The 55917-nt window shown below is 67.0% G+C and carries 52 protein-coding genes (1 of these 52 only partly in view); 35 read left to right on the top strand and 17 right to left on the bottom strand.

Annotated elements, in window-relative coordinates; translation table 11 throughout:
• Both LC039_RS17120 and rhaI read left to right on the top strand, forming a co-directional pair.
• Positions 1 to 1201, top strand: the 3' portion of a protein-coding gene (locus LC039_RS17120) for a bifunctional rhamnulose-1-phosphate aldolase/short-chain dehydrogenase (RefSeq protein WP_226626724.1). Its footprint begins 899 nt before the window's first position; only the last 1201 of its 2100 coding nucleotides appear in the window; the start codon falls outside the window, past its left edge; the stop codon is at positions 1199 to 1201.
• 76 nt (positions 1202 to 1277) lie between these two features.
• A complete protein-coding gene (gene rhaI, locus LC039_RS17115) occupies positions 1278 to 2552 on the top strand; it encodes an L-rhamnose catabolism isomerase (RefSeq protein WP_226626723.1) in 1275 nt (424 codons plus the stop codon).
• A gap of 706 nt (positions 2553 to 3258) precedes the next feature.
• Here rhaI and LC039_RS17110 read toward each other — a convergent pair.
• Together LC039_RS17110 and LC039_RS17105 are read right to left on the bottom strand one after the other, a co-directional pair.
• Positions 3259 to 4311 carry a ParB/RepB/Spo0J family partition protein gene (locus LC039_RS17110; protein WP_226626721.1) on the bottom strand — a complete coding sequence of 351 codons (1053 nt, stop codon included), beginning with the start codon at positions 4309 to 4311 and terminating at the stop codon, positions 3259 to 3261.
• Positions 4308 to 5618: an AAA family ATPase gene (locus tag LC039_RS17105; RefSeq protein ID WP_226626719.1), complete on the bottom strand. Its 1311-nt coding sequence runs from the start codon at positions 5616 to 5618 to the stop codon at positions 4308 to 4310. The genes LC039_RS17110 and LC039_RS17105 overlap by 4 nt, the downstream gene beginning before the upstream one ends.
• Before the next feature lie 428 nt (positions 5619 to 6046).
• Between LC039_RS17105 and LC039_RS17100 the strand changes: the two genes are divergently transcribed.
• The 6 genes from LC039_RS17100 to LC039_RS17075 all read left to right on the top strand — a co-directional run bounded on the left by LC039_RS17100 (position 6047) and on the right by LC039_RS17075 (position 12294).
• Positions 6047 to 6703 (top strand): hypothetical protein, encoded by a 657-nt coding sequence (locus tag LC039_RS17100; RefSeq protein ID WP_226626718.1) that lies wholly within the window; start codon positions 6047 to 6049, stop codon positions 6701 to 6703.
• Between the two features lie 285 nt (positions 6704 to 6988).
• The gene (gene ytfQ / locus LC039_RS17095; protein WP_264179591.1) at positions 6989 to 7942 is read left to right on the top strand and encodes a galactofuranose ABC transporter, galactofuranose-binding protein YtfQ; all 954 of its coding nucleotides are present in this window, start codon (positions 6989 to 6991) and stop codon (positions 7940 to 7942) included.
• Positions 7943 to 8034: 92 nt separating this feature from the next.
• Entirely contained in the window at positions 8035 to 9537 is a 1503-nt protein-coding gene (locus tag LC039_RS17090) for a sugar ABC transporter ATP-binding protein (protein WP_226626716.1), read from the top strand.
• A complete protein-coding gene (locus LC039_RS17085) occupies positions 9537 to 10580 on the top strand; it encodes an ABC transporter permease (RefSeq protein ID WP_226626715.1) in 1044 nt (347 codons plus the stop codon). The genes LC039_RS17090 and LC039_RS17085 overlap by 1 nt, the downstream gene beginning before the upstream one ends.
• Positions 10577 to 11569, top strand: coding sequence for a galactofuranose ABC transporter, permease protein YjfF (gene yjfF, locus LC039_RS17080; protein ID WP_226626712.1), 993 nt, complete (start codon positions 10577 to 10579; stop codon positions 11567 to 11569). The genes LC039_RS17085 and yjfF overlap by 4 nt, the downstream gene beginning before the upstream one ends.
• The gene (locus tag LC039_RS17075; protein ID WP_226626710.1) at positions 11566 to 12294 is read left to right on the top strand and encodes a FadR/GntR family transcriptional regulator; all 729 of its coding nucleotides are present in this window, start codon (positions 11566 to 11568) and stop codon (positions 12292 to 12294) included. Before yjfF ends, LC039_RS17075 begins: the two co-directional genes overlap by 4 nt.
• 37 nt (positions 12295 to 12331) lie before the next feature.
• On the opposite strand, the gene LC039_RS17070 is transcribed toward LC039_RS17075, so the two are convergent.
• Positions 12332 to 13261, bottom strand: a complete 930-nt coding sequence (locus LC039_RS17070) for a LysR family transcriptional regulator (protein ID WP_226626708.1) — start codon at positions 13259 to 13261, stop codon at positions 12332 to 12334.
• A gap of 135 nt (positions 13262 to 13396) precedes the next feature.
• Here LC039_RS17070 and chvE point away from each other — a divergent pair, with 135 nt between their 5' ends.
• The 10 genes from chvE (at position 13397) to LC039_RS17020 (ending at position 25799) form a co-directional block, all read left to right on the top strand.
• On the top strand, positions 13397 to 14461 hold the full coding sequence (gene chvE, locus LC039_RS17065) for a multiple monosaccharide ABC transporter substrate-binding protein (protein WP_226626705.1): 1065 nt from the start codon (positions 13397 to 13399) through the stop codon (positions 14459 to 14461).
• A gap of 99 nt (positions 14462 to 14560) precedes the next feature.
• Positions 14561 to 16078, top strand: a complete 1518-nt coding sequence (gene mmsA / locus LC039_RS17060) for a multiple monosaccharide ABC transporter ATP-binding protein (RefSeq protein WP_226626702.1) — start codon at positions 14561 to 14563, stop codon at positions 16076 to 16078.
• Between the two features lie 13 nt (positions 16079 to 16091).
• On the top strand, positions 16092 to 17330 hold the full coding sequence (gene mmsB, locus LC039_RS17055; protein ID WP_226626701.1) for a multiple monosaccharide ABC transporter permease: 1239 nt from the start codon (positions 16092 to 16094) through the stop codon (positions 17328 to 17330).
• A gap of 44 nt (positions 17331 to 17374) precedes the next feature.
• Positions 17375 to 19126, top strand: coding sequence for an L-arabinonate dehydratase (araD, locus tag LC039_RS17050; protein ID WP_226626699.1), 1752 nt, complete (start codon positions 17375 to 17377; stop codon positions 19124 to 19126).
• Positions 19126 to 20001 (top strand): SMP-30/gluconolactonase/LRE family protein, encoded by an 876-nt coding sequence (locus tag LC039_RS17045; protein ID WP_226626697.1) that lies wholly within the window; start codon positions 19126 to 19128, stop codon positions 19999 to 20001. Before araD ends, LC039_RS17045 begins: the two co-directional genes overlap by 1 nt.
• On the top strand, positions 20001 to 20936 hold the full coding sequence (locus LC039_RS17040) for a Gfo/Idh/MocA family protein (RefSeq protein WP_226626696.1): 936 nt from the start codon (positions 20001 to 20003) through the stop codon (positions 20934 to 20936). Before LC039_RS17045 ends, LC039_RS17040 begins: the two co-directional genes overlap by 1 nt.
• On the top strand, positions 20923 to 21969 hold the full coding sequence (locus LC039_RS17035) for an aldose epimerase family protein (RefSeq protein WP_226626694.1): 1047 nt from the start codon (positions 20923 to 20925) through the stop codon (positions 21967 to 21969). Before LC039_RS17040 ends, LC039_RS17035 begins: the two co-directional genes overlap by 14 nt.
• 155 nt (positions 21970 to 22124) lie before the next feature.
• A complete protein-coding gene (locus tag LC039_RS17030; RefSeq protein ID WP_226626693.1) occupies positions 22125 to 23081 on the top strand; it encodes a TAXI family TRAP transporter solute-binding subunit in 957 nt (318 codons plus the stop codon).
• Between the two features lie 78 nt (positions 23082 to 23159).
• Positions 23160 to 24965: a TRAP transporter permease gene (locus LC039_RS17025; protein WP_226626691.1), complete on the top strand. Its 1806-nt coding sequence runs from the start codon at positions 23160 to 23162 to the stop codon at positions 24963 to 24965.
• A gap of 84 nt (positions 24966 to 25049) precedes the next feature.
• Positions 25050 to 25799 (top strand): autoinducer binding domain-containing protein, encoded by a 750-nt coding sequence (locus LC039_RS17020; RefSeq protein WP_226626688.1) that lies wholly within the window; start codon positions 25050 to 25052, stop codon positions 25797 to 25799.
• 41 nt (positions 25800 to 25840) lie between these two features.
• Here the strand turns inward: LC039_RS17020 and LC039_RS17015 are convergent, their stop codons facing one another.
• The 6 genes from LC039_RS17015 to LC039_RS16990 form a co-directional block, all read right to left on the bottom strand.
• Entirely contained in the window at positions 25841 to 26920 is a 1080-nt protein-coding gene (locus tag LC039_RS17015) for an energy transducer TonB (RefSeq protein WP_226626686.1), read from the bottom strand.
• Positions 26917 to 27303, bottom strand: a complete 387-nt coding sequence (locus tag LC039_RS17010) for an ExbD/TolR family protein (RefSeq protein WP_226626683.1) — start codon at positions 27301 to 27303, stop codon at positions 26917 to 26919. The genes LC039_RS17015 and LC039_RS17010 overlap by 4 nt, the downstream gene beginning before the upstream one ends.
• Positions 27303 to 27662 carry a biopolymer transporter ExbD gene (locus tag LC039_RS17005; RefSeq protein WP_226626680.1) on the bottom strand — a complete coding sequence of 120 codons (360 nt, stop codon included), beginning with the start codon at positions 27660 to 27662 and terminating at the stop codon, positions 27303 to 27305. The genes LC039_RS17010 and LC039_RS17005 overlap by 1 nt, the downstream gene beginning before the upstream one ends.
• A 25-nt stretch (positions 27663 to 27687) precedes the next feature.
• Positions 27688 to 28341 carry a MotA/TolQ/ExbB proton channel family protein gene (locus LC039_RS17000; RefSeq protein WP_226626678.1) on the bottom strand — a complete coding sequence of 218 codons (654 nt, stop codon included), beginning with the start codon at positions 28339 to 28341 and terminating at the stop codon, positions 27688 to 27690.
• Positions 28338 to 28748 (bottom strand): hypothetical protein, encoded by a 411-nt coding sequence (locus LC039_RS16995; protein WP_226626675.1) that lies wholly within the window; start codon positions 28746 to 28748, stop codon positions 28338 to 28340. The genes LC039_RS17000 and LC039_RS16995 overlap by 4 nt, the downstream gene beginning before the upstream one ends.
• 477 nt (positions 28749 to 29225) lie before the next feature.
• On the bottom strand, positions 29226 to 31781 hold the full coding sequence (locus LC039_RS16990) for a membrane-bound PQQ-dependent dehydrogenase, glucose/quinate/shikimate family (RefSeq protein WP_226626673.1): 2556 nt from the start codon (positions 31779 to 31781) through the stop codon (positions 29226 to 29228).
• A 268-nt stretch (positions 31782 to 32049) separates the two neighbouring features.
• On the opposite strand from LC039_RS16990, the gene LC039_RS16985 reads away from it, so the two are divergent.
• Together LC039_RS16985 and LC039_RS16980 are read left to right on the top strand one after the other, a co-directional pair.
• Complete coding sequence (locus LC039_RS16985; RefSeq protein WP_226626670.1) at positions 32050 to 32712, top strand: GntR family transcriptional regulator; 663 nt, start codon at positions 32050 to 32052, stop codon at positions 32710 to 32712.
• Between the two features lie 270 nt (positions 32713 to 32982).
• On the top strand, positions 32983 to 33306 hold the full coding sequence (locus LC039_RS16980) for a hypothetical protein (protein WP_226626669.1): 324 nt from the start codon (positions 32983 to 32985) through the stop codon (positions 33304 to 33306).
• Between the two features lie 49 nt (positions 33307 to 33355).
• Here the strand turns inward: LC039_RS16980 and LC039_RS16975 are convergent, their stop codons facing one another.
• Complete coding sequence (locus tag LC039_RS16975; protein ID WP_226626667.1) at positions 33356 to 34102, bottom strand: dienelactone hydrolase family protein; 747 nt, start codon at positions 34100 to 34102, stop codon at positions 33356 to 33358.
• Positions 34103 to 34364: 262 nt separating this feature from the next.
• Between LC039_RS16975 and LC039_RS16970 the strand changes: the two genes are divergently transcribed.
• From LC039_RS16970 to LC039_RS16950, 5 genes are all read left to right on the top strand, one after another.
• Positions 34365 to 34868 carry a DMT family transporter gene (locus LC039_RS16970; protein WP_226626665.1) on the top strand — a complete coding sequence of 168 codons (504 nt, stop codon included), beginning with the start codon at positions 34365 to 34367 and terminating at the stop codon, positions 34866 to 34868.
• Entirely contained in the window at positions 34865 to 35284 is a 420-nt protein-coding gene (locus tag LC039_RS16965) for a DMT family transporter (protein ID WP_226626664.1), read from the top strand. Before LC039_RS16970 ends, LC039_RS16965 begins: the two co-directional genes overlap by 4 nt.
• A 143-nt stretch (positions 35285 to 35427) precedes the next feature.
• Positions 35428 to 37056, top strand: a complete 1629-nt coding sequence (locus LC039_RS16960; protein ID WP_226626662.1) for a (2,3-dihydroxybenzoyl)adenylate synthase — start codon at positions 35428 to 35430, stop codon at positions 37054 to 37056.
• Positions 37053 to 37289, top strand: coding sequence for a phosphopantetheine-binding protein (locus LC039_RS16955; protein ID WP_226626661.1), 237 nt, complete (start codon positions 37053 to 37055; stop codon positions 37287 to 37289). The genes LC039_RS16960 and LC039_RS16955 overlap by 4 nt, the downstream gene beginning before the upstream one ends.
• Position 37290: 1 nt before the next feature.
• Positions 37291 to 41166, top strand: coding sequence for a non-ribosomal peptide synthetase (locus tag LC039_RS16950; RefSeq protein WP_226626658.1), 3876 nt, complete (start codon positions 37291 to 37293; stop codon positions 41164 to 41166).
• 28 nt (positions 41167 to 41194) lie between these two features.
• Here the strand turns inward: LC039_RS16950 and LC039_RS16945 are convergent, their stop codons facing one another.
• On the bottom strand, positions 41195 to 42073 hold the full coding sequence (locus tag LC039_RS16945; RefSeq protein ID WP_226626656.1) for an alpha/beta hydrolase: 879 nt from the start codon (positions 42071 to 42073) through the stop codon (positions 41195 to 41197).
• Positions 42074 to 42220: 147 nt separating this feature from the next.
• Between LC039_RS16945 and LC039_RS16940 the strand changes: the two genes are divergently transcribed.
• Genes LC039_RS16940 through LC039_RS16925 form a run of 4 tightly spaced genes read left to right on the top strand, consistent with a single transcriptional unit; the run spans position 42221 to position 45686 of the window.
• Positions 42221 to 43303 (top strand): ABC transporter substrate-binding protein, encoded by a 1083-nt coding sequence (locus LC039_RS16940; RefSeq protein ID WP_226626654.1) that lies wholly within the window; start codon positions 42221 to 42223, stop codon positions 43301 to 43303.
• Positions 43300 to 44343: a FecCD family ABC transporter permease gene (locus LC039_RS16935; protein WP_226626651.1), complete on the top strand. Its 1044-nt coding sequence runs from the start codon at positions 43300 to 43302 to the stop codon at positions 44341 to 44343. The genes LC039_RS16940 and LC039_RS16935 overlap by 4 nt, the downstream gene beginning before the upstream one ends.
• Complete coding sequence (locus LC039_RS16930; RefSeq protein WP_226626647.1) at positions 44340 to 45125, top strand: ABC transporter ATP-binding protein; 786 nt, start codon at positions 44340 to 44342, stop codon at positions 45123 to 45125. Before LC039_RS16935 ends, LC039_RS16930 begins: the two co-directional genes overlap by 4 nt.
• An 18-nt stretch (positions 45126 to 45143) precedes the next feature.
• Positions 45144 to 45686: a cytochrome b gene (locus LC039_RS16925; protein ID WP_226626646.1), complete on the top strand. Its 543-nt coding sequence runs from the start codon at positions 45144 to 45146 to the stop codon at positions 45684 to 45686.
• Positions 45687 to 45989: 303 nt separating this feature from the next.
• Here the strand turns inward: LC039_RS16925 and LC039_RS16920 are convergent, their stop codons facing one another.
• From LC039_RS16920 to LC039_RS16905, 4 genes are all read right to left on the bottom strand, one after another.
• Positions 45990 to 47102, bottom strand: coding sequence for a site-specific DNA-methyltransferase (locus tag LC039_RS16920; protein ID WP_226626643.1), 1113 nt, complete (start codon positions 47100 to 47102; stop codon positions 45990 to 45992).
• An 89-nt stretch (positions 47103 to 47191) separates the two neighbouring features.
• A complete protein-coding gene (locus tag LC039_RS16915; RefSeq protein WP_226626641.1) occupies positions 47192 to 47821 on the bottom strand; it encodes a ribonuclease HII in 630 nt (209 codons plus the stop codon).
• Between the two features lie 53 nt (positions 47822 to 47874).
• Complete coding sequence (locus LC039_RS16910; RefSeq protein WP_224845515.1) at positions 47875 to 48801, bottom strand: tyrosine recombinase XerC; 927 nt, start codon at positions 48799 to 48801, stop codon at positions 47875 to 47877.
• Positions 48798 to 49502 (bottom strand): DUF484 family protein, encoded by a 705-nt coding sequence (locus LC039_RS16905; RefSeq protein WP_095883756.1) that lies wholly within the window; start codon positions 49500 to 49502, stop codon positions 48798 to 48800. The genes LC039_RS16910 and LC039_RS16905 overlap by 4 nt, the downstream gene beginning before the upstream one ends.
• Positions 49503 to 49705: 203 nt before the next feature.
• Here LC039_RS16905 and LC039_RS16900 point away from each other — a divergent pair, with 203 nt between their 5' ends.
• Positions 49706 to 50023 (top strand): antibiotic biosynthesis monooxygenase family protein, encoded by a 318-nt coding sequence (locus LC039_RS16900; protein ID WP_224845517.1) that lies wholly within the window; start codon positions 49706 to 49708, stop codon positions 50021 to 50023.
• Positions 50024 to 50067: 44 nt separating this feature from the next.
• On the opposite strand, the gene LC039_RS16895 is transcribed toward LC039_RS16900, so the two are convergent.
• Positions 50068 to 50763, bottom strand: coding sequence for a winged helix family transcriptional regulator (locus tag LC039_RS16895; RefSeq protein WP_226626638.1), 696 nt, complete (start codon positions 50761 to 50763; stop codon positions 50068 to 50070).
• A 280-nt stretch (positions 50764 to 51043) separates the two neighbouring features.
• Here LC039_RS16895 and LC039_RS16890 point away from each other — a divergent pair, with 280 nt between their 5' ends.
• A complete protein-coding gene (locus LC039_RS16890; protein WP_226626636.1) occupies positions 51044 to 51451 on the top strand; it encodes a universal stress protein in 408 nt (135 codons plus the stop codon).
• A gap of 54 nt (positions 51452 to 51505) precedes the next feature.
• Here the strand turns inward: LC039_RS16890 and LC039_RS16885 are convergent, their stop codons facing one another.
• Positions 51506 to 52567 (bottom strand): NAD-dependent epimerase/dehydratase family protein, encoded by a 1062-nt coding sequence (locus LC039_RS16885; RefSeq protein WP_226626633.1) that lies wholly within the window; start codon positions 52565 to 52567, stop codon positions 51506 to 51508.
• A gap of 593 nt (positions 52568 to 53160) precedes the next feature.
• Between LC039_RS16885 and LC039_RS16880 the strand changes: the two genes are divergently transcribed.
• The 4 genes from LC039_RS16880 to LC039_RS16865 form a co-directional block, all read left to right on the top strand.
• Positions 53161 to 53382, top strand: a complete 222-nt coding sequence (locus tag LC039_RS16880) for a hypothetical protein (protein WP_226626630.1) — start codon at positions 53161 to 53163, stop codon at positions 53380 to 53382.
• Between the two features lie 271 nt (positions 53383 to 53653).
• Positions 53654 to 54520 carry a hypothetical protein gene (locus LC039_RS16875; RefSeq protein ID WP_226626628.1) on the top strand — a complete coding sequence of 289 codons (867 nt, stop codon included), beginning with the start codon at positions 53654 to 53656 and terminating at the stop codon, positions 54518 to 54520.
• Positions 54521 to 54657: 137 nt separating this feature from the next.
• The gene (locus LC039_RS16870) at positions 54658 to 55629 is read left to right on the top strand and encodes a nucleotidyltransferase family protein (RefSeq protein ID WP_226626625.1); all 972 of its coding nucleotides are present in this window, start codon (positions 54658 to 54660) and stop codon (positions 55627 to 55629) included.
• 154 nt (positions 55630 to 55783) lie between these two features.
• On the top strand, positions 55784 to 55917 hold a 134-nt coding region (locus LC039_RS16865), incomplete at its 3' end, for an NAD-binding protein (protein WP_413463849.1).

Raw genomic sequence — 55917 nt, 5'->3', positions numbered from 1 at the left:
CTGCCCGGACCACTTCCTGCGCACCAAGATCGCGCCGCTGGTGGTGAATTTCGACCCTAACAAGCCGGATCTGGACACCGTGCTTGCCAGCCTTCCGGCGCAGGTCGAAGCCTACCGCGAGAGCTACGCCGCCTACTACGCGCGCTGCAAGCGACCTGACTCCCCTGCCCTGCGCGACCCTAACGCGGTGGTTTATCTGGTTCCCGGCGTCGGCATGATCACCTTTGCCAAGGACAAGGCCACGGCGCGTATCTCCGGCGAGTTCTACGTCAACGCCATCAACGTGATGCGCGGCGCCTCGGCGGTCAGCGAGTACCAGGGGCTGCCCGAACAGGAAGCTTTCGATATCGAGTACTGGCTGTTGGAGGAAGCGAAGCTGCAGCGCATGCCGAAACCGAAGTCGCTGGCGGGCCGCGTGGCGCTGGTCACCGGCGGTGGCGGCGGCATCGGCGCGGCGACCGCCGAACGGCTGCTGCGCGAGGGCGCCTGCGTGGTGCTGGCCGATATTGACCTTGCCGCCGCCGAGAAGGTCGGCGCGGAGCTTTCCAGTCTCTATTCGGGGGATGTCGTGCGGTCCGTGTCCGTGGACGTGACCCGCGAAGACGCCGTTGCCAGAGCCTATGCAGAGGCGTCTGTGGCATTCGGTGGGGTCGATATCCTGGTGTCGAACGCCGGCATCGCGTCGTCGGCCCCCGTCGAAGAGACCTCGCTGGCGCTCTGGAGCCGCAACATGGATATCCTGTCCACCGGCTACTTCCTTGTCTCGCGCGAGGCCTTCGGACTGCTGCGCAAGCAGGGACTGGGTGGATCGATCGTCTTCATAGGGTCGAAAAACGGCCTCGCCGCCTCGCCCAATGCCTCGGCCTATTGCACGGCGAAAGCCTCCGAGCTGCACCTCGCCCGCTGCCTCGCGCTGGAGGGCGCCGAGCATGGTATCCGGGTCAACGTGGTGAACCCCGACGCGGTGCTGCGCGGCTCGCGCATCTGGGAGGGCGAATGGCTCGACCAGCGCGCCTCGACCTACGGTACCGACAAGGCGGGGCTCGAGGAGATGTACCGCAACCGCTCGATGCTGAAACGCTCGGTGCTGCCCGAGGACATTGCCGAGGCGGCCTACTTCCTGGCCTCCGACCTCTCGGCCAAGTCCACCGGCAACATCCTCAACGTCGATGCGGGCAACAAGGAAGCCTTCACGCGATAAGACCCTGTTCCGGCGGCGCGAGACCCTCGTGCCGCCTTTTTGACGCCGCCATGGAGAGGCGGCACGGGAGGATTTCATGATCGACAGCGATCTCATTGCCGCGGAAAACGCGGCACGCGCCGAGGCGCTCAAGTTCGACTACGAGATGCTGGGCGCCCAGCTCGCCCGCCGCGACATCGATATCGACACTATCAAGCGCAAAGTCGGCTCCTATGGCGTCGCCGTGCCGAGCTGGGGCGTGGGCACCGGCGGCACCCGCTTCGCCCGCTTCCCCGGTGGTGGCGAGCCGCGCGGCATCTTCGACAAGCTCGACGACTGCGGCGTCATTCACCAGCTCACGGCGGCCACGCCGACGGTGTCTCTGCACATCCCGTGGGACAAGGAAGATCCGTCGGCGCTACTAGAAAAGGCCGCCTCGCTCGGGCTCGGCTTCGACGCGATGAACTCGAACACCTTTCAGGACCAGCCCGGCCAGAAGCTCAGCTACAAGTACGGCTCTCTCTCGCACACCGACCCGGCAGTGCGCGCGCAGGCCGTCGAGCATAACCTGGACTGTATCGAAATCGGCTCGAAACTCGGGTCCAAGGCTCTGACGGTCTGGATCGGCGACGGTTCGAACTTCCCCGGACAGACCGATCTGACGGCGCAGTTCGAGCGCTATCTCTCTGCCATGCAGGACATCTACAAGGGCCTGCCCGAGGATTGGCGCCTGTTCTCCGAGCACAAGATGTTCGAGCCCGCCTTCTACTCCACCGTGGTGCAGGACTGGGGCACGAACTACCTCATCGCCAAGGAACTGGGCGAGCGGGCCTATTGCCTCGTCGACCTCGGCCACCATGCGCCCAACACCAATATCGAGATGATCGTGGCGCGGCTGATCCAGTTCGGAAAGCTCGGCGGCTTCCACTTCAACGACAGCAAGTATGGCGACGACGACCTCGACACCGGCAGCATCGACCCCTTCCGCCTGTTCCTGGTGTTCAACGAGCTGGTCCCCGCCGAGGGCAAGGAAGGCTTCGCGCCCGCGCATATGCTCGACCAGTCGCACAACGTCACCGACCCGATCGAGAGCCTGATTTCCTCGGCGAACGAGGTGCGCCGGGCCTATGCTCAGGCTCTTCTGGTGGATCGTGAGGCCCTGAAAGGCTTCCAGCAGGAGAACGACGCCCTGATGGCCGCCGCCACGCTGAAGGCCGCCTACCGGGTCGATGTCGAGCCGATCCTCGCGATGGCGCGGCAGGACGCCGGCGCGGCGATCGATCCCGTGACGGCCTATCGTGCCTCGGACTACCGGGCCAAGGTGTCCGCGGAGCGTCCCGAGGTGAGCGGCGCGGGCGGCGGGATCGTCTGATTTCGCCCGAAATCCCGCCCTGAAAGACAAATCCCCGTCCCGGCAGCGAAATCTGCCGGGATTTTTCATTCTATCTCATACATTTAGCGGCGATTCGGCGCTGAATTCCGGCTTTAACCCCCTGATTCGCCGTGTTTTCGGGGCGAATCACCCTGATTTTATGTGTTTTGCGGAGTCGCGCTTCCCCGATACGCGCGCTTCCGGATCGTGGCGCTTTCGCTCGGTAGCTCCGCCCCCTCCCCCAGCCCCACGGCGCGCCACGCGGTTTGATCTGGTTGTCCCGTCACGCCCTCTCTACGGCTGACGCACACCTCCAAGCCTTTCCTCCGTTGGGCCTTCTTTCGCGCGACACGGCTCGGCGCCGCAGGCGCCTCCGGAGCCGCCTGGCTCTGCCACCAAGGCTCACCGCGGACTCTGGGTAACCCATGGGTTACCCAGAGTCCTGTTCCTACCGCTGCCGCTGGCGCCACCTCCGTGCGCGACCAGAGCTTCCGCATCCGGACTCAGCGCGACTGCCCCGAGGCGCATCGACCGCTTGCACCTGCGAGCAGAAGACCTCCTCGCCAACCGGCACCCTTGTCCGCCAATGCGCGCGCGACCCCATTCGGGCTGGACAAGCAAAAGGCCGGTAACCCATGGGTTACCGGCCTCTCGTGCCCTTTGTTTTCAGGTCGGGTTACCTCCCCCCGCCTCCGTAACCCATGGGTTACCCGTCGCGCAGCGCGGCCTCGAAGGCTTCCACCGCGCGCTGCAGGCGCTTGCGGTCCACCGACGAGAAATCGATCTCCGACAGGATCCGGCACTCGCCCTTGCGCGCGGTGACCTTCGACAGCCCGACATGGAACTCGTACTTCACGCTGCGCTGGCGCGGCGTGTCCTGCGACTTCGCCTCGGCGCGTTCCGCGCTTTGCACGAATTTCTTCAGAACCTCGGCCTGCTCCTCGACCGAGCTCACCGTCGACAGCACGCTGCGCAGCGCCCCTGCCCGTTCCGGTGCCGCCTGAAGTTTGCGCGCCACGTCGACACCGAGGTTGCGCGACACGGATTTCGGATACGGCAGCGCTTCTTCGAGCTGTTCGAGCAGGTAGACGAAGCTGCGGATGTAGGAGCGCTTCATCTTGTGCAGCGACGCGTAGATGCGGCCGACGAGTTCCTCGGCGCCCATCCCGTCGAGCCCGGCGTCCTGCGCCGCGGTGATCGCCACCTGCGCCATCTCGGCGAAGCTCAGGTCCTCACGGATCACGTTCTCTTCGACCATGTCGATATAGAGGTCGATACGCGTGCCCGCCTCTTCCGCCACACGCGCCACCGCCTTGGCAAAGCGCGCGTCACCGGTTTCGGTGAGAAGCTGCTCCAGCGCGGTGATCCGGCGCCAGCCTTTCTTCAGCTGGTAGCCGGTCTCGGTGCGGTAGACCTCGATCGGCTCCTTCTGCCCGCGCTCGCGGATCGAGGCCTTGAGCTCCTCCATCTCGTCCGAGGTCGCCACCCCGCTGAGGTCGAGCCGGTCGCGCGGCAGATCATCGGTGCGGATGTCCTCGAGCGGGATCGCGACCAGCACGCGGCCCTCTTCCTGGGCCAGGCGAAACGCCTTGGCGTCGGTGGCGTTCTGGCGCCGCTGCTCGACGAGGTTCTCGGTGCTCTCGGTCATGCTGCTTGCCGCCTCGCGCACCGCGGCGCCCATCGGGCCCACGTCGCGGCGGCGCGGTTTCACCTGTGCAGGCTCGATCGGACCAAAACCGAACTTGTTCTTGCTGCTCATGCCTCAACCTCTTCCTTCGCGCCTTTCGCTTCCCACGCGCGCAGCACCACTTCCTTGAACTCGTCGTAGGCGGCATCGAAACTCTGCCGTGCCCGTTTCCAGGTCTCGCGGGTCATCTGCCGGTAGTCCTGCTCGTAGACCGACTGCTGGAAGCGACCGGACTGTTCGACCGCGCGGGTCATCTCGATCGCGTGCTTGCAGACGTCGGCGCCGAAGACATTGCGGAAGGCATCCATCATCGCGACGTGCAGCGGGTTGGACTGTTCGAAGCGGGTCATCAGCAGCCGCACGTCCTCGAACCGCTTGGGCAGGCGGATGCCCGCATCCTCGGCGACCTTGGCGAAGCCGTCCGAGATATCCTCGAGCGCATCGCCGAGCTGGCCGAGGAAGCTGGTGGTGGAGTCATATTCCCAGTAGCCGGGGCCCGAGGGGATATAGAGGATGTCCGCCGCGAAGGCCGCGTTCAGCGACTGGTAGCCGATGGCCGGCGGGCAGTCGAAGATAATGAGGTCGTATTGATCCTCGGGCAGCTCGTCGAGGTAGCGCGACACGCAGCCGAAGAAGCTCCAGGCCTTGTGCATGGCGCGGTACTGCGCCGAGGCGAACTCGACGAAGGCGGCGTTGGCACAGGAGGGGATGATGTCGATGGTCGGCCAGGCGGTCTTCTGGATGAAGTCCTGGATGCGCTGCGCGCCGATCGACTGCACATCCTCGGGCAGCTCGTCGGCGGTGGGGTAGGGGCAGTCGGCCGGGTCATCGTAGGCCGCGGCGATCCGGTCCGCCTCGCGGCAGAGGTCGCGGCACATGATGCCCCAGACGGTGTTCCACTCCTTCACCTCGGTCAGCCCCATTGAGTGGGTCATCGTGGCCTGCGGGTCGAAGTCGATCACCAGGACGCGGTAGCCGTCGAGCGCCGCGGCATTGGCGAGGTGCTGGGCCACAACGGTCTTGCCGACGCCGCCCTTGAAGTTCGACACCGCGACGCGCATGGCGCGGCCGGCCGGGCGGTGGGGCAGGAGCGACTTGCCGCGGAAACGCAGCCGGCGGCGCAGCTCGTTGATCTCCTGCAGCGAGAACCAGCGCTGGCGCCCGTCCTCCTCGACGGAGCCCTGCGGCAGCGAGGGATCGTCGGCCAGCTTCTTGCGCAGCGTGTCCGCGGGCACGTCGAACATGAAGTGGCTGATCTCCCAGATGGAGAAGGGCCGGAGGATCTTCTCTTCTGCCGGGGAGAAGGTCGCGCGCCGCACCGCAGCCTGCTGTGCGAGGCTGCGTTCGTTCATCGATTGAAGGTCGGAATGGTCTCTCATGAGCCTGCTCGTGTTTTCTGCTACTGTCCTTTCAATAACGCGAATGGCGGAAAGGGCAAAACCCAGAGTTTGCATTTCTCGTATTTCGGCGGAGATTTTCAGGATTACGGGATTTCTGCGGCACCCAAGGCACAGACTCGGTGACAGCTTTGGGGCCAAACCGGTGGATAAGGTGACAAACACCCCCTATATTGGTGTCACCATGCCTGTCACCCATTACCAAAGAACCGATTTTTTCCAAATAAATTTGGATAAGGGTTCCGGTCCCGCTTTTTTGTCCACATTGACAAACGACGGGAAAATCGAGCAGTGTCGAAGCCAACGGGGAATCGGCCAATGAAGCCGGTCCCAATTCGGCGGCAGAGCAGACGGACATGGACTTCAAACGATTTACGGGACCTCAGGCAGGTTCCCAGAAATATGACTTGTTGACGGCGTTGGCCCTTGCCGGGCTGAACGGATCACCGGGATTCCAGACCTCGATGCTGCGGCTCGTGGCCATCGTCACGGCCCGCTACAATTGGCGCAACGACGAGTTGACGGTGGGCCAGCGCGAGATGGCGCGGCTTTGGTCGGTTGATGAGCGCACGGTGAAACGCGAGATCAAGCGCCTGACGAAGTCCGAGATCCTCCTCCAGCTCAGGCCAGGCGTGCGGGGCAGGGTGGCCGCCTACCGGCTCAATTATTCCGAGGTTTACCGGCTTTCTGCGCCGCATTGGGACAACGTCGGCCCTGATTTCACCGCCCGCATGGAGGTGCAGCAGCCCGAGCCTGAGGCTACCGGCGAAAAGGTGGTCCGCGTCGACTTCGGCGCCCGTGCCGCGGAACCCGCGGCGGCCGCCGCAGCGACGCCCGACAGCGGCCCCTGGGCGCGCACCCTGTCGCGGCTGTCGCAGAGCGATCCCGGTCTGCACAGAAGCTGGTTCTCCGGGCTCGACTTCGACAGTTTCGAGCAGGGGCTGCTGCTGCTCCGGGCGCCTTCGGCCTTTGCCGCGCAATACGTTCTGACCCACCACCTCCGCCCGCTGCAGGGCATGGCGGCGCAGGAATTTCCCGGCTTGCGCCGGATCGAGATCACGGGCTGACCCTGCCGGTAGGCCGGCATGCCGCCTTCGTCTGGCCCCAAATATCCCGGGGGAGTCGTCGCGGAGGCGACGACGGGGGCAGAGCCCCCGGCTTTCCGTGCCCCACCCAAGCCCTCTATCCTCTTCCACCGAGTCGCGCCTGCCTTGGAAAAGCTCAAGCCGGGTGCGGCGTAACCCACTGATATCAGGTACCTCCGTGTCACCCGACCACAGCAAGCTTTACAATAGTAATAAAGTAATACTTAATATCCGAAGGACCTGAGGAGAGGTCTAAGGGAGGACACCATGAATATTCTGAAAAGCTTGCTCGCAAGCGCCGCTATCCTTGTGCCCGCTGTTGCCATGGCCGAGGGCGAGACCGTCGGCTTCAGCCAGATCGGCTCGGAATCCGGCTGGCGGGCCGCCGAGACAACGGTCACCAAGCAACAGGCCGAGGAGCGCGGCATTACCCTGAAGTTTGCCGACGCGCAGCAGAAGCAGGAGAACCAGATCAAGGCGATCCGCGGCTTTGTCGCGCAGGGCGTCGATGCGATCCTGCTGGCCCCCGTGGTCGCCACCGGCTGGGAGGAAGTGCTCGAAGAGGCCAAGGACGCCGACATTCCGGTCATCCTGCTCGACCGCAATATCGACGCGCCGGAGGATCTCTACATGACCGCCGTCACATCGGACCAGGTGCACGAGGGCATGGTGGCCGGCAACTGGCTGGTCGAGGCCGTGGGCGACGCCGAATGCCCGGTGGTCGAGCTGCAGGGCACCACCGGCTCGTCGCCCGCCATCTCGCGCAAGAAGGGCTTCGAGGAGGCCATCGCCGCGGCAGACAATATCAGCATCACCCGCAGCCAGACCGGCGATTTTACCCGGGCGCAGGGCAAGGTGGTGATGGAGAGCTTCCTCAAGTCCGAGGGCGGCGAGAACATCTGCGCGCTCTATGCGCATAACGATGACATGGCCGTTGGCGCGATCCAGGCGATCAAGGAAGCCGGGCTGAAGCCGGGCGAGGACATCAAGATCGTCTCCATCGACTCGGTGCCGGATATCCATCTGGCGATGAAGGCCGGCGAGGCCAATGCCACGGTGGAACTGACGCCGAACATGGCGGGCCCGGCCTTCGACGTGCTCGAGGCCTATTGGGCGGATGGCACCATGCCGCCGAAGTGGATCCAGACCGAGTCCAAGCTCTACACCAGCGATGACGACAACGCGGCCATTTACGAGAGCAAGAAGGATCTCGGATACTGACGCTGCGCGGCGGGGGCGATGCCCCTGCCAGACGCGCCTTCCGGAGGGGGTCCGGGAGGCGCACAACCCTGTTCCAGGGGAGGGAACTCGGGATGGCCATGCCAGAACCGGTGCTGCACGCGCGCGGCATCAGCAAATTCTTTCCGGGCGCCATCGCGCTCGATGACGTGGAGCTGGCGCTCTATCCCGGCGAGGTGCACGCGCTGCTGGGAGAGAATGGCGCGGGGAAATCCACGCTGATCAAGTGCCTGACGGGGGCCTACACCCGCGACGGCGGCACGATCGCGCTCTCGGGCGTCGAGATCGACCCGCGCGATCCGCTGGACAGCCAGGCGCTCGGCATCGGCACCGTCTACCAGGAGGTGAACCTTCTGCCGAACCTGACGGTGGCCGAGAACCTGTTTCTTGGCCGCCAGCCGATGCGCTGGGGCATGGTCGATCACCGGCGGATGAAGCGCGAGGCGCGCGAGGTGCTGCGCGACTACGGGCTCGACATTGACCCGGGACGGCTGCTCGACAGCTATTCCATCGCCATCCAGCAGATCGTCGCCATTGCCCGCGCCGTCGAACTTTCCGGCAAGGTGCTGATCCTCGACGAGCCCACCGCCAGCCTCGACCACGACGAGGTAAAGCTGCTGTTCTCGGTGATCGAGCGGCTGAAGGGCAGGGGGCTGGCCATCGTCTTCATCACCCATTTCCTCGATCAGGTTTTTGCCATCTCGGACCGCGCTACGATCCTGCGCAATGGCCGCGTCGTGGGCACCCGGCGGCTCGCCGACGTCAGCCAGACCGAGATCGTCACCCTGATGCTCGGTCGCCAGCTCGAGGCAGCGACGCACCATCGCGCCCATTCCGAGCCCGGCGAATTGCTGCTGTCGCTCAAGGGCTTCGGCAAGGGCGGCAGCATCGAGCCCTTCGACATGGAGATCCGCGAGGGCGAGGTGGTCGGCCTTGCCGGGCTGCTCGGCTCGGGCCGCAGCGAGACCGCGAATGTGGTCTTCGGCGTGGTCGCGGCGGATCAGGGCACGGCGGAGCTGCGGGGCAGGGGGCTGCGCATCACCAACCCGCGCGAGGCGATCCGCAACCGCTTTGCGCTCTGCCCCGAGGACCGCAAGACCGACGGCATCGTCGGCGACCTGTCGGTGCGCGAGAACATCATCCTGTCGCTGCAGGCGCGGCAGGGCTGGCATCGTCCCATTCCCCGCGCCAAGGCCGAGGAAATCGCCCAGCACTACGTCAAGGCGCTGGATATCCGGCTGGCTTCGCTCGACATGCCGATCCGGCTGCTGTCGGGCGGCAACCAGCAGAAGGCGCTGCTGGCGCGCTGGCTGGCGACAGAGCCCGAGCTGCTGATCCTCGACGAGCCGACCCGCGGTATCGACGTGGGGGCGCACGCCGAGATCATCGCGCTGATCGAGGACCTGCGCGAGAAGGGCATGGCGCTGATCGTCGCCTCCTCGGAGATGGAGGAGCTGGTGGCTTATTCCTCGCGCATCGTCGTGCTGCGCGACCGGCGGCAGGTGGGGGAACTGAGCGGGGCGGAGATTTCCACCAAGGCCATCGTCGAGGCCATCGCGGCGGAGGACGCGGCATGATGAAATCCACGCTCAAGCGGGTCATGCCGCAGATCATCATCCTCGCGCTGGTGCTGGCGGCCAACGTGCTGGTGTTCCCGGGCTTCTTCAACATCGAGTTTCAGCATGGGCGGCTTTTCGGCAACCTGATCGACGTGCTCAACCGCGGTGCGCCGACGGCGCTTCTGGCCACCGGCATGACGCTGGTCATTGCCACGCGGGGCATCGACCTCTCGGTCGGGGCCGTGATGGCCATCGCCGGGGCAGTCGCCGCCTCGGCCGTGGTGGGCGGCGCGCATTGGACGCTGGCGGTGCTCATGGCGCTGGCGGCGGGCGCGGCCTGCGGGCTGTGGAACGGGCTGCTGGTGGCGATCTTCCGCATCCAGCCGATCGTCGCCACGCTGGTGCTGATGGTCGCCGGGCGCGGCATTGCGCAGCTGCTGACCGAGGGCGCGATCCTGACCTTCAATGACCCCGGCCTGATCCGGCTGGGGGCCGGCACCATCGCCGCCGTCCCGACACCGATCTGGATCTGGATCGCCGTGGCCTGCGCCGTGGGCCTTGTGATCCGCCGCTCTGCGCTTGGCCTGCTGATCGAGGCGGTGGGGATCAACCAGACCTCCTCGCGCCTTGCCGGGATCAATGCGCGGGTGCTGCTGATCGCGGTCTACCTCGTCTCCGGGCTCTGCGCCGCGCTGGCGGGCGTCATCGTTGCCGCCGACATCAAGGGTGCGGATGCCAACAACGCCGGGCTCTGGATGGAGCTCGATGCGATCCTCGCCGTGGTCATCGGGGGCAACTCGCTGCTGGGCGGGCGGTTCTCGATCACCGCCTCCCTGCTGGGGGCGCTGATCATCCAGGGGGTGAATTCGCTGATCCTGCTCTCAGGCATGCCGGTGGAGTTCAACCTCGTCATCAAGGCGCTGATCATCATCGCCATCCTCGTCATCCAGAGCCCGCGCGTGCGCCACAGCCTCTACCTGCTGCGCGCCTCGACAGGGCCGGTGCTGCGGGAAAGGCCGAAGCCGGCCCCGCGGACCCCGCAAGAGGAGGGTCAGTCATGAGCCAGTCCACCAAGCTTCCGCTCTACATCACGCTCGCCACCTTCGTGTTGGCCTTCGTGCTCTGCGCCGCGCAATACCCGGCGATGGCCTCGACGCGGGTGGTCGCCAACCTGCTGACCGACAATGCCTTCCTTGGCATCACCGCGGTCGGCATGACCTTCGTGATCCTGTCCGGCGGCATCGACCTCTCGGTCGGATCGGTGATCGCCTTCACCGGGGTCTTCCTCGCAGTGATCCTGCGCGAGACCTCGATCCATCCGCTGGTGGCCTTTGCGCTGGTGCTGCTGATCACCACCGGCTTCGGCGCCGCCATGGGCGGGATCATCCACTACCTCGAGATGCCGCCCTTCATCGTCACCCTCGCGGGCATGTTCCTGATGCGCGGGTTGGCCTATGTGCTCTCGACCGAGTCCGTGCCGATCACCCATGAGTTCTACGACTGGCTGCAGTCGCTCTACTGGAAGGCGCCGGGCGGCGGGCGCTTCCGGCTGACCGGGGCGCTGATGCTGCTGACCTATGTCGCGGCGATGATCGTGCTGCACCGCACGCGCTTTGGCCAGAACGTCTATGCCATCGGCGGCTCGGCGCAGACCGCGCAGCTGATGGGCGTGCCGCGGGCCCGGACGACCATCGGAATCTACGCCGTTTCGGGCGGTCTGGCCGGGCTCGCGGGGATCGTCTACACGCTCTACACCTCGGCGGGCTACTCGCTGGCGACCGTCGGCGTCGAGCTCGACGCCATCGCCGCGGTGGTCATCGGGGGCACGCTGCTGACCGGTGGCAGCGGATTTGTCGCGGGCACTTTCTTTGGCATTCTCATCATGGGGCTGATACAGACGTATATCGTCTTCGACGGCACGCTTTCGAGCTGGTGGACGAAGATCGTGATCGGGGGCCTGCTCTTCGCCTTCATCATGCTGCAAAAGGGACTGGGTTGGGCAACGACGGCGCGCATAAGGCTTCTGACCGCATCAGACGCGCGATCATGACATTGACGGCGGGCGGCGGGTTTTCGGACCGCGCCCAGAGCCATACCACCCATGTGGTGGACCAGCTCGGGCTGGCCATCGTCGCGGGGGAATATCCCGAGCGCGCGATGATCCCGCTCGACCCGGACCTCGAAGAGATGTTCGGCGTCTCGCGCACGGTGATCCGCGAGGCGAAGAAGACGTTGATCGCCAAGGGCATGCTGGCCTCGAAGGCCAAGGTCGGCACGCGGGTGCAGCCCTCGTCCGAGTGGAACATGTTCGACCCCGACGTGCTGCGCTGGCATTCCGAACAGAAGACGCCCGGGCGCTTCGTCGCCGATCTGAACGAGATCCGGCTGATCATCGAGCCCGCTGCGGCGGCGCTGGTGGCCGAGCGGGCGGGGCCCGCGGAACACGCGAAGCTCGAGGCGAGCTGTGAGGCGCTGGCGCATGCGGGCAGCCGCACCGCCTTTGCCATGGCGGATCTGGAGTTCCACAAGCTGATCCTGCAGCTCTCGGACAACCGCTTCCTGCAGTCGCTGGGCGATCTGGTGCAGGCGGCGCTCTACTCGCAGCTCATCGCCGAGGCCGAGGAGGCGCGGGATCCGGGCGATCTCGCCCGCAGCGTCGAAAAGCACCGCGCCATCGTCGATGCGATCCGTGCCGGGGTGCCGGAGCGCGCGCGCCTTTGTATGGAAAAGGTGGTGAAGGATGCGCCCGCCGGCGGGGTGCGCCGGGCGGGTTGAATTCCGGTGAGAAATATTCCCGAAGCCGGGAATACCGTCAGAAACTGCGGATACTTTCCTGCACCATCCCCAGAAGCCGGTCGGCGGCTTTTGAGATGTGTCGCCCGCGCGCCTGGATGATCAGGTAGGGCTCCACGGTCAGCAGCCGGTTCAACTGCAGCCGCCGCAGCTCGGCCGAGACCGGCGGCTCGAGCATGAGGTCGATGACCTCCTGCGACATGGGCGCGACGGCATCGGAATCCTTCAGCAGCGCGATGATTGCCAGCAGCGAGGAGGTGGTGATCACGTCCGGCGGGGCGGTCATCCCCTCGTCGTGGAAGGCGGTCTCGATGGCGGCTCGGATCGGCGCGCCGCGCTGTTGCAGGATCCAGCGCGTGCCGTGCAGGTCGGCGATGGCGACCGGTCTGCGCCCGAGCATCGGATGCCCCTCACGCACCAGAAGCTGCACGATCTCGTCCCGGGCCGGTTCGAGGATGAAGTCGCGCTCGTTGACCTGCGGCGGCAGCCGGGCGAGGGCGAAATCGAGCTCGCCGCGCTCCAGCGCCTGTACCAGCGCCACCGAGGGCGCGACCTCGATCGAGACGTCGACGGAGCTGGACAGCGTCTTCAGCCGCTGCACCTGCGGCACCAGTTGGCCGAGCGCCGGGCCGGTCACCGCCCCGACCCGCACCGTGCCGCCAAGCCCGGAATGCAGGTCGTCGAAATCCTCGGCCATGCGCCGCAGGTCGTGCTCGATCCGCCGCGCGTGCTGGGCGAGCAGCGCGCCGGTGGGCGTCGGCTCCATCCCCTTGGGCGTGCGCTGGAAAAGCCGCGCGCCGATGGCGCGTTCAAGCTCGGAGAGCATCCGCGAGGCACCGGGCTGGGTCATACGGCAGGCGGTGGCCGCCACCTGCAGTTGCCCGTGTTCGGCAATCGCCGCGATCAGGCGGACCTGCGCGGGGCGCAGGTTTCTCAGCAGCTCGGACATATCACATACCAATTCAGTTATGCGGATAACGAATATTGGTATTTGTTCGGTATGTCACCATTAAGTAGGACTTTTGACGTCCCCAACGGGGACCAGCGGGGTGCGGGAGACGCCCCCTTCAACGGGAGGATACCGATGAAACTCAAGAAACTCGCGGGTGCGCTCGCGGTAAGCCTTGTTGCGCTTTCCAGCGCGGCCTTCGCCCAGGACAAGGGCACCGTGGGCATCGCCATGCCGACCAAGAGCTCGGCGCGCTGGATCGACGACGGCAACAACATGGTCAAGCAGCTGGAAGAAGCCGGCTACGCGACCGACCTGCAATACGCAGAAGACGACATTCCCAACCAGCTCGCGCAGATCGAGAACATGGTGACCAAGGGCGTCGACGTGCTGGTGATCGCCGCCATCGACGGCACCACCCTGTCGAACGCGCTGGCCAATGCCGCCGCTTCGGGCGTGCGCATCGTCGCCTATGACCGGCTGATCCGCGACAGCGGCGACGTCGACTATTACGCCACCTTCGACAACTTCAAGGTCGGCGTGCAGCAGGCAACCTCGCTGGTCGAGGGCCTCGAGGAGCGCTTCCCCGACAGCAAGCCGTGGAACGTGGAGCTCTTCGGCGGTTCGCCGGACGACAACAACGCCTACTTCTTCTACAACGGTGCCATGTCGGTGCTGCAGCCGCTGATCGACAGCGGCGACATCGTCATCCAGTCCGGCCAGATGGGCATGGACAAGGTCGGCACGCTGCGCTGGGACGGCGCGGTCGCTCAGGCGCGCATGGATAACATCCTGTCGGCCAACTACACCGACAAGGAAGTCCACGGCGTGCTCGCGCCCTACGATGGCCTGTCCATCGGCATCCTGTCTTCGCTCAAGGGCGTCGGCTACGGCTCGGGCGATCTGAAGATGCCGATCGTCACCGGCCAGGACGCCGAGGTGCAGTCGGTGAAGTCGATCCTCGCCGGCGAGCAATACTCGACCATCTTCAAGGACACCCGTGAACTCGCCCGCGTCACCGTCGGCATGGTCAACGCGGTGATGGAAGGCTCCGAGCCCGAGATCAACGACACCGAGACCTACGACAACGGCGTGAAGGTCGTCCCGTCCTACCTGCTCGAGCCCGTCCCGGTGGACGCCTCGAACTGGGAAGAGGTGCTGGTCGGCTCCGGTTACTACACCGAAGACCAGATCAAGTAAGCGATCCTCCCGAGCGCCCCATTTGCTCCCGGGGCGCTGAATTGGGGGAGGCCCATGGGCCTCCCCCGACCCTCACTTCATACAAGGCAGGTACGGGTCATGACTCTTCTGCTCGAGATGCGCGGCATCACCAAGGAATTCCCTGGGGTGAAAGCGCTCGACCAGGTGAACCTCCAGGTCCGCGAGGGCGAGATCCACGCGATCTGCGGCGAGAACGGTGCCGGAAAATCGACCCTGATGAAGGTGCTTTCCGGGGTCTACCCCGTGGGCAGCTACGACGGGGAAATCCACTACGATGGCGGGCTCGCCGAGTTCAGGACGCTGCGCGACAGCGAGGACAAGGGCATCGTCATCATCCACCAGGAACTGGCGCTGGTGCCGCAGCTCTCGATCGCCGAGAATATCTTCCTGGGCAACGAGCGGCAGGCCGGCGGCGTGATCCAGTGGCAGGAAACCTTCCGCCGCACCGAGGAACTGCTGGCCAAGGTCGGCCTGCGCGATGCGCCGGGCACGCTGGTCGACAGCATCGGCGTTGGCAAGCAGCAGCTCGTGGAGATCGCCAAGGCGCTTTCCAAGGATGTGAAGCTGCTGATCCTCGACGAGCCGACGGCGGCGCTGCAGGAGAACGACAGCCGCAAGCTGCTCGACCTGATGCTGGAGCTGAAGGCGCAGGGCGTGACCTGCATCATCATCTCGCACAAGCTCAACGAGGTGCGCTATGTCGCCGACACGGTCACTGTGATCCGCGACGGCATGGCAGTGTCCGAACTTGATGCCTCGCAGGGCCTCTCGGAAGATCAGATCGTGCGGGACATGGTGGGCCGCGACATGTCGCAGCGCTACCCGGACCGCGAGCGCCGCGCCGGCGAGGTGGTGATGGCGGTGAAGGACTGGAACGTCTGGCACCCCGAGCATGCCGAGCGCCAGGTTATCAAGAACATCAATTTCAACGTCCGTGCGGGCGAGGTCGTCGGAATTGCCGGCGTCATGGGCTCGGGCCGCACCGAGCTGGCCATGTCGATCTTTGGCCAGAGCTGGGGACGGAACATCTCGGGCGAAGTGTCGCTGCACGGCACGCCGATCGACGTGTCGAAGGTGGACCGGGCGATCGCGAACGGCCTCGCCTATGTCACCGAGGACCGCAAATCTCTGGGGCTGATCCTCGACGAGAGCATTCGCTTTAACACCACGCTGTCGAACCTTGGCGGTGTTTCGGACAAGGGCGTGCTGAATGAGGCCGAGGAGACCGAGGTCGCAGAGCGCTACCGCAAGGCGCTTGCCACGCGCACGCCCACGGTGATGCAGCAGGTCGGCAACCTATCGGGCGGCAACCAGCAGAAGGTGGTTCTGGCCAAGTGGCTGTTCACCGAGCCCGAGGTGCTGATCCTCGACGAGCCCACGCGCGGCATCGACGTCGGCGCGAAATACGAAATCTATTCGATCATCAACGAGCTGTCCGCCGAAGGCAAAGCCGTTGTGATGATCTCGTCGGAGATGCCCGAACTGCTGGGCATGTGCGACCGCATCTATGTCATGAACGAAGGCGCTTTCGTCGGGGAACTCTCCGCCGAGGAAGCCAGCCAGGAGCGCATCATGTCGCTCATCGTCAGCGAGTGAGAGGGGAGGGGACATGTCCACTCAAACGGCAGAAACCGCAGGGCAGTCCGAAGGCCAGGGCCTGAAGCACTACCTGCGCAACCACATGCGCGAATACGGCCTGCTGTTCGCGCTCATCGCCATCATGGTGTTCTTCCAGGCGGTGACCGGCGGCACGCTGATGCGCCCGGTGAACATCACCAACCTGTTCCTGCAGAACAGCTACATCATCATCATGGCGCTGGGGATGCTCATCGTCATCGTCTCGGGCAATATCGACCTGTCGGTCGGCTCGGTGCTCGGCTTCATCGGCGCGCTGGCGGCGGTGATGATCGTGCACTGGGGCTGGCCCGTGCCCCTGACCATTCTCGCCTGTCTCGTCGTCGGCGGGCTGATCGGCGCGGCGCAGGGTTACTGGGTGGCCTATTGGTCGATCCCGTCCTTCATCGTGACGCTGGCCGGCATGCTGGTGTTCCGCGGCGCCTCTCTGTGGCTGCTGCAGGGGCAGTCGGTGGGGCCGTTCCCGCCGGGCTTCCAGATGCTGTCGACCGGCTTCGTGCCCGACCTCTTCCCGCGCGAGATGACCGCCGGGCTGGCCGAAATCGCCGGATCGCGCAACTTCAACCTGCTGGCCATGGGCGTCGGCATCATCGCCGCCGTCGCCATCGTCTGGCTCGGCCTGCGCGAGCGGGCGCGGGACAAGGCCTATGGCATCGAGGGCGAGCCCGCGAACTTCTTCTGGGTGCGCAATGCCATCGTCTGCGGCGCGCTGCTCTTCCTGACCTTCAAGATCGCCACCTTCCGCGGCCTGCCCAACGTGCTGGTCACCATGGGCGTGCTGATTATCATATACGCCTTTATCACCCAGAAGACGGTGATCGGTCGCCGCATCTACGCGCTTGGCGGCAACCGCAAGGCGGCCAAGCTCTCGGGTATCAAGACCGAGCGTCTGACCTTCCTCGCCTTCGTCAACATGGGCGTTCTGGCGGCGCTGGCGGGTCTGGTCTTCGCCGCGCGCCTCAACACCGCGACCCCCAAGGCCGGCTTCGGCATGGAGCTCGACGTGATCGCGGCGGTGTTCATCGGCGGCGCCTCGATGGCGGGCGGTTCGGGCAAGATCGTCGGCGCGGTGGTCGGCGCCTTCATCATGGGCGTGATGAACAACGGCATGTCGATCATGGGCATCGGCATCGACTACCAGCAGATGATCAAGGGTCTGGTGCTGCTCGCCGCCGTGATCTTCGACGTCTACAACAAATCGAAACAGGGCTGAGCCGCGCGCTCAGCCCCCAATACCAAGCCGCTCTGGAGGCACCCATGTCCGTCAAGGATTTCACCCCCGCCCCCTGGCCGCGCAAGCTGCGCTCGACCCATTGGTACTCGGGCAACTCGCGCGACACGATCTACCACCGCGGCTGGCTGAAGAACCAGGGCTACCCGCACGACCTGTTCGACGGGCGCCCGATCATCGGCATCCTCAACACCTGGTCCGATCTCACCCCCTGCAACGGCCACCTGCGCGAGCTGGCGGAAAAGGTGAAGGCGGGCGTCTGGGAAGCCGGCGGCTTCCCGGTCGAGGTGCCGGTGTTTTCGGCCTCGGAAAACACCTTCCGCCCTACGGCGATGATGTTCCGCAACCTCGCGGCGCTGGCCATCGAGGAGACCATCCGCGGCCAGCCGATCGACGGCGCGGTGCTGATGGTCGGCTGCGACAAGACCACGCCCTCGCTGATGATGGCCGCCGCCTCCTGCGACGTGCCCTCGATCGTCGTGACCGGCGGGCCGATGCTGAACGGCTATTTCCAGGGCGAGCGCGTCGGTTCCGGTACGCATCTGTGGAAGTTCTCGGAGATGGTGAAGGCCGGAGAGATGACGCAGGAGGAGTTCCTCGAGGCGGAGCAGTCCATGTCCCGCTCCTCCGGCACCTGCAACACCATGGGCACGGCGTCGTCGATGGCGTCGATGGCCGAGGCGCTCGGCATGGCGCTCTCGGGCAATGCCGCGATCCCGGCAGTGGACAGCCGCCGCCGCGTGATGGCGCAGCTCTCGGGCCGACGCATCGTACAGATGGTGAAAGACGACCTTAAGCCGTCGGATATTCTGACCAAGGAAGCCTTCGAGAACGCCATCCGCACCAATGGCGCCATCGGTGGCTCGACCAATGCGGTGATCCACATGCTGGCGTTGGCGGGCCGGGTCGGCATCGACCTGACGCTCGACGACTGGGACCGCTGCGGCCGCGACGTGGCGACCATCGTCAACCTGATGCCCTCGGGCAAATACCTGATGGAGGAGTTCTTCTACGCCGGTGGCCTGCCGGTGGTGCTCAAGCGCCTTGGCGAGAGCGGCCAGCTGCACAAGGACGCGCTGACGGTCTCGGGGCAGAGCATCTGGGATGAGGTCAAAGACGTAGTGAACCACAACGAGGACGTCATCCTGCCGCTCGAGAAGGCGCTGACACAGCAGGGCGGCATCGCCGTGCTGCGTGGCAACCTCGCGCCCAAGGGCGCGGTGCTGAAGCCCTCGGCGGCCTCGGAGCACCTGCTGAAGCACAAGGGCCGCGCCGTCGTCTTCGAGGACATCGACGACTACAAGGCCAAGATCAACGACGAGGCGCTCGACATCGACGAGACCTGCATCATGGTGCTGAAGAACTGCGGGCCCAAGGGCTACCCGGGCATGGCCGAGGTCGGCAACATGGGCCTGCCGCCGAAGGTGCTGAAGAAGGGCATCACCGACATGATCCGCATCTCCGACGCGCGCATGTCGGGCACCGCCTACGGCACGGTGATCCTGCACACCTCGCCCGAGGCAGCGGCGGGCGGGCCGCTGGCGGTGGTGAAGGACGGCGACATGATCGAGCTCGACGTGGAGAGCCGCCGCCTGCACCTCGACATTCCCGACGAGGAGCTGGCCGCGCGTCTCGCCGCCTGGAAGCCGACGCATGACCTGCCGGGCAGCGGCTACGCCTGGCTGCACCAGAGCCACGTCGAGGGCGCCGATACCGGCGCCGACCTCGACTTCCTCAAGGGCTGCCGCGGCAACGACGTGGGCAAGGACAGCCACTGATGGAGGTCTTCGACGCCCGGACCTGCGCGCTTGGCGAGGGGGTGCTCTGGCACCCCCTTCGCGAGGAGCTGTTCTGGTTCGACATCACCGGCAGGCGGCTGCTGTCGCACCATCCGGCCACGGGGCATACCCGCGCCGTTCCGCTGACCGAGATGTGCTCGGCGGCGGCCTGGATCGACCGCGACCGGCTTCTGGTGGCCTCGGAGACCGGGCTGTGGACCTATGACGTGACCACGGGCGTCTTTGCGCATCTCGTGGATCTCGAGAAGGACAAGGCCGTGACCCGCTCGAACGACGGGCGGGCGGATCCCTGGGGCGGTTTCTGGATCGGCACAATGGGCAAGAGCGCCGAGCCGCACGCGGGGGCGATCTACCGTCATCACGGAGGCGAACTGCGCACCATCGTCGACGGGATCACCATCCCGAACGCACTCTGCTTCGACCAGGCGCGCGGCTGCGGCTACTTCGCCGACACCGACGCGCGGCTGCTGTTCCGGGTGGCGTTGGATGGCTCGGGTTGGCCCACCGCCGCGCCGGAGGTCTTCGTCGACTTCAGCCACGCCGGGCTCAGCCCCGACGGCGCGGTGACGGATGCGGCGGGCACGCTCTGGGTGGCGCTCTGGGGAGAGGGCGCGGTGATCGAGATCGCCCCCGACGGCAGCCTCGGCCCGCGCCACGAGATGGATGCCCCGCACAGCACCTGCCCGGCCTTTGGCGGGCCGGATTTCACCACGCTCTATTGCACCACCGCGACGCAGGGCCTTGGCCCCGACGCTCTGGCCGAGGCGCCGCGCTCCGGCGCGGTCTTCGCCGAACTCGGCGCAGGGCAGGGCAAGGCGGAGCCCGCCTTCATACTCGACACGGGAGACGCCTGATGAGCGATCCGATCCAGCTTGGCCTCGTCGGCCTCGGCACCATTGCGCGCAACCAGCACTTGCCCTCGCTCGAGGACGTGCCGGCGCTGCAACTGGCCGCCATCGCCAGCCGTCACGCCGGGCATGAGACGCTGCCCTCCTACCACGATGTGGGCGAGATGCTGGCCAAGGCGCCGGGCCTGCAGGCCATTTCGCTCTGCACCCCGCCGCAGGGGCGCTTCGCGCAGGCGGTGGCGGCGATCAACGCCGGAAAGCACGTGATGCTGGAAAAGCCGCCGGGGGCGAGCGTGTCGGAGGTCGAGGGGCTGGCGCGTCTGGCGCGGGAGAAGGGCGTGACGCTCTTTGCCACCTGGCATTCGCGCGAGGCGGCGGCGGTCGAGGACGCGCGGGAATTGCTGGCAGGAGCCAAGATCAAGCGCGCGACGATCACCTGGAAGGAAGATGTGCGCCATTGGCACCCGGGGCAGGAATGGATCTGGCAGCCGGGCGGACTCGGCGTGTTCGATCCGGGGATCAACGCGCTGTCGATCCTCACCCGCATCCTGCCCGAGCCGGTGCACCCGGTGGCGGCACACCTCGAAGTGCCGGAAAACAAGCAGGCCCCCATCGCCGCGAAGCTCGAGATGGAAACCGCCTCCGGCGCGCCCGTCGGCGCCGAGTTCGACTGGCGCCAGACCGGCCCGCAGACCTGGGACATCCTCGTCGAGACCGACGGTCCCGAGGTGCTGCTGCGCGAGGGCGGGGCGAAGCTCTTTGTCGGCGGCGAGGCGCGGATCTCGGCGGAGGACCGCGAGTACCGCCGACTTTACGCCCGCTTCGCAGAGCTGATCGCGGCGGGCGAGTCCGACGTCGACCTGGCGCCGCTGCAACTGGTGGCCGACGCCTTCCTGCTGGGCGCCCAGTCCCGCGTCGAGGCCTTCCATGACGATCCCTGAGCGCCACCCCTTCGGCCACGTGCGCTCGAGCACGCCGGTCGAGCGCATCGCGCTGCGCGCGGGCGAGGTGAGCGCCGAGGTGCTCACCTACGGGGCCACGCTGCAATCGCTGCGGGTGCCGGACCGCGAGGGCCGGGTGGATGACATCGTGCTCGGCTTCGACGATCTGCAGGGCTATCTCGACCATCGCATGTTCTTCGGCGCCTCGGTGGGGCGCGTGGCGAACCGCATCGCGGGCGGGCGCTTCGCCCTCGACGGGCGCGACTACCAATTGGCGCAGAACGAGGGCGAGACCACGCTGCACGGCGGGCCCGACGGGTTCGACCGGCGCAACTGGGCGGTGTCCGAACTGGGAGACTGCTCGGTGACGCTCGAGATGGTCAGCCATGCGGGAGATCAGGGCTTTCCCGGCACGCTGACCGCGCGCGCCATCTACGCGTTGCGCGAGACCCCGGCGGGACCCTGTCTCAGCATCACTTACGAGGCCGAGGCCGAGGCGCCGACGCTGGTGTCGATGACCAATCACAGCTTCTTTGCGCTGGCCGGTCTCTCGGCGCTGCCGACCCGCCCGCGCTCGGCGCTCGAGTACCGCCTGAAGGTGCCCGCGTCGCGCTACCTGACGGTGGACGCGCAGCTCATCCCCAGCGGCGTCGCGCCGGTCGGCGCCAGCCCCTTCGACTTCCGCGAGGGGCGGCAGCCGCTGACCGCGGTGCGCTCCGGCGCGCTCGGTGGGTACGACCATTGCCTCTGCCTCGATCCCGGCGAGATCGAGCTGCATGACGCGACCAGCGGGCGGCTGATGCGGATGACCACCAACCTGCCGGGGCTTCAGGTCTACACCGGCAACTTCCTCGACGGCTCGGTGCCGGGCAAGGGCGGTTTTGCCGCCCGCAAGCACGACGCCATCTGCCTCGAGCCGCAAATCTGGCCCGATGCGATCAACATGCCCGAGAGCTGGGGGGCGCAGAGCCCGGTGCTGCGCCCGGGCGAGATCCGCCGCGCCGAGATGAGCTTCACCTTCGGCATCCGCTGAAAGGCGGCGAGGGCCTCTCGCTAAACCCGCGCCACCTGTGCCATGCTCGCGCCGGGAGGCGCCCCCGCGGGGGCGAAGACCGCGCTCGGCATCTGCTTGACCCCACGGGACACGCGGTGTCTATGTCGCGCGAAGCTTTTGGAGGAGCTGGACAAATGAACTTTCTTGGCAAGGCCGCGCTGGCGGCTGGGCTTGCATTGCTGGCAGCGGTGCCGGCGCAGGCGGAAACCCGGGTGACGCTGAAGGCGGCGAAGTCGGGCTCCTCCTACTATCAGATGAGCGTGCAGATCGCCGAGGCGATGAAGGCGGGCACCGACGGCGGCGTGATCGTCACCGTCGAGGAAAGCCAGGGCAGCCAGCAGAACGTGATGGAAGTGCGCGCCCGCGGCGGCGACTACGTCTTCACCTCGCCGCCGGCGCTGGTCGCGGCCGCGCAGGGCGGCAAGGGGGCCTTCGAGGGCAAGGAAAACCCCGCCTTCGGCGAGATCCGCGCGCTCTTCCCGCTGCCGTCGCTGACCATGCATTTCGTCATGTCCAACGACAGCGGCGTCACCGACTTCGCCGGGATGGAAGGTAAGAACATCTTGCTCGGCAAGGGCAGCTTCGGCGCCTCCGAGGGCGAGAAATACCTCGGTCTCTTCGGCCTCGACGGCAAGGTGAAGATCGCCGACGTCGAGCTGTCGAACGCCGTGCCGGCGCTGAAGAACGGCCAGATCGACGGTTTCGTCACCGCCGGCAGCTTCCCGGCGCCGAACGTTGTCGAGGCTGCGGCTTCGACCGATGTGACCGTGCTCTCGCTGAGCGACGAACAGGTTGCCGATACCGGCCGCGCCAAGCTGGTGATCCCGGCGGGCACCTATGCCGGTCAGGACGCGGACATCACCACCACCTCGCTGCCGGTTGTCGCCTACACCACCACGAAGATGGACGTGGACACCGCCTACCAGCTCACCAAGACCTTCTGGGAAGAGAAGGCGCGGATGGGCGAGGAGTCCCCCTGGTGGACCGGCGTCGACCCGGCGCTGCTGGAGAACGTTCGTGGCAAGCTGCACCCCGGTGCCGTGCGCTACTACGAAGAGGCGGGCATTGCGCTGAGCGACGCTCAGAAGTAAGTCCGGACTAAATTATTCAAGGCGGGCCGGGCAGATGTGTCCGGCCCGACCGCTTTTGAGACGAAGGGCAGGCAGGACATGGCTCTGGAGACGCAATTGCCGCGCGCGGCATGGCAGCGGGCGGTGTGGATCGGGCTGGCGGCGCTGGTGGTGGTCTATCACCTCGGGCTGGTCTTCTCGGGGCTCGTGCCCAACCTCGTCAGCCGACCCTTGCACATGGCAACGGCCCTGCCCTGGGTCTTCCTCTTCGGGGCCAAGGGCCGGTGGCAGATGATCTCTGGCGCCGTGCTGACCGTGCTGGGCGTCGGCGCGGCGGGCTGGATCGCGCTGAACCACGAGATGCTCGGCGATCAGTACGGTTTCCTGGAAAGCAATTTCCAGATCGGCGTCGCCGTGGTGCTGCTGGTCTGCGTGATCGAGGCGGCGCGGTGCGCCATCGGCTGGCCGCTGCCGCTGGTGGCGGTGCTTTCGCTGGCCTACGCGCTCTTCGGCCAGCACATCCCCGGTGAATTCGGCCACGCGGGCACGCCGATCCAGAGCTTCCTCGGCACGATGACCATCGCCGAGGGCGGGCTCTGGGGCTCGCTGACCGCGGTTTCGGTGGGCGTGGTGTCGATCTTCGTGATCTTCGGCGCGGTGCTGAACGCCGGCGAGGCAGGGCAGGGCTTCATGAACGTCGCGGCGGCCGCGGCGGGGCGCCTGACCGGCGGCGCGGCCAAGGTCTCGGTGCTCTCCTCGGCGCTCTTCGGTTCGATCTCCGGCTCGGCCAGCGCCAACGTTGCCTCGACGGGCGCGATCACCCTGCCGGCGATGACCCGGCTCGGCTATCCCAAGCGGCTGGCCGCAGGCGTCGAGGCCGTGGCCTCCTCGGGCGGGCAGATCATGCCGCCGCTGATGGGGGCGGGGGCCTTCGTCATGGTCGAGCTGACCGGCACGCCCTACACGCAGATCATGGGCGCGGCGATCCTGCCGGCGATCCTCTATTTCTGGGCGGTCTGGGTCGGCATCAACGCCTATGCCTCGCGCTACGAGCTCAAGGGCATCGCCGCCGAGGACCGGCCGGCGAAACGCGACGTGGTGATCACCTCGCTGTTCTTCCTCGTGCCCTTCACCGTGCTGATGATCGGCATGTTCGGCGTCGGCTACACGCCGCAATACGCCGCCTGCCTCGCGATCCTTGCCGGGGCCGCGCTGCTGCTGACCAACGGCAGGCTCACCTTCGATGCCCGCCAGACCGCCGAGCGCGTCACCGAGGCGCTGGTCAACGCCGCCAAGCAGGTGGCGATGATCGCCTCGATCATCCTCTGCGCCTCGATCGTCATCGGGGTGCTGGCGGTCACCGGGCTCGGGGTGAAGATCACCTCGCTGATCCTGTCGGGCTCGGGCGGGCTGCTCTGGCCGTCGCTGATCCTCACCGCGCTGGCCTGCCTCGTGCTGGGCATGGAGGTGCCGACCACCGCGGCCTATGTGATCTGTGTTTCGGTCGCGGGCCCGGCGCTGACCCAGCTCGGCCTCGAGCCGCTGCAGGCGCATATGTTCGTCTTCTGGTTCGCGCTGCTGTCGACGATCACCCCGCCGGTCTGCGGCGCCGTGTTCATCGCGGCCGGGATGATCGGCGAGAACTGGGTGAAGGTGGCCGGATCGGCGATGGCGCTGGGGATCGGGCTCTACATCATCCCGCTCGGCATGGTCGCCAACCCCGGCGTGCTCGAGCTGACCAGCTCTCCGGCGCTGGCGCTCTTTGCCTTTGTCCGCATCGGGCTGGGGCTGGCACTGGTCTCCTACGGGTTGATCGGGCGCCGCGCGGCGCCGCTGCGGGGGCTGCTCATCGCCGCGGGGCTCGGGGTGGTGTTCGGCGGAATATTGCTGCAACCATTTCTTTAGGAGAGGGACCAAAATTCGCGCTGGTCTTTGTTGCAATCCCGTGGTCACATCTTTGCGGGATACGCAGACAAAGATGTGAGTGGGATGGGTTCGACACGCTACGCGAAGCTGTTGATCGACACCGCGGATGCCCTCGCCGGTGCCCGTGGGGCGCAGGAGGCATGGGACGCGGTGGTAAATGTCGGTCGTGGGATCGGCGCCAAGGATCTCAACTGCGGGGCGATCATGCGCGATTCGCGCGAGCTGGCTTGGCTGCGCAGCTCCATGGACCCGCGCTGGCTGCGACAGTACCAGCAGGCCCGCTTCTACGAGATCGACAGCGTTCTGGCCGCGTGCAAGGCCGGTGTGCCGAGCCAGTTCGTCGACATTCCGCACAAGCTCCGGACCATCCGGGACAGGCGGAGCCGCGACATGTTCGGCTGCCTGATGGATTTCGGGTTCCGCTACTTCCTGACCCAGACATGGGTTGTCGGAGAGACCGAGCGGACGATCGTTCTGGGATGCGAGGACGACCCGGTGGATCTTTATGGTCCGGGCACGGGTCGCGCCTTTCGGGCGGTCTCGGCGATGCTCAATGACGCGATCCTGCCGCCCGGTGACCAGATGGCGCAGGAATGGGCCTGCGAGTCGCCATGGGCCCAGCTCAGCCCGCGCGAGCGGGACGTGCTGAGCTACCTCGCCCATGGGCTGCGGCTGAATGAGGTCGCCGAGCGCTTCACCATCACCGAGGAAGAGGCGGCGCGTCACCTGCTCAGCGCCTGCCGGACGCTGGGCGTGGCTGCGCCCGAACAGGCCCTGTCGTTGGCCATGGCGCGCGGCGTGCTGTCGCTCTGATCGACTGGGGCGGGGCAGGGAGACCCGCCGCCGCCCGCCGATCAGCGTCCCTTGATCTGCACCGTGAAGCTTGTCTGCGCCCCTGCCGGGGGCGCGGGGAAGGGCGAGGCGCTGCGCACGACACGCAGGGCGGCCTGATCCAGCGCCGCAGAGCCCGAGCTGCGCGCTACGGAGGCCGCTGCCAGACTGCCACTCCCGGACACCCGGAAGGCGACGACGGCTGCGCCGCGCGCGTTCACCCGCGGCCGCGGCACGCGCGAGAGCTTGCGCATCACCTGTCCGGGATAGTTGCTCGCCGCGGCATTGCCGGCCTCCCTGGCCTGGCCGCCGCTGCCGGCGGTGGCGGAGCTGCCTCCGGCCCGGCCCGTGGCCGCCCCGGCGGTGGCGTTGCGCTCGGCATTGCCCTGCGGACGCGCGGCCTGCTGGCGCGGCTCGGGTTTCGCCTCCGGCGTACGCCGGGGTTGCGGGTCGGGCTCCCGTGCGCGCTGCGCGACGTCGGGCGTGCGCAGCTTCGGACGCGCAGATTGCTCCGGCGCGGCCTCGGTGACCTCCTCCGGCTCGGGCTCCTGCTCTTCGGCTTCGATCGTCTCGGGGTCCGGCGCCTCGGCGGTGAGGGTCTCCGGTTCCGGTTGCACGGGCTCGGCCACGTCCGGATCGGGCTGGTCCACCGTCTCGGGCGGCTGCGCTTCCAGAACCTCCGGTTCCGGCTGCTCCTCGGGTTGGACCTGCTCGGTCGGGGCGACGGGCAGCACCGGCTCGGCATCCAGCGCAGGGACGACGGGCAGGGCGGCGGTCAGCTCGGGCAGCGGCTCGGCCTCTGCGGGTACCGCCGGGGCGACGGGTTGCGGGGTCACGGGCCGGGCCTGCTCGACCTGCTGCGGCTGGATCGGCTCCCGCTGGTCGGGCTGCACCGTCTCGGCGGTCTCCTCGACCGGGTCGGCGCTGATCGTGCCCATGGCCATGTCGGCGAAATCGGTCCCGAGGGCGAGGTCGGTGCCGCCCGCCATGCCCTCCATCTCGGCCTGCATGGTCGGTGGCATCACCGCCAGAAGCGCGCCGCCATGGGCGGAAATCGCCAGCACCGCGGCGGCGAGTTTCACCTTGCGCGAGGATGCGATCATTCCAGCCCCCTTTCGGTGACGATCATCACCTTCTCGGCCCCGGCGGCGCGCAGCGCGCGACCGATCTCCACCAGCTTGGCGGCCGGCAGTTCGCGATCCGGCACGATGCGGGCGAGGCTCATCGCCTCGTCACCGAGCGCCTCGAGAAAGTCTTCCGGCGCATCGATTGCCTCGCCGCGCACGGACATGGAACCATCGGCGTTGACCACCAGCGCGTCTGCCGGGGCGGCGCCCTCGAGATCGGCGGTGTGCACGAGGTTCAGCGTCGGATCGAGCGGCCGAGCGACGGTGCCCGCGACGAGGAAGAAGACCAGCATGAGGAAGACGATGTTGATCAGCGCGATCGTCGGTTCGCGCTCGGTTTTCTGTTTCCTGCGGCGCATCACGAGGCTCCCAGAACCGTGGCGCGGAAGCCGCTGACGCCGCGCAGGGCGACCAGCAGATCCGTCAGCCGTTGCGCGCTGACCTCGCCGCGCAGCGCCACGATGAGTGGCTGCGATGCGTCCTCCTCGGCGGCGTCGCCTCGGGTCTCGGCGAGCTTGGCCGGCAGCTCCTCGAGGGTCACCTCGGCGCCGTTGAGGCGGATCGTCTCGGGTGCGAGCTGCAGGAACAGCGGGCGGGTGTCCGAGGCGGTGGCCCCGGAGCTGGCGGCGGCCAGCTCGACCTCGGCAAAGCGGGTGAAGGTCGAGGTCAGCATGAAGAAGAGCAGCAGCAGGAAGATCACGTCGATGAGCGAGGTCATCGACAGCCTCCGCCGCCGGCGGATCTTACGCATGGCGTGCGGCACCCTCGGCCCGCAGCGCCTCGGCACCGGTGCCGGTGGGCGACAGGATGGTGTGCACGGCGCGCTCGGCCAGCACCCGCTCGGATTCCATGCGCGCCTCGAACCAGCTCAGGATCACCGCGGTGGGCATGGCGACGACGAGGCCGACGGCGGTGGTCAGCAGCGCCACCCAGATGCCGCCCGCGAGGATCGACGGATCGACCTGGCTGCCCGCGTCCTGCAACGACTGGAAGGCCGAGATCATGCCGAGCACCGTGCCGAAGAGGCCCAGCAGCGGCGCCAGCTGCGCCACGGAGTCGAGCAGGCGGAAGCCCTTTTCCAGCCGGGCGAAGCGGGTCTCTGCCTCGGCCTCGAGCCGCGCCGGGTCGGTCTGGCCGGACATGGCCATGTCGATCACCGGGCGCAGGTAGGAGCGCGAGCGGTTCAGCGCCTCGCGCGCGCCGGTGCGGTCGCCGCGGTCCCAGGCCTCAACTGCTTCGCGCAGCGCGGCGTGGCGGCCGACGCCGGAGGCGGTGAATTGCCAGAACTTGTAGAGCACCACCGCAAGCGTCAGCAGCGAGATGGCGACGAGCAGCAAAACCACCGGCCCGCCGAGGTCGGCGATGCGGCGGATGCCGTCCAGGATCATGTCGATCATCCGATCACCTCCACGTCGCCGCGCGACTTCAGCTCGAGTCCCTTGATGCAGAGATCCGAGTCCGCGCCGCCCGCTTCGCAGCGGTTGGCGCCATTGATGAGAATTTGTCCGAGCCCGTCGCAGCCGGTGCCCGGCACCACGAATTGCCGCACGCGGGGGCGGCCCGCGGGCAGGGCGCCGAAATCGAAGAGGGTCAGCCGGTCGACCTGCCCTTCGGTGTTCAGCAGCACGGTCTCGTAGACCGCCGCGTCGATGTCGGTGTCATGGCCGTTCTGGATGAGAAAGCTCAGCTGGCAGCCGGCTTCGACGCTCTTGGTGGTGTTCAGCTCGAGCGACAGCGCGCCGTCGGTATCGGCCTCCTGGGCGGCCAGCGGCAGCGGCAGCAGCGCAAGAAGCGGCAGGGTCATGCGGAGAATGCGCAAAACTAGGGTCTCCTGACTTTGGCTAGAAAGGCTTGCCCTCGGGTCTCCGGAGGCTGGCATGCACGGGGAGATGTGACTCCATTGTCGCCCTGTCTGTCACGAACGCAAGCGATGCTCAATACCTGACAAAATCAATACAGAATGAAACTTCCCTAGGGGGAGCCGTGTTGCCGGTGAAACGGCCACCGGTCTCCGCACAGGGCAGCGGTTTCGGCCAGCATTGGGAGGCCAACTCTTTCACGCCGTATGGAGAGAAACCATTCTTCAGATGCTTCAATCACCGTGAAAGCACCAATCCCGCGGAGGGTCGAGAGGTGGGCGCCGGGCAAAGTGGGTGGCATCCAATAGAGTGGCAAACGGTGTCTGAGCAGGGGCCCTCGTCAATAGACCGCACCTTCCCGGGCCACGACGTGGAAAGCGCCGGACGATGCCGGCGCTTTCCCTTCTAGATGGTCCGGGTGGTCACTCGGCCGCCATGTTGGCGTCGCCCTGCTTGGCGCGATCGACCGTGTCGCCGGACAGGATGACGCTCGACTCGACGATGTTCGGGCCGGAGTAGCCGTCCGGCGGCAGGCCCCAGGCCACGAAGCCGTCGCCGGTCTTGGTGCCCATCGACGAGTGCCCGCCGACCTGAGCGACCACGAACTGATGGCCGTCGATCTCATAGCTCATCGGGTTCGCGTTGACGCCCGCATCGGTGCGCTCCTCCCAGACCAGCTCGCCGGTCAGGCTGTCGTAGCCGCGGATGTACTGGTCGAGCGCCGCGCCGATGAACATCATGCCACCGGCCGTCGCCAGCGGGCCGCCGTTGGACGGCGTGCCGATGGTGATGGGCAGGCCCATCTTGATCCCCAGCGGACCGGAATCCATCGCCGAGCCCATCGGCTGCTTCCACAGCACGTCCTTCGAGCGCAGGTCAAGCGCCGCCACGTAGCCCCAGGGCGGCGCAACGCAAGGCATGTCGAGCGGGCCCATCCAGGGGGCCTTCTTGGCGCCGTAGGGCAGGCCGATCTGCGGCATGAAGCTCTCCTTGTGGTTGCGCTTGTCGACCACCGATTTCGCGTCGGGGATGGTGTCGCGCGGGATCAGGTAGATCTGGTAGGGCAGCCGCTCGGAGTTGATGAGCATCAGGCCGCGCTCGGGGTCGATGGCGCCGCCGCCCCAGTTCATCCCGCCATGGTTGCCGGGATAGCCGATCGAGCCGATGCCGGTGGTCGGCGGGGTATAGAGCCCGTCATAGCGCATCTGGTTGAACTGGATGCGGCAGATCAGGTGGTCGAAGGGCGAGATGCCCCATGCGTCCGCCTCGGTCAGCAGCTCCATGTCGCCCTTGTTGGGCGCGCCCACGGTGTTGGGCATGTTGGGCGAGAGCGGCTGCGTGTCGGCAACCCAGTCGTCTGGCACGCCGGGCTGGTCCGGGGCGTCGTATTGCTCGATCGGCTCCAGCGGTTCGCCGGTTTCGCGGTCCAGCACGAAGATCGGCCCGGCCTTGGTGGCCTGGATGATCGCCGGGCGGGTGCCGGTCTCGGTCGGCCAGTCGACGAGGTTCATCGCCGGACCGATGTCGAAGTCCCACAGGTCGTGGTTCACGGTCCGGAAGTGCCAGCGTTCCTTGCCGGTGCGCGCGTCGAGCGCGATCACCGCATCGGTGTACTCCTCGTCACGCTCGGTGCGGTCGGCACCGTAGAAGTCGCCCGAGGCGTTGCCGGTGCCGACGAACACGAGGTTCAGGTCCGCGTCGGCCGCCATCGGCGACCAGACGTTCGGCGTGGCATGGGTGAAATGCTCACCCTCGGCCAGCGGCGCGGTCGGATCTTCGCGGCCAAGATCCCAGGCCCAGAGCATGTCGCCGGTCACCGCGTCGATGCCGCGCACGACGCCCGCGGGGGCGCGGTAGTCCTGGCCGTCGGTGATCTTGTGACCCACCACGGCCACCCCGTCGATGATCGTCGGTGCGGTGGTCACGCCGATGAAGCCCGGCACGTCGGAGTCGGTGTCCTGCGACAGGTCGTAGGCGCCGTTTTCGCCGAACGCGCTGCAGGCTTCGCCGGTCTCGGCGTCGATTGCCACGAGGCGGCTGTCCATGGTGCCCCAGATGAGGCGGGTCTGGCATTCCGCGACCGGCTCGGGGGCCTCGTAATAGGCGAGACCGCGGCAGATGGTGACGCCGTTGGTGAAGCGCGCTTCCGGGTCGACCTCGGGATCGAAGTGCCACTTCTCAGCGCCGGTGCCGGCATCGAGCGCAAAGACCTGCTGGCCGGTGGTGCAGATGTAGAGCGTGTCGCCGACCTTGAGCGGGGTGTTCTCGCCCGCGTAGCCGTACTTGGCGCCTGCCGGGCGGTAATCGCCGGTGTGGAATTCCCACAGCTTGACCATGCCCGCGGCATTCGCCGGGGTGATCTCCGCCGCGGGGGAGTATTTCTGGCTCAGGTTCGAGCCGCCATAGGCCGTCCAGCTTTCCGCGTCGTGCGATGCGGCGACTTCGCCATCGGTCTTTTCGGGGTTGCTGCGGCTGAAGCCGGTCGAAGTGCGTGCGGGATCCGCCTCGGCCAGATCAACCTCCGGATTCGCGAAGATCGGGATCAGGATGCACACCAGCATGATCGCCGGCACCGCCAGGGTGGCCCCGAAGTAGCGTCCGCGGGCGAGCGGTTTCTCGATGCTGCCGAACACGCGGCGGGACACCGGCCAGAGGGCCGCCATGAACAGGCCCATGACGATGAGCCAGTCGAAGCGCGGGATCATCGCCCAGCCATTCCAGCCGGTTTCGACAAGGCCCCAGATCAGGGTGACGAGGGACAGTGCGAAGAGCAGCCAGACCGCGAGGGCGGACTTGCGCAGGATCAGCACGCCGATGGCCAGCGTCGCGAGGGCGGCGAGGATGTAGTAGACGCTGCCGCCCGCGAGGGCGAGCCGCGCCCCAAGATAGAGGAGTGCGGCCCCGGTCAGCAGGGCCAGCACTGCGTAGACGAGCAGGAGGATGCCCGACCCGCGGAAGGATCTTTCTGTGTTGGTCATTGGTCCGTTCTTTCGCTCCATCTGCAAAACAGGCGTCGGACCTGCGAGGGGGAGGTGCGACGGAGCTCTGGGAGGTTCGTTATTGCGAGCATCGGAACATGGGGAACTGATGCATCAGATGCGCTTTCGCACGCTGGTATGGTAGTTGCAAGACAGATTGTCGCATGTGGCAGAGTGCCTCATGACATCGCGGGCCGGTTGCGGATGGATCGCCCCGACGCGCTGCTTTAGAGAAATGGACCAGTGCTCAATGATCCGGCGGTGCGCGATGAAGCCAGCAATCGAACCAATATCGGACAAGATCGTGGAGACATTGCGCGAGGACATCTACGCCCTGCGGCTGATGCCCGGAGAGCCGCTCAACCGCAAAGCCTTGCAGGCGAAATTCAACGTGAGTTCGACCGCGGTCCGCGATGCCCTGCAGGCGCTGAGCAGCGAGGGCCTGATTGCGATTCACCCGAGAGCCCGCACGATCGTGAGCCCGATAGACCTCGAAGAGGTGCGGCTGTCGGCCATCCTAAGGTTGTCGTTGGAGCTTGAGGTCGTCGAGATGGCCTGCCGGATGGAGGAAGACATCGGGCCGGAGTTCGATGCGATCCTGCGCGCTCAGGCCAGCGCCTTGGAAATCGGGGATTTCGGCAAATTCAGCCAACTCGATACCGACTTCCACCGCGGCCAATTCGAGGCCGTGGGAATGCTGCCCCTCTGGACGCTCATCCAGACAAGAAGCAGTCACTTGAACCGTCTTCGCCGCCTGAACCTCGGCGAAGCGGGCAACGCGCAGCTCTTGCTCGACGATCACAAGCGCATCGTCGCGGCGCTCAGGCGGCGGGATGCGGGTGAGGCGAAATCCATCCTGCGCGAGCACCTCACGCGTGGGCGACTTCGCATGGCCAAGTTTCAGCAGGAACGACCGGAACTCTTCCTGTAGATCCCGTGGAGGACGACGAAAGTCCGCGCAAGCCCCGACCCCATGTTGGTGTTCTTAGGCCGTGGGGGGCTGCTTCCCAAACCCGCCGCCTGGCACTTGGCAAACCTACCGCATGCCACAACGCCACCTCGACGGTTGGGCGGGCTTGGCATGCTCTGGACCGCGCGGCAAAGCCCGGAGGGAAGGGACACGATTTCGACAGCCCCACTTGAGACGCGCCGCCGTGTGCATCAGGCTGCGTGGGACTGCCGATGGAGAGGGAGGTTGCCGGTGATCGAGAAGGTCAGGACTATCGCGATGGTGAGTATCCTTGTTGCCGTAAGTGCCTGTGGCCGAGGGCCGCAGATTCAGCCCCTTTCCACGGGCTTCGTCGAAGGGCGCTTTTCTGCAAGCAACGCGGCCGTGCGCGCGTGCCGGGCAAAACTGGCGGCGGAAACCTCGGGCCGGCTGAAGGTCGTTGGATCGCGATCCTCCGGCGCCCGAAGCTCCGTCTACATGCGGATCGGCCCCAGCGGCGCGCCTTGGCAATGCTCGGTGGGGTCCGATGGGAGCAACCCCACCGTCGGCTTCATGGGGTACGGCGGGATGGCCTGAGGACGAGAAGGCAGGGCTCGCCCTGCCTCTCCCCCATCCAATGAAGACCTCAGCCCGGAAGCTGCGCCGACAGGAAGCTGTTGAAGGCATCCCAGCTCGCGACGTCGGCGCGTTCCTGGTAGCTGTCGGAGCCGAATACGGTGAACGCATGCGGCGCGCCGGAGAACACCTCAATCGTGTAGGTCGTGCCAGCCGCTTCGAGTTCCGTCGCGAGGGTGGCGACGTCTTCCATCTTGATGGATGTGTCCGCCCCGCCATGCAGCACGAGCAGCGGCGGCTCGTCTCCGCCCCAGGATTGCCCCTCGGGGGTGGTGAGGCCGCCGTGGAACGTCGCGTATCCGCTCGCCGTGTCAGCCATGTCGCTGCGGGCCATTTCGAGCGCCACCGCGCCGCCGAAGCAATACCCCGCGACCACCATTTGCTCGACGCTCGAGCGTGACAAGGCTTCATCCACGCCGGCCTTGATCAGGGTCCGCATCCGCTCCCGGTCCTCGTAGAGCGCACCGGTCGCCGCGCGCCGATGGTCCATCGTTTCCGTCGGCGTCGAGTCGCCGAACATGTCGAGGGCGAAGGCGTTGTAGCCCATATCGGCCAGCATGTTGGCTCTCTCACGCTCGTAGTCGGTCATGCCGTCCCAGTCGTGCATGATCAGCACGAGCCCCTTGGGAGATTCCGCTTCCGCCCAATATCCGGTGAATGTCTCATCATCGACGGTATAGGACACGTCTTCGGCCAATGCCGCCGTGCCGACCGCCGTGGCGGCCGCGATGGTCATCGAAGTGATAGCAATGCGCATGAATTCTCCCCTTGTGCGACCGGCCCGTCTTCGCGGGCATCGTGAGTAACGACTAAGGGGGAGGTAGCGCCGCGCGCCCCGGCGGCAACGCTCTTGCGGGCCGGGGCGGGGCGGCTTGGGCCGCGGTTCCGCCCTCTCCGGCCTCGATGCGAGCCTGCGCGATTGGAAGGTTGGCGCCGCGCCGCGTGCATCCGGGGGCTTACGTCCATCCCTTACGATGGGTAAGGAGGTGGCACGCGAATTCCAGACAGCAGGACACTTTATGGTAGCCCGCACTTCCAGCGCCGAAGCGCCGCGCCGGCCGCACCCGCTCGAGATTCTCGCCGCGCTCTGCGCCGGCAGCCTGCTGACGCTCATGCTGCTCAGCAACGGCATGATGGCGGCGCACACCACGCCGATCTTTGCCTCGCTCACGGCGCATGGTGTCGGCTCTCTGGTGGCGGTGCTGCTGCTGGGGGTGTTCTGGGTCCGCCGGCCCGCGCTGCGGCGCGGGCCCGGCGGTCGGGCCCCGCTCTGGGCCTACCTGGGGGGCATTTCCGGGGCGCTGACGGTGGTGGTCTCGACCGTGGTGGTGAACTCCTCGCTGGCGCTCACCGGCACGATGGCGCTGGGTCTCGCGGGGCAGGTGGCGCTGGCGCTGATCTTCGACGCCACCGGGGCGCTGGGACTGGAGCGCCGTCTGCCGCGACGCAACGATCTGCTGGCGCTGGCGGCGATCATCGTGGGCACGCTGCTGATCATCTTCGCGCGGGGGAGCGGCGCATGATCTGGATGGTGCTTCTCGGCATCGGCTCGGGCATGCTGGTGTCTCTGTCGCGGCAGCTGAACGGGCGGCTGGCGCTCTCGACCTCGGCGATGCAGTCCTCGTTCTGGAATCACCTGGTCGGCTTCGTCGTGCTGGTGCCCTGCGCGCTGCTCGCCGGCAGCCTGTGGCCCGCCGAAGCTGTCTCGGCGCATTGGTTTGCCTGGGCCGGAGGCGCCATCGGGGTGGTCTTCGTCGCCAGCGGAAGCTGGCTCATCCCACGCCTCGGGGCGGCGCTCACCGGCGGGCTCCTCGTCGCCGGGCAGATGCTGTCGAGCGTCGCGTTCGATCTGCTGCGCGGGGTGGATGCGATCCTGTGGATGCAGATTTCGGGCGTGGCGCTGATCCTGCTCGGGGTCTACCTGAGCCGCAGGGGCTGAGCCGACCTGACGCGCGGCACGGGGCTTGGCATTCCGTCTAAGAAACACGGTCTTGTAAGTTGACCATTTTTGTAGTGATTGGTAGCGCAAGGTGGCGCGACCGGTCACGCGGTCGCTCTGGAACAGTCAGAGGCGACATGACCATGAGTATCCCCCAGCAGATTTGGCCCGAAGATTTCGCGCGGCGCTATGTGGAAAAGGGCTACTGGCAGGGCGAGACCTTTGGTCAGATGCTCGACCGGCTGGCGGCGGCTCACGCCGAGCGCCTCGCCCTTGTCGCCGGGGACACCCGCTGGACGTATGCCGAGCTTGCCCGCCGCGCCCGCATCGCCGCCGAGGGGTTCGCCGATCTCGGGTTGGAGCCGGGCGACCGGGTACTGGTGCAGCTGCCGAACCGGGCGGAATTCCTCGCCGCCGCTTTCGGTCTCTTCTACGCTGGGCTGGTGCCGGTCTACGCGTTGCCGGCGCATCGCGAAACCGAGGTGCTGCATCTGGCCGCCAAGTCCGGCGCGCGCGCCTACGTGGTCGCGGACCGGCATGACGGCTTCGACTACCTGCCGCTGGCGCGTAGGGTTCTGGCCGAGGTCGAGGCCATCGCGCAGGTGATCGTCGCTGGCGAGGCGGCGGAGTTCATCGCCTTCGACAGCCTTGGGGACGCAGGGCTTTCCGCCCCGGTTCCGCGCAACCCGCGCGAAGTTGCCTTCCTGCAGATCTCCGGCGGCTCGACGGGCTTGCCGAAGCTGATCCCGCGCACCCATGACGACTATCTCTACAGCGTTCGCGCCTCTGCCGAGATCTGCGGCCTGAGCGACGCGAGCGTGTACCTTTGCGCGCTGCCCGCGGCGCATAACTTCCCGATGAGCTCGCCCGGCTATCTCGGCGCGCTGCACGCGGGCGGCACCGTGGTGATGAGCCCCAACCCGCAGCCCGAGGTCGCCTTCCGCCTGATCGCCGAGCACGGCGTGACGATCACCGGCCTGGTGCCGCCCTTGGCGCTGCTCTGGATGCAGGCCGCGCCGCGCAGCAAGCACGACCTGTCGAGCCTGCAGGTGCTTGGCGTCGGCGGGGCGAAGTTCATTCCCGAGGCGGCGGCAAAGGTCCGCCCCGTGCTCGGCTGCACTCTGCAGCAGGTCTTCGGCATGGCCGAGGGGCTGGTGAACTACACCCGTCTCGACGATCCCGAAGAGATCATCATCAATACCCAGGGCCGCCCGATCAGCCCCGACGACGAGGTGCTGGTGCTCGACGACGACGGCAATCCGGTGCCCGAGGGCGAGCCCGGCAATCTCTACACCCGCGGGCCCTACACCATCCGCGGCTACCACGAGGAGCCCTCGGCCAACGCCCGCAGCTTCACGCCCGACGGGTTCTACCGCACCGGCGATGTGGTGCGCCGCCTGCCCGGCGGCTATCTCGAGGTGCGGGGCCGGGCCGGGGACCACATCAACCGCGCCGGCGAGAAGATCTCGGCCGAGGAGGTCGAGGATCACCTGATCGCCCACGCAGGCGTCTTCGACGCCGCGGTGGTGGCTTTGCCCGACCGCTTCCTGGGCGAGAAGACCTGTGCCTTCGTGGTGCGCTCGGAAGAAGGCGAGGTCCAGTCGAAGGATCTCAAGGCCTTCGTCCGCGGTCGCGGCATCGCCGAGTTCAAGGTGCCCGACCAGATCGTCTTCGTGCCCGAATTCGAGACCACCGCCGTGGGCAAGGTCAGCCGCAAGGCGCTGCGCGCCGCGCTGAAAGAGAAATACCTGGAAAAAGGAGACGCCGCATGAGCCTCACGCAAGAGAAAATGCGCGCCGATATCGCCGAGGCGCTGGAGATCGCCCCCGAGGAGATCACCGCCGAGGCCAACCTCTTCGACCTGGGGCTCGACTCGATGCGGCTGATGTCGCTGGTCATGACCTGGCAGGACGAGGCCGAGGATGCGGATCTTTCCGAGATCTGGGAGCACCAGACCTTTGCCGGCTGGTGGGGCGTCGTCGCGGCCCAGCACGCCGGGGCCTGACATGGCGACGGGGCGCGCGGCTTTCCCGCTGACCGAGGCGCAGGAGGGTCTGTGGTACGCACAGGCACTGGACCGCGCGAACCCGATCTTCAACTGCGGCCAGTACATCGAGCTCCGCGGCCCGCTGGACGTGGCGCGCTTCCACCGCGCCTTCGACGCGGCGGTGGCGCAGAGCCCGGCGCTCCGTCTGCGCTTCGGCATGGAGGGCGGCGCGCCGCGGCAATGGCTGGCTGATGAGGCCCCGCTGCTTGAGGTGGTGGATCTCTCGGGGGCCGACCGTCCCGAGCACGAGGCACTGGCTCGGATGCAGGCCGACAGCGGTCGCGCCGTCGATCTGGCCGCGGAGCAGGCCGGGCGCTTTGTGCTCTACCTGCTCGGCGGCGATCGCGCTTTCTGGTACGAGCGCATCCACCATCTCGCCACCGACGGCTTCGGCATCGTGCTGCTGACCAACCGGGTCGGCGAGCTCTATTCGGCGGACACCACCGGCAAGGCCCCCGCGCCCTTCAAGGCGCTGGAGCCGGTGCTGGAGGAGGACGCCGCCTACCGCCAGTCCGACCGCCGCGCCGCCGATGCCGCCTTCTGGCAGGACGAGATGCGCGGGCTCGAAACGGTCGCCGGTCCCGCCGAGGGGCGGGCGGTCACCTCGGCGCGCTTCGACCGCGCGCGGCTGGACCTGCCGCCCGAGTTCTGCGAGGCGCTGAACTCGGTGTCCAAGGCCGCGGGCGTCGGCTGGCCCGATGCGCTCACGGTGCTGAGCGCCGCCTATTTCTCGCGCGTCTCGGGCGTGGGCGAGCGGGTTTACGGCCTGCCCTTCATGGCGCGCATGGGCACCAAGGCCGCCCGCGTGCCCTGCATGTGGATGAACGTGCTGCCCTACCGCTGCGAGCCCGACGAGGATGCGCCGCTGTCCGAGCTGCTGAAGACCGAGGCACAGCGGCTCGGCGCGCTGCGCAAGCACGGCCGCTACCGTTCGGAGCACCTGCGCCGCGACCTGCGCCGCACGGCCATCGACGCGCGGCTCTACGGGCCGATGATCAACGTGCAGCCCTTCGACATGCCGCCGCGTTTCGCCGGGCTCGAGGCGCATCTGCACATCCTCGGGGCCGGGGCGGTGGACGACATCACCGCCACCTTCCGCGGCGATGCCATCGCTTCGCTGTCGCTGGAGATCGACAGCAACCCGGCGCTCTACACTGCCGATGAGGCGCGCGCGCATCTCGACCGTCTGGCCGCCTTCCTCACCGCCGCACTTGGCGCGGCGCGGCTGGCGGACGTGCCCACGCTGACGCCTGCCGAGGAACGCTGGACGGTGCAGGAGGTCAATGCCACCGAGCACCCGATCCCCGAGGCGACTCTCACCGACCTCATCTGCGCGCAGATGCGTGCCACGCCCGAGGCGCCCGCGGTTGTCTACGGCGATACGACCCTCAGCTACGGCGAACTGGACCGCCGCTCGGCGGCTCTCGCCGCTGCGCTGCGGGCGCAAGGCGCCGGGCCGGGCAAGGTGGTGGCCACCGCGTTGCCGCGCTCCGAGCATCTGGCCGTGGCGCTGGTGGCGATCCTGCGCGCGGGCGCGGCCTATGTGCCGCTCGATCCCGAGAACCCGCCCGCCCGTCTCGCCGCGCTGCTCGAACGCACCGGCGCGGTCGCGCTGCTGGCGGAGGCGGATCTCGACGCCGGCGGTATGGCGCCCTTCGCACCCGAGGCATGGCCCGAGACCGGCGAGGCGCCCGAGCCCGGCACCACGCCGGACGATCTGGCCTATATCCTCTTCACCTCCGGCTCCACCGGCGAGCCCAAGGGGGTGATGATCGAGCACCGCGCCATCGTGAACCGGCTGCTGTGGATGCGCGATCACTACGGCATCGGCGCGCAGGACGTCATCCTTCAGAAGACGCCGACAACCTTCGACGTTTCGGTCTGGGAGTTGTTCCTGCCCTACCTCTGCGGCGCCACGCTGGTGTTTGCCGAGCCGGGCGCGCATCGCGACCCTTCGGCGATCGCCCGGCTGGTGCGGCGCCGGGGCATCACGACGATGCATTTCGTACCCTCGATGCTCTCGGCCTTCCTCGAGGCCCCGGCCTCCGAGGGGCTCGCGCTCACCCGCGTCTTCTGCTCGGGCGAGGCGCTGACCGCCGAGCATCGCAGCCGCTTCCACGCGCGGGTGAAGGCCCAGCTGCACAACCTCTACGGCCCGACCGAGGCGGCGGTGGACGTGACCTATTGGGACGCAGCCCCCGAGGACGACAGCTTGCCGCTGCCCATCGGCTTCCCGGTCTGGAACACCCGCGTGATGGTGCTCGACGCCCGCATGCGTCCGGTGCCGCCGGGGGTGCACGGGCAGCTCTACCTCGGCGGGTTGCAGCTCGCGCGCGGGTATCTCGGGCGTCCGGACCTGACCGAGGAGCGCTTCATTGCCGATCCCTTCCGCCCCGGAGAGCGGCTCTATGCGACCGGCGACGTGGCCTACCTGCGCCCCGACGGCGCGGTGGTCTACGCGGGACGGGCCGATCACCAGGTGAAGATCCGCGGCATGCGCATCGAGCCGGGCGAGATCGAGGGGGCGATCAAGGCGACCGGCCAGGTGCGTGATGCCGTGGTCCTCGCCCGCGCTGACGGCGGCGCGGACCCGCGCCTCGTGGCCTACGTGCTCACCGGGCCCGACTTCGACACCGCGCCGTTGCTGGCGGAACTGGCAACGGCATTGCCCTCGCACATGGTGCCCTCGGCGGTGGTGGCGCTGGAGAGCTGGCCGATGACCAGCTCGGGCAAGCTCGACCGCAAGGCGCTGCCCGCGCCGGTGCTGGAGATGCCGAAGGGCACGCCGCCGGTCGGTCCGGTCGAGGCGCGGCTCGCCGCGCTCTACCGCGAGGTGCTGCACCTGCCGCAGACCCCGGGCCGCGAGGCGGATTTCTTCGACCTCGGCGGCGACAGCCTGACGGCGTTGACGCTCAGCTTCCGTATCGAGGCCATCTTTGGTCAGGATCCGGGGCTCGGGCAGATCTTCGAGACCCCCGGCCTTGCCCAGCTCGCCCGCGCGCTGGAGATGGCCGATACGGCGCGGGCCGGCCTCTCGCCGCTGCTGCCCCTGGCCGAGGGGGAGGGGGCGCCGCTCTTTATCCTTCACCCGGCGGGTGGCCTCGGCTGGGGATACCGGCGGCTGGCGCGGGCGCTGAGCGCGCCGCGCCCGGTCTACGCCGTGCAGTCGCCACTTCTGACGGGCGAGGCGCTGCCGGGCAGTCTGCGCACGCTCGCGGTGGACTACGCGGACCGGATCGAGGCGCAGGCGCCGCAGGGGATGATCCACCTTGCCGGCTGGTCGGTCGGCGGGATCCTGGCGCAGGAGATCGCGGTGGAACTGGCCGCGCGCGGGCGCGTGCCGGGGCTGGTCGCCATGCTCGACAGCTACCCCGCCGAATGCTGGCGGGCCGAGCCGGAGCTGTCGGACGCCGAGGCGCTTCGCGCCTTGCTGGTCATCGCCGGGCATGATCCGGACAGCCATCCCGAGCTCGACAGCCGCGCGGCGGTGGTGGGGTTCCTCAAGCAGGGCGGCACGCCGCTCGGCAGCCTGCCCGACGCGGTGCTCGACGGGGTGGTGCAGCTTGTCACCGGCACCAACCGTCTGATCCGGAATCATGAGCACCGGCGCTACGGCGGCACCCTCACCCATGTCCGCGCCGCGCGGGACCACGCCGGGCGCGACCTGCACGCGGGGCTCTGGGACAGCCACGCGGCGCGGGTCGAGGCGCTCGACCTGCCGCTGCTGCATCCCGAGATGGTCTCGCAGGTGGCGGCCGATGCGCTGGGACCGGAGTTTTCGGCGCGCATGGCGCAGGCCGAGGCGGAGGGTCGGCGGCAGAGGCGCAGCGCCTGAGTTGCGGCGCGGTCGCCCGCGGCGTCTCCTAGGATCGGGAGGCCAGCGCCAGCGCGCCGGGCAGCGAGGCCGGCAGCGAGGCGATATGCACCGCGCCGGGATAGACCTGCGCCGCGATCTCCAGCCCGGCGGGCGCGGCCTGCAGCCGCTCGATCATCTGCAGGGTGGGCGGCGGAGGCCCCTCGGGCTGCGGCCCGGCGCTGCCGGTGCGCTTCTCCTTGTCGCCCATGCCGAAGTGCAGTGGCCGCGGCGCGCCCTCCGCGATGCTGCGCTGCGTGACCAGCCGCGTGACCAGCGCCTCGTCCCACCAGACCGAGGGGCTGATCGACGCAAAGCGGGCGAAGCTCCCGGGCCGGGTCAGCGCGGTGAAGAGCGTGAAGAGCCCGCCGAAGCTGTGGCCCCAGAGCGTGCGCCGCTCGGGATCGACTGGCAGGTCGTGCTCCACCTCGGCGCGGATGCCGCCGGTCAGCCGCGCGAGATAGGCCTCGGCGCCGCCTGCAAGGCGCTCGGGGTGATGCGGGTCCGGGCGCGGCGCGGCGCCGGGGGTCTCGGGCGGCGAGTAGTCGAAGATGCGATGCGCGCGGGCGAACTGCTTGTCGGTGTCATAGCCGATCCCGGCGACGATCAGCCGCGGCGCGGCCTCGAGCAGCGCGGGGGTCAGGAAATCGAAGGCCGCGTTGCCATCGAGCAGGTAGAGGATCGGCCAACCGGCTTCGGGCGCGGGCGCCTTGGGCACAGCGAGGAAGAGCCGCGTTGCGGGCACCTCGGGATCCGTGGGCCCGCAGGTCCCGCGCGGCAGCACCCGGCTGCTCAGCACATGCGAAGCAACGGGGGCCGAAAGGATTTCCAGCGTCGCCTCCCGCCCTTGGTGCGGCGGCAGAGGGGCCTTGGGGGCGCTTGCGCACATGACGTTCGCTCTCGGGCTTATTAGTTGACAATACCACTCAAGTAATTTCCCTTGGCGCCGGCTGCAATGGCCGATCGTGCCGAAGAAAGGACTCCCATGACGCTGCGTCTCAGGCATCCGCATTCACTCCTCTTGAAATGGCTGCTGGTGAGTCTCCTCGTCGCTCTCGTGATGTCGCTTGGCACGGTGTCCGCGCGGGCCGAGATCCGCGTGACCGATCTTGCCGGGCGCGAGGTGGTTCTGGAGCAGCCCGCAAAGCGGATCGTCCTGGGCGAGGGCCGGCATCTGGCGGTCCTCGGCATGCTGCAGGCCGATCCGGTCGCGCTGCTGGCGGGTTGGCGGCAGGACAAGGGGCTCGACCCGGCGACCTATGACGCCTATCTCGCCAAGTTCCCGGCGCTGGCCGACGTCACGCCCGTGGGGGCGGGAAACCGGCTGCTGTCGGTCGAGAGCACCATTGCGCTGATGCCGGACCTTGTGCTGCTGAGCCTGATGGACGCGCGCGACCCGCAGATGGAGATGCCGCTGCGCCAGCTCGAGGCGGCGGGCATCCCTGTGGCCTTTGTCGATTTCTTCACAGCGCCACTTGAGAACACCCTGCCGAGCCTGAAGTTGATCGGAGAGCTCACCGGCGCCGAGGACAAGGCCGGAGAGTTCGCCGAATTCTACAATGATCATCTGGATGCGGTGCGGAACAGCTTGAAGGCGGCGCAGCCCGCGCCGCCGCGGGTCTTCATCCACGTGCACGCCGCGCCGACCAATTGCTGCGCCACCGTCGGCCCGGGCGTCTTCGACGAGTTCGTCGAGGCGGCGGGCGGCTACAACATCGGGCGCGACAGCGTGCCGGGGGTGATGGGCAATGTCGGGCTGGAGAACCTGCTGGCCTCGGACCCGGATGTCTATCTGGCCACGGGCGGCGCGCATATGAAGGCGCGCGGCGGGCTGGTGCTGGGGGCGGGCATCGACACCGAGACGGCGGAGCAGAGTTTTGCCGATCTGCTCGAGACGCCCGGCTTTGCCGACCTGCGCGCGGTGCAGGAGGGGCGGGCGATCGGCATCTGGCACCTGTTCAACGATTTTCCAGCGCATATCGCGCTGATCGAGGCGCTGGCCAAGCGCATCCATCCCGACCTCTTCCCTGACCTCGACCCGATGGCCACCATGGCCGAGTTCGAGGAGCGCTTCTCGCCGGTCGAGATGACCGGCAGCTACTGGATTTCCGCCGAATGAGCGCGGTCGATTCCATTCTTGCCGAACAGTCGCGGCGCACGCAGCGCCGGGTGCTGCTCGTGGTGCTGCTGGGGGTCGGGGCGCTGGCCTCTGTTCTGCTGGACCTGGTGTCGGGGCCGTCGGGCCTGCCGCTCGAACAGGTGCTGGGCGCGCTGACCGGGGCAGGGGATGTGCCGAAGGCCGCCGAGGTGATCGTCTGGCAGGTGCGCCTGCCGGTGGCGGTCATGGCGTTGCTGGTGGGTGCGGCGCTGTCGCTTTCGGGCGCCGAGATGCAGACGGTGCTCGACAACCCGCTGGCCGAGCCCTTCACGCTGGGCATCTCGGCCTCGGCGGCGCTCGGGGCGGGGGTGGCGATCGTGCTCGGACTTGCGATCCCGGGCATCCCCGCGCTGTGGTCGGTCTCGGCCAACGCCTTCGTCTTCGCGCTGCTGGCGCTTGGGCTGCTTCAGCTCGCCTCGGCCCTGCGCGGCGGCGGCTCCGAGGTAGTCATCCTGCTCGGCATCGCGGTCAACTTCACCGCCGCGGCGCTGCTGGCGCTGGTGCAATTCGTCGCCTCGCCCGACGCGCTGCAGCAGCTGGTGTTCTGGACCATGGGCAGCCTCGTCAATGCTCGCTGGGAGGGTATCGCGGTGCTGGCGCTGGTGCTGGCGCTCTGCCTGCCGTTTTCGCTCGCCGCGTCATGGCGGCTGACGGCGCTGCGGCTCGGCAGCGATCAGGCGCAGGGCTTCGGGCTCGACGTTGCTCACCTGCGGCGCTGGACGCTGGTGCGGGTAAGTCTGCTGGCAGCGGCCTCGGTCTCGATGGTCGGCGTCATCGGCTTCGTCGGCCTCGCCGGGCCGCATATCGCGCGCATGGCGGTGGGCGAGGATCACCGTTTCCTGCTGCCCGCGAGCCTCTTCACCGGGGCGCTGCTGATGTCCCTGGCCTCGGTCGCCTCGAAGCTTCTGGTGCCCGGCATCCTGCTGCCGGTGGGGATCGTGACCTCGCTGGTCGGGCTGCCGGTGTTCTTTGCGCTGGTGCTGCGGAGGGAGGCACGATGAGCCTTGATATTCGGGATCTGACCGTTGCGCGCGGGCCGCGCAAGGTCATCGACGGGCTGAGCCTGCCGCCCTTCGCCGTCGGTGAATTCGCGGTGATCGCCGGGCCCAATGCGGCGGGCAAGTCGACGCTGCTGCGGGCCATTGCCGGCCTGCTGCCGTCGACGGGCGAGATCGCGCTTGAAGGACAGGCGCTGCATGCCCTGCCGCGCGCCGAGCAGGCGAAGCTGGTGGGTTTCATGCCCCAGAGCCTCGAGAGCCGCTCGGCGCTGACCGTGCTCGACAGCCTGATGGTGGCGATGAACGCCGGTGGCGGTCTGGCCGGGCGGGCGCTGCGTGGCCCCGCAGCGGGGCGTCACGCGCTGGAGGTGCTGGAGCGCTTCGGGCTCGCCGATCTGGCGCTGCGCCCGATGGCGGCGCTCTCGGGCGGGCAGCGGCAGGCGGTGGGTCTGGCGCAGGCGATGATCCGCGACCCCAAGCTCCTGCTGCTCGACGAGCCGACCTCGGCGCTCGATCTGGCGCGGCAATTCCACCTGCTGTCGGAGGCGCGCAAGCTGGCCCGCGAGGGGCGCATCGTCATCGCCGTGCTGCACGATCTGGCGCTGGCGGCGCAATGGGCCGACCGGGTGGTGCTGCTGGAGGGCGGCGCGCTGCGCGCCGCGGGCGCGCCGGGCGAGGTGCTGACGCCGCAGAGCCTGTCGCAGGTCTACGGCATCGATGCGCGGGTCGAGCGCTGCTCGGAAGGGCGCGTGATGGTCATGGTCGACGGGCTCTCGCAGCCCTGATTTTCAGGAGAGATTACAATGGAGATTTTCGATAGTTCTGAACGATACGGCGCGGTCTCACGGCTGCTGCACTGGGCGGTGGCGGTGCTGATCCTCTGGCAGTTCCTCGGCATGGGGCTGAAGCTGATCTTCGGACGCAATGATTTCGTCGGTTTCTTCGTCGGTACGCACCAGCCGGTGGGCTTCGTCATCTTCTGGCTGGTGGTGGTCCGGGCGCTCTGGGCGCTGGCCAGCCGTAAGCGCCGCCCAGATCATGGCTCCGGGCTGGTCGCCAAGGCGGCGGCAGCGGGGCACGGGCTGCTCTATGCGCTGATGATTGCCATTCCCACGCTCGCCCTGCTGCGCGCCTGGGGCGGCACGCGGGGGTTTGCGCCCTTCGGCATCGAGGTTTTCGCGCCGCGCGAGGTTGAGATCGCATGGGCGACCAGCCTTGCCGGGCTGCTGCACGGCGAGTTGGGCTGGGTGCTGGCGGTGCTGATCGCGGGCCATATCGCCATGGTGGGCGTGCACGAGAGCCTCTGGCGCGACGGCACGCTGCGCAAGATGGCCGGGCGGCGCTGAGGCAACACGCTCTCCAAGAGCGGCGGAGGCCGGCAGGTTACCGCGGGCTGCCGCTTCCAACGGGTGTGGTGGGGCGCTTTGTCGTGACATCCCGCCGTGCGTCTGCGCGCGCTGCGGCGATGCAATAGCGGCCGCCCGGGGGCGGTCGGCCACTGGACGGCGGCGCTGCGGGCCTCGATTCGGTTGGCTTCATTCCGGCGTCACACAGAAAAAACCCCGCCGCGCGGAAGCGCTGGCGGGGCAAGTTCGTGCCTGCCGCAGCAGGCACCGGCGGTCGTGAAACCTTTGTCTTGTTCTTGAAACTCAGTTCGGGCGTTCGGCCATCTCGTCGCGGATCTGCTGGCGCAGAACGTCGATCGGGACCAGTTTGCCTTCTCGCTTGAAGTGCCAGTAGGTCCAGCCGTTGCACGAGGGCGCGCCCTCGAGCTGGGCGCCGACCTGGTGGATCGAGCCCTTCACCTCGTCGCCGATCAGCGTGCCGTCGGCGCGCACCTTGGCACTCTTGCCCGAGGAGGACACCAGCATCTCGCCGGGGTTGAGCATGCCGCGCTCGACCACCTGGCCGAAGGGCACGCGGGGTTCGGCGCGCTTGGCGCGGGTCACTTCCAGCGACGAGCGGTCGAAGGGGCGGATCGAGGCGATGCGCTTCTCGGCAACCTCGCGATAGGCGTCCTCGCGCTCGATGCCGATGAAGTCGCGGCCCAGCATCTTGGCGACGGCGCCGGTGGTGCCGGTGCCGAAGAACGGGTCGAGCACCACGTCGCCCGGGTTGGTCGAGCCGACCAGCACGCGGTGCAGCAGCGAGGCGGGTTTCTGCGTCGGGTGCGCCTTCTCGCCGTTCGCGTCCTTGAGGCGCTCGCCGCCGTTGCAGATCGGCAGAACCCAGTCGGAGCGCATCTGCACGCCTTCGTTCAGCGCCTTCAGCGCCTCATAGTTGAAGGTGTACTTGGCGCCTTCGCTCTTCGAGGCCCAGATCATCGTCTCATGGGCATTGGTGAAGCGCTTGCCGCGGAAGTTCGGCATCGGGTTCGACTTGCGCCACACGACGTCGTTGAGGATCCAGTAGCCCTCGTCCTGCAGCGCCGCGCCGACGCGGAAGATGTTGTGGTAGGAGCCGATCACCCAGAGCGCACCGTTCGGCTTCAGCAGGCGCTTCGCGGCCTTCAACCAGGCGCGGGTGAAGCGGTCATAGACGGCGAAGCTGTCGAACTGGTCCCAATGGTCGTCGACGGCGTCGACGCGGGAGTTGTCGGGGCGATGCAGATCGCCCTTCAGTTGAAGGTTGTAGGGCGGATCCGCGAAAATGAGATCTACCGACGCCTCCGGCAGGGCGTTCATCTGCTCGATGCAGTCGCCGGAAAGAATCGTGTTGAGTGGGAGCGCAGTTGCGCCCTTGGTTTTCGTCATTGCTGTCATTCTCTGCCTCTGCCCCGGCGCATTTTTGCGCTCTTGGATTGGGGATAAAATGAGGGAACAGCGAATCGGGGTCAATTTGTTTTTTTAAATCAGGACCTTACGTTTGCGTCTTGATACAAGATATTGTGTATGGGTGCGAAGGATCTTCTATGGTGTGGGGTCACACCGAAATCTCGGAGGCCTTCCATGTGTCTTTTGGAGCCGTACCCTGCGTTCGTTTCCCAGCCGTAATGGGGATACTGTTGCGCCAAGTCCCGCATCAGATTGTCGCGCCATATCTTCGCGACGATCGAAGCGGCCGAGATACTCACAGACTTGCCATCACCCTTAACCACAGGTGTCGCGGCGCAGGGCAGTTCGGGCGGCAGGCGATTGCCGTCGATCAGCAGGTGCGCCGGTTGCACGGGCAGGGCGGCGACGGCGCGGCGCATCGCGAGGTAGGTGGCCTGCAGGATATTGATCTCGTCGATCTCCTCGACCGAGGCCACGCCGAGGCCGACCTGCGCCTGCGCGCGGATGATCGGCTCCAGCGCTTCGCGGCGTTTGAGGGTGAGCTTCTTGGAGTCGTTGAGGCCGAGGGGGATCTGCGCCGGATCGAGGATCACGGCGGCGGCGACCACCGGCCCGGCGAGGGGCCCGCGGCCGACTTCGTCCACCCCGGCGACCAGCGCGCCTTCGGCCCAGAAGGGCGACTCGAAAGATGTGTCAGGTCCAGTCATGCCGCTGTTCTGCGCTCTCGCGCGCGGCAGGGCAAGCGCGGGCCTGAGTGGGGTCAGCGTGCTTTGGGGTGGGTCGCCTCGTAGACCTTCATCAGGTGCACGCTGTCCACCGAGGTATAGGCCTGGGTGGTCGAGAGCGAGGCGTGCCCCAGCAGCTCCTGGATGGCGCGCAGATCACCCCCGGCCGACAGCAGGTGCGTGGCGAAGCTGTGACGCATGGCGTGGGGCGTGGCACTGGCGGGCAGGCCGAGCTGCATGCGGGCCTTCTCGGTGACCGACTGGATCAGCCGGGCGTTGAGCTTGCCGCCGCGCGCGCCGCGGAACAGCGGGCTTTCGGGGGTGATCTCGAAGGGGCAGAGCTGCAGGTAGGTCTCGACCGCGCGGCGGGTCACGGGGATGACCGGAACGATGCGCTCCTTGCCCCCCTTGCCGATGATCCGCAACGACTCGCCGAAGGGCCAGTCGGCGCCGGTCAGCCCCAGCGCTTCCGAGATGCGCAGCCCGCAGCCGTAGAGCAGGGTGACGACGGCCGCATCACGCGCGCCGACCCAGCCGTCGCGCGATTGCATCTCGACGGTGTCGATCATCGCGCGCGCGGCGTCCTCGGTGAGCGGGCGCGGCAGCTTCTTCTGGAATTTCGGGGCGCGGGCCGAGAGCACGGCGGTGGGCTCGAAGCCCTCGCGCTCGGCCAGCCAGCGGTAGAAGCTCTTCACCGCCGAGAGCTTGCGGGCCATGGAGCGTGGTGCAGCCCCGCCCGCGTGCAGATGCGCCATGAAGGCGCGCATGTCCGGGGTGGTGATCCGGGCCAGTGGCTTCAGCCCCTGCGGCTCGGCGTGGTGCATCGTCTGGAAGGCAATGAACTCGGCCACGTCGGCACGATAGGCGGTGATGGTGTTTTCGGAGGCGTTCTTCAGCGCGCGGGCGTGCTCCAGCCAGCTTTGCAGCGCGTCGCGCGCGGCGGGTGTGAGCGCGAGGCTCACGAGAGCCAGCGCCGCATGGTGCGCTCGAAAACGCCGCCGAAGAAGGCGAGCAGATCGGTGCCCTGCTGCGGCGTGAACATCTGCGGATCCTCGGAGCCCATGACCAGCAGGCCGGGCAGGCGGCGCGGGCCGAAGTCGAGCTTGAGGCAGGCTTCGGAGCGGATTAGGTCGGCGCGCGGGCCGAAGATGCGCGTGTCGCCGGCGCCGAGCTGGCGCAGGGTGACCTGCCGCAGCGGCGCGTCGGTGCGCTCGGTGAGGTAGCTGGAGACAAAGCCCGGCTCGGCCAGCGACAGCACGTCGCCGAGCTTGCTGACGGCGCGGGTGTCGTCGGGGTGGCCGGTTTCCAGCACCAGCCGCATGACATCGACCCGCAAGATCGCCGCGACCTCGCCGTTGAGATCGCGCAGGAAGGGCTCGAAGGCCACCGGATCAAGCATGCGCAGGATGGCACGGTGGATCTGGTTGGTGCCGGCGAGGTTCTCGTAGGCGGCGGCGATAACGCTGCGGTGGGTGTCCTCGAGCCGGTCGAGGCGCGACTCCAGCCGCTCCATCGCGATGCCGCGCAGGTCCACGATATTGGAGCCCATGGCGCGTTCGTTGGACGCGATGAGCGCCTGCATCAGGTCGCGGTCATCGAGAATCATGTCGGGGCGAGAGAGCAACTGCTCGCGCAGCGTCTCGTCGATACGGGGACTGCTCATGCCTGTTCCGGTCTGTCCGTGCCTGTTCCGGGTGATCCGTGTTTTGCCGGGAGCTTATCAGGTCCGTTGCGCGATTGCGCCCCCTTTTCTCGGGCGACCGGCGTGTTTCCGCAGGCTGTGACGGCACGGCCGCGAAACAAAGGGAAGGCTTTGGACGTGCGGGAATTTCTGGCAGACTGCACGGGGCACAGGAGGAGGATCCCATGCCCACCATCACCCATCCAAGCTCCGCCCAGACGGTCGTCACGACTTTCGAGACCAGCCCGGGCACCTGCCAGGACCTGCTCGAGGCGCTGGAAGAGGCGTATGACGCTTTCATCTCGAAGCAGCCGGGGTTCGTCGGGGCGGGCCTGCACGTGAACGACGCGCAGACCCGGATCGCCAATTACTCTCAGTGGAAACACCGCGAGGACTTCCTGGCCATGCTGCGCAGTTCCGAGATGCGCTCTTGGAACCGCCGTTTCAACGAGCTGTGCAGGAGTTTCGAGCCAGTGCTCTACGAGGTGGCGGCGGTCTACTGACACCGCCTCCCAGGGCACATCGAGCGGGGCGCATCGGGGCTGGCTCAGGCCGCCATGGTGCGCGCGGCGCCGCGGCGCTCGGTGACCCGCAGACGGTAGCCCTCGCCGCGCACCGTCTCGATGCTGAGCGCCGCCTCGACCGGGGCGAGGTGGGCGCGAAGGTTGCACATGTAGACGTCGAAGACCCGCGGCGCGGGCTCGTTCTCGAAGCCGTAGATGTGGTTCATAAGGGTCTCGCGCGTGGCAAGCCGACTGGGGCGCAGGGCGAGAAACTCTAGGATCTCGTAAAGCTTGGGAGAAAGCGAGAGCGTGGTGGCGCCGAAATGCACGCGGCGCTTTTCCAGATCGAGGCGCAGCGGGCCGCAGTCGCTGATCGGCCCGGAGACCCCATGCGCACGGCGGGCGACGGCGCCGAGCCGGGCGAGGATCTCCTCGGGGGAGGCTTCGGAAGGCAGCACGGTGTCGGCCCCGGCCATCAGCCAGGCGGCGATCTGTGCACCATCCACCGGGCGCGAGATGAGCGCGATCGGCACCTCGGGGTTCAGCTCGCGCAGGCGGGTCAGCGTGGTCTGGCTGCGCAGCACGGCGGCCTCGATCACCAGGAGGTCATGCGCGCCGATGCGGTGGAATTCCTCGATGTCCTCGGCGGCTTCGCATCGGGTCAGCAGCGTGCCGGTCTGCGACAGCGCATGGCCGAGGCCAATCATCTTCCAGGTCGTTTCGGCGATCAGGTAACGCATGGGCGTGCTCCTCCTAGGGGCCGCGGGCATCGGGCCGGCGACAAATCCAGTCTCTTGGGGAAGGGGACCGTTCTTTCAGGTCTGCCGGCGAAACCGGGTCCTCCCGTGGAGCCCTGGGGCCCGGAGGGAAGGGCGGCGCGTTCTGCGGCCCGAAACCAGAGGTAGCGCGCAATTGTGCCCGAATTGTGTTGCCGCCCGCGGCTTGGGAGGATGATTTGTATCAAGGTGCTATCCCTTTGCAGGGGGCATAGTCACCTCAGGTCAGGAAAGGAGGCCTCGCATGTACAAGAACATTCTCGTGCCCATCGCCTTTGACAGTGATTCCAAGGCACACAAGTCGATCGAGGTCGCGCAGGCGCTTGCGGAGCCGGATGCCAAGATCACGCTTCTGCATGTCATGGAGCATATCCCCGGCTACGCGATCTCCTATCTGCCCGCAGAGTACCTCACGCAGTCCCGTGCCGCGCTGGAGAAGGAACTGGCAGACATGGCGGCGAAAGTGCCGGGCGCAAAGGGCATGGTGATCGAAGGGCATTCCGGCCGGTCGATCCTCGAATACGGCGAGGAGAACGGCTGCGATCTGATCATCATCGCCTCGCACCAGCCGGCGATGAGCGATTATCTTCTGGGCTCGACCGCGGCCGTGGTCGTCCGCCACGCCCACTGCGCGGTGCACGTGCTGCGCTGAGGGCCTGAGGAGCTAGGGTATAGGGGGGGCGCCCGAGGGTGTCCCGCCGAGACGTCAGGAGATGCGGCGCAGGTCTTGCGGCGCGGCGGAGGTTTCCGCCCAGTCGTTGGTCGCGTAGTACTCGCGGTACCAGTCGACAAAGGATTGCACCCCCTCGGCAAGGCTGGTGCCGGGGCGATAGCCGGTCAGCTCGTGCAGCAGCGTCGCATCGGCCCAGGTGGCCGGCACGTCGCCCGGCTGCATGCACATCGGGTTGCGCTTCGCCTCGAGCCCCGTGGCGGTTTCGATGGCGGCGATGAAGTCGCCGAGCGGCACCGCCTGCGAGTTGCCGATATTGATCACCCGCCACGGCGCGACCGGCGACAGCGAGTCTCCCGCGGGCACAATGCCATCCTCGGGCCGCTGCGGTATCACGTCGATCAGCAGCCGGATGCCCTGCACGAGATCGGTGACATATGTGAAGTCCCGCATCATCTGGCCGTGGTTGTAGACGTCGATCGGCGCGCCGCTGAGGATTGCCTTGGTGAACTTGAACAGCGCCATGTCCGGTCGGCCCCAGGGTCCGTAGACCGTGAAGAAGCGGAACATCGTCACCGGCAGATCGTAGAGATGCGCGTAGCTGTGCGCCATGCACTCGGTGGCCTTCTTCGTTGCCGCGTAGAAGGACATCTGGTGATCGGTGCGGTCGGTTTCCGTGTAGGGCATCTCGGTGTTGGCGCCGTAGACCGAGGAGGTCGAGGCCAGAAGCATGTGGCCGGGAGGTGCCGCGCGGGCCGCTTCGAGCAGCTCGAAGGTGCCGGCCATATTGCTTTCTAGATAACTGCGCGGGTTGACCAGCGAGTGGCGGACGCCGGCCTGCGCCGCCAGATGCACGACCACGTCGGGCGTTTCGCGGGCGAAGACCTCGGCAAGCAGTCCCTTGGTCTCGATTGCGCCGTTGAGAACGGAGAAATCCGGATGCTTCTGCAGCAGCGCCTGCCTGCGCAGCTTGAGATCCACATCGTAGTATTCCGAGAGATTGTCGATGCCCAGGACGCGAAACCCGTCGTCTAGCAGTCGCTGGCAGAGGTGGTAGCCGATAAAGCCCGAAGAGCCAGTGACCAATGCGGTGCGCATCAATGAACTCCTACCAAGTATTAAAAATCAAAAAATAATGTCTACTTTCTTGTGCGCAGCCTGCGGTCAAAGCAAGCGCTTTCTTCCCTGCGAAGGTCTTTGCTCGGTGCTCCGCCAGCCCTGCTCATTCGGATGGCGACTTGCCTTGTGAGCGTGCCTTGTAAGCGTCCCTCCCGGGTGGCACGGCACCGAGCGGTCCACCGCGTCGGACCGCAACTGTGCCGCATTTGAGTGATTCGAGCGAGGCATTGCTTGGTCTTGGGCATGGTCTTCATGACGCGCCGCAAGACGAGCCGCGCCAGAGGCAGAAACTTCCGCGGATTGTGTTTCCATTTTGGAAACGGTTGTTTGCCTATTTTCTGAACGGATCGCCGGTGAGACGGTGACGGCGCGCGCGCGTTCTTCATCCGGGCTTCCCGCTTACATCTTGTCTTTGAAGGTAAAATCTTGACAGAAACCGGCATCTTAAACGCCTCTTCTCGAGTGGCGTGGGAAAGTGCATTCGGGCGTTAGGTTAATACAGCCTTAAAGATAATTGGCAGACCTCCGCCGCTGCGCTATAGTTCGAATCATTGAAAAAAGGAGTTTTCAAGATGACAGATAAGACCCCCCAGGGGGACTCCCTGGAATCCCCTGGCCGTCGCGAACTGCTTGGCAAGGCCGGGAAATACGCAGCGGTGACCCCGCTGGCGGTGACGGCGCTTCTTTCCACCTCGATGAAGGCAGATGCCGGCGGTATCTTCCGGTCGGGCGGCATGAAGCACAAGCATAAGCACAAGTTCAAAATGAAGAAGAAGTACGGCAAGTATCACTAAGCCAACCGGACGCCGGCATTTTCAGGCGTCCTGATGTTTCTTCCTTTTGAAAAGACGTATTTCGTTGAGTGATAACCTTTTTGTCCTCCCCGCAGCAGGGGTCACGCTGGCGCAAGTGAACCGCCAGCATCTTCTCTTGGTCCCAGAGAAGGAGCTTCTGTTTTCGGCCACTCCCCCAGTGGCCGAGGCATGGGCAGGGTTCGAACTTGGCGTTGCGTCCGTGCCCTCGGATGCCGCCGCTGTCGCAGGTGGCGGCATTCTCCTGGATTTGATGCAGATCGGTGCGCTCGAGCCGCTGGCAACAGCGGGTGGCCCCGCGCGCGTTGCGTGCTGGGAAGTTTTCGACCTCGCCGGGGTGCGGGTCGTCGTTGCCTTCGAGGATGAGCTTCTTCGGACGGAACTGATGCCCAGCTTCGCACAGCTTGCCGTGTCGCCCTGCCGGGGCGACGATCACATCGTGGTGCAGCGCGAGGGCGACCGGATCGGCATCGCCCGCCGCGACGAGGAAATCGACTGGGTGGCGCCGCATGAGGCGGTGCCGCTTCTCAAGATCAAGATGACCGAGGTCCTCTTCGATCATACGAATTATGTCATGCTGCATGCCGCGCAGCTCGAGAGAGCCGGGCGCTGCCTGTTGCTGCTCGGCGATGCCGGCGCCGGCAAGAGCACGCTCGCCACCGCCCTCGAAAGCGCGGGCTTCGGGCTGCTGAGCGACGACATCGTGCTGTTGTCGCCCAGCGGCGAAGTCTCTGCGTTGCCGTTTCCGGTGACGCTCAAGCAGGGCTCGTGGTCGCTGCTCGAGCATCGCCGCGCCGAGATCGAGGGCGCTGGGCAGCACCTGCGCCCGGACGCGCAGAGCGTGCGCTACCTTGGGCTTAGCGGTGACGCTGGCTGGAAGGACGTCGGCCGGCTGCTCAAGCTTGACCGGCAGGACAGCGGCCCGGCCTCGGTGTCGGACCTGTCGCTGTCCGAGGCATTCCAGGCGATGCTGGGTGCTGCCTGGTCGGGCGAAGAGGCGATGTCGCCGGAGGTCTTCGAGGCGATGGCGGGATGCCTTCATGGCGCGCGCTTTGGCTGCCTGACCTATTCTGATTTGCCGCGGGCCCTCGCCGAGGTGTCGCGGTTCTGCGAAGAGTGAACGCTGTGGAGGTATGGTAATTGGAATTCTAGTAGAAAGTGATTGTAGATAAGTGATTTTTTCAAATTCTTTATAGTATCCCGCGTTCATATTTTCGATCGCGTTTCGCCAATTTTTTTCGGCATTGGAACAGGCACATGAAAGCAGACATCGCAGCGTCTTCCCCGCTGGAAAGTCTCGGTCGCGCGCTCTGCGGCGACCTTGGTCATGGGCCGGACTGGGCAGGGCTTATCGGGACCGCGAACGATGAGTTCGTCACCCCGGCTCTGTTCCACAGGCTGCGCCAGGGCGACATCCCGGCAGCAGAACCCGAGGCCATGGCCTATCTCGGAGAGCTCGATTCCCTCAATTGTCGTCGGAACAGCAATCTCTGGGCCATGGTTGCGGAATGCACGGCTCTGCTCAACGCGGCGGATATCGTGCCGACCCTGATCAAGGGGGCCAGCGAAATGGCCCTTCAGGACGATCCGTCGGACTTCTACCGCATGATGATCGACGTCGATCTTCTGGTGGAGCCGGAGGAGGTCACGCTGGCACAGAGGGTGCTGGCGCGGGCCGGCTTCGAGCGGCTCGAGGACAGTGAATACGCGCATTCGCCCGGCAGCTTCTGGAAGGAAGGATACGTCGGCACGCTTGATCTTCATGCGGGCCTGCAGTCGGACATCGCGCGCTATCTGACGGTGGGCGACTGGGAATTGAGACGGGACTTGCAGCATCGCGACGGTCTGAAATTCTACGTGCCCGACGCTTCGATGCGCCTGCTCATCAACATCAGCCACGACATGCTGCATCACACCGGGCTCGCGCGGGGCGGCATCAGCCTGCGCTATCTGCTGCCGCTTCGCACGCAGGTCCGCGACCACAGGGCCGAGCTTGACTGGCCCTGGCTTCTGGGGCTGCGCCGGAACCGTGGCTTCCGCTTTGCCTTCGATCTGCAGATGCTCATGCTGCAGGAACTCTTCGGCATGCCCCTGCCGCCGGGCGTGACGCCGGATCTGGCGACGCGGGCGCTCCACCGGCGCCGGCTGATCAAGGCGCGCCATCCCCGTCTGGCCGATCTGGAATGGGCCGTGGTCAAGCCGGTCTATTTTCGGCTGAAACGGCAGTGACGGCCACAGGAAATACCTTGGTGCCTGCCTCTCTGGCACCACTTCCTCCCCTCAGGATGCCGCAATGGGACGCAGCAGGGCGAATCTGCTTTGAGTTGTGCTGCCGGAGCGGTAAACCGTGATTATTGTTTTATTATTCTAAGGATTTTTTGCGATGAAGATTGCGATCATCGGCACCGGTTACGTCGGTCTTGTCTCCGGGGTGTGTTTCTCCGACTTCGGCCACGAGGTGGTCTGCGTCGACAAGGACCCGCGCAAGATCGAGATGCTCGAGCGCGGCGAGGTGCC

The sequence above is a fragment of the Alloyangia pacifica genome, from assembly GCF_020524285.1.
In the GTDB taxonomy this organism is placed as follows: domain Bacteria; phylum Pseudomonadota; class Alphaproteobacteria; order Rhodobacterales; family Rhodobacteraceae; genus Salipiger; species Salipiger pacificus_B.
This window is presented reverse-complemented; position numbering and strand designations above follow the sequence as displayed.

Excerpts from the sequence above, each read along its gene's own strand:
- rhaI (WP_226626723.1), top strand. The coding sequence starts at position 1,278 with ATGATCGACAGCGATCTCATTGCCGCGGAAAACGCGGCACGCGCCGAG.
- LC039_RS17110 (WP_226626721.1), bottom strand. The coding sequence starts at position 4,311 with ATGAGCAGCAAGAACAAGTTCGGTTTTGGTCCGATCGAGCCTGCACAG.
- LC039_RS17105 (WP_226626719.1), bottom strand. The coding sequence starts at position 5,618 with ATGAGAGACCATTCCGACCTTCAATCGATGAACGAACGCAGCCTCGCA.
- ytfQ (WP_264179591.1), top strand. The coding sequence starts at position 6,989 with ATGAATATTCTGAAAAGCTTGCTCGCAAGCGCCGCTATCCTTGTGCCC.
- LC039_RS17090 (WP_226626716.1), top strand. The coding sequence starts at position 8,035 with ATGGCCATGCCAGAACCGGTGCTGCACGCGCGCGGCATCAGCAAATTC.
- LC039_RS17085 (WP_226626715.1), top strand. The coding sequence starts at position 9,537 with ATGAAATCCACGCTCAAGCGGGTCATGCCGCAGATCATCATCCTCGCG.
- yjfF (WP_226626712.1), top strand. The coding sequence starts at position 10,577 with ATGAGCCAGTCCACCAAGCTTCCGCTCTACATCACGCTCGCCACCTTC.
- LC039_RS17075 (WP_226626710.1), top strand. The coding sequence starts at position 11,566 with ATGACATTGACGGCGGGCGGCGGGTTTTCGGACCGCGCCCAGAGCCAT.
- LC039_RS17070 (WP_226626708.1), bottom strand. The coding sequence starts at position 13,261 with ATGTCCGAGCTGCTGAGAAACCTGCGCCCCGCGCAGGTCCGCCTGATC.
- chvE (WP_226626705.1), top strand. The coding sequence starts at position 13,397 with ATGAAACTCAAGAAACTCGCGGGTGCGCTCGCGGTAAGCCTTGTTGCG.
- mmsA (WP_226626702.1), top strand. The coding sequence starts at position 14,561 with ATGACTCTTCTGCTCGAGATGCGCGGCATCACCAAGGAATTCCCTGGG.
- mmsB (WP_226626701.1), top strand. The coding sequence starts at position 16,092 with ATGTCCACTCAAACGGCAGAAACCGCAGGGCAGTCCGAAGGCCAGGGC.
- araD (WP_226626699.1), top strand. The coding sequence starts at position 17,375 with ATGTCCGTCAAGGATTTCACCCCCGCCCCCTGGCCGCGCAAGCTGCGC.
- LC039_RS17045 (WP_226626697.1), top strand. The coding sequence starts at position 19,126 with ATGGAGGTCTTCGACGCCCGGACCTGCGCGCTTGGCGAGGGGGTGCTC.
- LC039_RS17040 (WP_226626696.1), top strand. The coding sequence starts at position 20,001 with ATGAGCGATCCGATCCAGCTTGGCCTCGTCGGCCTCGGCACCATTGCG.
- LC039_RS17035 (WP_226626694.1), top strand. The coding sequence starts at position 20,923 with ATGACGATCCCTGAGCGCCACCCCTTCGGCCACGTGCGCTCGAGCACG.
- LC039_RS17030 (WP_226626693.1), top strand. The coding sequence starts at position 22,125 with ATGAACTTTCTTGGCAAGGCCGCGCTGGCGGCTGGGCTTGCATTGCTG.
- LC039_RS17025 (WP_226626691.1), top strand. The coding sequence starts at position 23,160 with ATGGCTCTGGAGACGCAATTGCCGCGCGCGGCATGGCAGCGGGCGGTG.
- LC039_RS17020 (WP_226626688.1), top strand. The coding sequence starts at position 25,050 with ATGGGTTCGACACGCTACGCGAAGCTGTTGATCGACACCGCGGATGCC.
- LC039_RS17015 (WP_226626686.1), bottom strand. The coding sequence starts at position 26,920 with ATGATCGCATCCTCGCGCAAGGTGAAACTCGCCGCCGCGGTGCTGGCG.
- LC039_RS17010 (WP_226626683.1), bottom strand. The coding sequence starts at position 27,303 with ATGCGCCGCAGGAAACAGAAAACCGAGCGCGAACCGACGATCGCGCTG.
- LC039_RS17005 (WP_226626680.1), bottom strand. The coding sequence starts at position 27,662 with ATGACCTCGCTCATCGACGTGATCTTCCTGCTGCTGCTCTTCTTCATG.
- LC039_RS17000 (WP_226626678.1), bottom strand. The coding sequence starts at position 28,341 with ATGATCGACATGATCCTGGACGGCATCCGCCGCATCGCCGACCTCGGC.
- LC039_RS16995 (WP_226626675.1), bottom strand. The coding sequence starts at position 28,748 with ATGACCCTGCCGCTTCTTGCGCTGCTGCCGCTGCCGCTGGCCGCCCAG.
- LC039_RS16990 (WP_226626673.1), bottom strand. The coding sequence starts at position 31,781 with ATGACCAACACAGAAAGATCCTTCCGCGGGTCGGGCATCCTCCTGCTC.
- LC039_RS16985 (WP_226626670.1), top strand. The coding sequence starts at position 32,050 with ATGAAGCCAGCAATCGAACCAATATCGGACAAGATCGTGGAGACATTG.
- LC039_RS16975 (WP_226626667.1), bottom strand. The coding sequence starts at position 34,102 with ATGCGCATTGCTATCACTTCGATGACCATCGCGGCCGCCACGGCGGTC.
- LC039_RS16970 (WP_226626665.1), top strand. The coding sequence starts at position 34,365 with ATGGTAGCCCGCACTTCCAGCGCCGAAGCGCCGCGCCGGCCGCACCCG.
- LC039_RS16965 (WP_226626664.1), top strand. The coding sequence starts at position 34,865 with ATGATCTGGATGGTGCTTCTCGGCATCGGCTCGGGCATGCTGGTGTCT.
- LC039_RS16960 (WP_226626662.1), top strand. The coding sequence starts at position 35,428 with ATGAGTATCCCCCAGCAGATTTGGCCCGAAGATTTCGCGCGGCGCTAT.
- LC039_RS16955 (WP_226626661.1), top strand. The coding sequence starts at position 37,053 with ATGAGCCTCACGCAAGAGAAAATGCGCGCCGATATCGCCGAGGCGCTG.
- LC039_RS16950 (WP_226626658.1), top strand. The coding sequence starts at position 37,291 with ATGGCGACGGGGCGCGCGGCTTTCCCGCTGACCGAGGCGCAGGAGGGT.
- LC039_RS16945 (WP_226626656.1), bottom strand. The coding sequence starts at position 42,073 with ATGTGCGCAAGCGCCCCCAAGGCCCCTCTGCCGCCGCACCAAGGGCGG.
- LC039_RS16935 (WP_226626651.1), top strand. The coding sequence starts at position 43,300 with ATGAGCGCGGTCGATTCCATTCTTGCCGAACAGTCGCGGCGCACGCAG.
- LC039_RS16930 (WP_226626647.1), top strand. The coding sequence starts at position 44,340 with ATGAGCCTTGATATTCGGGATCTGACCGTTGCGCGCGGGCCGCGCAAG.
- LC039_RS16925 (WP_226626646.1), top strand. The coding sequence starts at position 45,144 with ATGGAGATTTTCGATAGTTCTGAACGATACGGCGCGGTCTCACGGCTG.
- LC039_RS16920 (WP_226626643.1), bottom strand. The coding sequence starts at position 47,102 with ATGACAGCAATGACGAAAACCAAGGGCGCAACTGCGCTCCCACTCAAC.
- LC039_RS16915 (WP_226626641.1), bottom strand. The coding sequence starts at position 47,821 with ATGACTGGACCTGACACATCTTTCGAGTCGCCCTTCTGGGCCGAAGGC.
- LC039_RS16905 (WP_095883756.1), bottom strand. The coding sequence starts at position 49,502 with ATGAGCAGTCCCCGTATCGACGAGACGCTGCGCGAGCAGTTGCTCTCT.
- LC039_RS16900 (WP_224845517.1), top strand. The coding sequence starts at position 49,706 with ATGCCCACCATCACCCATCCAAGCTCCGCCCAGACGGTCGTCACGACT.
- LC039_RS16895 (WP_226626638.1), bottom strand. The coding sequence starts at position 50,763 with ATGCGTTACCTGATCGCCGAAACGACCTGGAAGATGATTGGCCTCGGC.
- LC039_RS16890 (WP_226626636.1), top strand. The coding sequence starts at position 51,044 with ATGTACAAGAACATTCTCGTGCCCATCGCCTTTGACAGTGATTCCAAG.
- LC039_RS16885 (WP_226626633.1), bottom strand. The coding sequence starts at position 52,567 with ATGCGCACCGCATTGGTCACTGGCTCTTCGGGCTTTATCGGCTACCAC.
- LC039_RS16880 (WP_226626630.1), top strand. The coding sequence starts at position 53,161 with ATGACAGATAAGACCCCCCAGGGGGACTCCCTGGAATCCCCTGGCCGT.
- LC039_RS16875 (WP_226626628.1), top strand. The coding sequence starts at position 53,654 with ATGCAGATCGGTGCGCTCGAGCCGCTGGCAACAGCGGGTGGCCCCGCG.
- LC039_RS16870 (WP_226626625.1), top strand. The coding sequence starts at position 54,658 with ATGAAAGCAGACATCGCAGCGTCTTCCCCGCTGGAAAGTCTCGGTCGC.